Annotated in this window: 55 protein-coding genes (1 of these 55 running past the window's edge); 35 read left to right on the top strand and 20 right to left on the bottom strand. The window is 66.4% G+C overall.

Translation table 11 applies throughout. From position 1 onward, the window contains the following. From PSEMAI1_RS0119790 to PSEMAI1_RS0119770, 5 genes are all read left to right on the top strand, one after another. Positions 1–70, top strand: partial view of an SNF2-related protein gene (locus PSEMAI1_RS0119790; RefSeq protein WP_024304535.1) — the end only. Its footprint begins 4043 nt before the window's first position; only the last 70 of its 4113 coding nucleotides appear in the window; its start codon lies off the left edge, out of view; it ends in the stop codon at positions 68–70. A 99-nt stretch (positions 71–169) separates the two neighbouring features. Beyond that, complete coding sequence (locus tag PSEMAI1_RS0119785; protein WP_024304534.1) at positions 170–1612, top strand: ATP-binding protein; 1443 nt, start codon at positions 170–172, stop codon at positions 1610–1612. Further along, on the top strand, positions 1609–2223 hold the full coding sequence (locus PSEMAI1_RS0119780; RefSeq protein ID WP_024304533.1) for a response regulator transcription factor: 615 nt from the start codon (positions 1609–1611) through the stop codon (positions 2221–2223). Before PSEMAI1_RS0119785 ends, PSEMAI1_RS0119780 begins: the two co-directional genes overlap by 4 nt. 112 nt (positions 2224–2335) lie before the next feature. Next, positions 2336–2821, top strand: coding sequence for a heme-binding protein (locus PSEMAI1_RS0119775; protein ID WP_024304532.1), 486 nt, complete (start codon positions 2336–2338; stop codon positions 2819–2821). Positions 2822–3011: 190 nt separating this feature from the next. Then, positions 3012–3350 (top strand): cupin, encoded by a 339-nt coding sequence (locus tag PSEMAI1_RS0119770; protein ID WP_024304531.1) that lies wholly within the window; start codon positions 3012–3014, stop codon positions 3348–3350. Here PSEMAI1_RS0119770 and PSEMAI1_RS0119765 read toward each other — a convergent pair. Together PSEMAI1_RS0119765 and PSEMAI1_RS21585 are read right to left on the bottom strand one after the other, a co-directional pair. Beyond that, a complete protein-coding gene (locus PSEMAI1_RS0119765; protein ID WP_024304530.1) occupies positions 3347–4444 on the bottom strand; it encodes an aminotransferase class I/II-fold pyridoxal phosphate-dependent enzyme in 1098 nt (365 codons plus the stop codon). The genes PSEMAI1_RS0119770 and PSEMAI1_RS0119765 overlap by 4 nt on opposite strands. Before the next feature lie 123 nt (positions 4445–4567). Further along, entirely contained in the window at positions 4568–4690 is a 123-nt protein-coding gene (locus PSEMAI1_RS21585; RefSeq protein ID WP_084612740.1) for a lipoprotein, read from the bottom strand. A 158-nt stretch (positions 4691–4848) separates the two neighbouring features. Between PSEMAI1_RS21585 and cyaY the strand changes: the two genes are divergently transcribed. The 8 genes from cyaY (at position 4849) to PSEMAI1_RS0119720 (ending at position 10869) form a co-directional block, all read left to right on the top strand. Then, positions 4849–5166: an iron donor protein CyaY gene (cyaY, locus tag PSEMAI1_RS0119755; RefSeq protein WP_024304529.1), complete on the top strand. Its 318-nt coding sequence runs from the start codon at positions 4849–4851 to the stop codon at positions 5164–5166. Continuing rightward, positions 5163–5579 (top strand): YqaA family protein, encoded by a 417-nt coding sequence (locus tag PSEMAI1_RS0119750; RefSeq protein WP_024304528.1) that lies wholly within the window; start codon positions 5163–5165, stop codon positions 5577–5579. The genes cyaY and PSEMAI1_RS0119750 overlap by 4 nt, the downstream gene beginning before the upstream one ends. Positions 5580–5849: 270 nt before the next feature. Next, the gene (gene rsmA, locus PSEMAI1_RS0119745; RefSeq protein WP_024304527.1) at positions 5850–6626 is read left to right on the top strand and encodes a 16S rRNA (adenine(1518)-N(6)/adenine(1519)-N(6))-dimethyltransferase RsmA; all 777 of its coding nucleotides are present in this window, start codon (positions 5850–5852) and stop codon (positions 6624–6626) included. Between the two features lie 134 nt (positions 6627–6760). Then, a complete protein-coding gene (locus PSEMAI1_RS0119740) occupies positions 6761–7495 on the top strand; it encodes an amino acid ABC transporter ATP-binding protein (RefSeq protein ID WP_024304526.1) in 735 nt (244 codons plus the stop codon). 93 nt (positions 7496–7588) lie between these two features. Next, positions 7589–8494: a glutamate/aspartate ABC transporter substrate-binding protein gene (locus PSEMAI1_RS0119735; RefSeq protein WP_024304525.1), complete on the top strand. Its 906-nt coding sequence runs from the start codon at positions 7589–7591 to the stop codon at positions 8492–8494. Positions 8495–8720: 226 nt separating this feature from the next. After that, positions 8721–9464 carry an amino acid ABC transporter permease gene (locus PSEMAI1_RS0119730; protein WP_024304524.1) on the top strand — a complete coding sequence of 248 codons (744 nt, stop codon included), beginning with the start codon at positions 8721–8723 and terminating at the stop codon, positions 9462–9464. Next, a complete protein-coding gene (locus tag PSEMAI1_RS0119725; protein ID WP_029770858.1) occupies positions 9464–10129 on the top strand; it encodes an ABC transporter permease subunit in 666 nt (221 codons plus the stop codon). Before PSEMAI1_RS0119730 ends, PSEMAI1_RS0119725 begins: the two co-directional genes overlap by 1 nt. A 5-nt stretch (positions 10130–10134) precedes the next feature. Then, positions 10135–10869 (top strand): amino acid ABC transporter ATP-binding protein, encoded by a 735-nt coding sequence (locus PSEMAI1_RS0119720; RefSeq protein WP_024304522.1) that lies wholly within the window; start codon positions 10135–10137, stop codon positions 10867–10869. Between the two features lie 83 nt (positions 10870–10952). Here the strand turns inward: PSEMAI1_RS0119720 and thpR are convergent, their stop codons facing one another. After that, the gene (gene thpR / locus PSEMAI1_RS0119715; RefSeq protein WP_024304521.1) at positions 10953–11459 is read right to left on the bottom strand and encodes an RNA 2',3'-cyclic phosphodiesterase; all 507 of its coding nucleotides are present in this window, start codon (positions 11457–11459) and stop codon (positions 10953–10955) included. Positions 11460–11523: 64 nt separating this feature from the next. On the opposite strand from thpR, the gene PSEMAI1_RS0119710 reads away from it, so the two are divergent. After that, positions 11524–12738: an EAL and HDOD domain-containing protein gene (locus PSEMAI1_RS0119710; protein WP_024304520.1), complete on the top strand. Its 1215-nt coding sequence runs from the start codon at positions 11524–11526 to the stop codon at positions 12736–12738. 6 nt (positions 12739–12744) lie between these two features. Here PSEMAI1_RS0119710 and PSEMAI1_RS0119705 read toward each other — a convergent pair whose 3' ends face one another. Continuing rightward, positions 12745–13881 carry a PilT/PilU family type 4a pilus ATPase gene (locus tag PSEMAI1_RS0119705; protein ID WP_024304519.1) on the bottom strand — a complete coding sequence of 379 codons (1137 nt, stop codon included), beginning with the start codon at positions 13879–13881 and terminating at the stop codon, positions 12745–12747. 176 nt (positions 13882–14057) lie between these two features. Beyond that, positions 14058–15095: a type IV pilus twitching motility protein PilT gene (locus PSEMAI1_RS0119700; RefSeq protein WP_024304518.1), complete on the bottom strand. Its 1038-nt coding sequence runs from the start codon at positions 15093–15095 to the stop codon at positions 14058–14060. A 166-nt stretch (positions 15096–15261) separates the two neighbouring features. On the opposite strand from PSEMAI1_RS0119700, the gene PSEMAI1_RS0119695 reads away from it, so the two are divergent. The 6 genes from PSEMAI1_RS0119695 to aroG all read left to right on the top strand — a co-directional run bounded on the left by PSEMAI1_RS0119695 (position 15262) and on the right by aroG (position 19652). Continuing rightward, complete coding sequence (locus tag PSEMAI1_RS0119695; RefSeq protein ID WP_029770857.1) at positions 15262–15972, top strand: YggS family pyridoxal phosphate-dependent enzyme; 711 nt, start codon at positions 15262–15264, stop codon at positions 15970–15972. A gap of 51 nt (positions 15973–16023) precedes the next feature. Next, the gene (gene proC / locus PSEMAI1_RS0119690; RefSeq protein WP_024304516.1) at positions 16024–16827 is read left to right on the top strand and encodes a pyrroline-5-carboxylate reductase; all 804 of its coding nucleotides are present in this window, start codon (positions 16024–16026) and stop codon (positions 16825–16827) included. 1 nt (position 16828) lies between these two features. Further along, entirely contained in the window at positions 16829–17410 is a 582-nt protein-coding gene (locus tag PSEMAI1_RS0119685; RefSeq protein ID WP_024304515.1) for a YggT family protein, read from the top strand. A 72-nt stretch (positions 17411–17482) separates the two neighbouring features. Next, positions 17483–17788 carry a c-type cytochrome gene (locus PSEMAI1_RS0119680; protein ID WP_024304514.1) on the top strand — a complete coding sequence of 102 codons (306 nt, stop codon included), beginning with the start codon at positions 17483–17485 and terminating at the stop codon, positions 17786–17788. A 203-nt stretch (positions 17789–17991) separates the two neighbouring features. Continuing rightward, positions 17992–18402 (top strand): RNA polymerase-binding protein DksA, encoded by a 411-nt coding sequence (dksA, locus tag PSEMAI1_RS0119675; RefSeq protein ID WP_024304513.1) that lies wholly within the window; start codon positions 17992–17994, stop codon positions 18400–18402. A gap of 173 nt (positions 18403–18575) precedes the next feature. After that, on the top strand, positions 18576–19652 hold the full coding sequence (gene aroG, locus PSEMAI1_RS0119670) for a 3-deoxy-7-phosphoheptulonate synthase AroG (RefSeq protein WP_024304512.1): 1077 nt from the start codon (positions 18576–18578) through the stop codon (positions 19650–19652). Positions 19653–19731: 79 nt separating this feature from the next. Here aroG and PSEMAI1_RS0119665 read toward each other — a convergent pair whose 3' ends face one another. From PSEMAI1_RS0119665 to PSEMAI1_RS22085, 5 genes are read right to left on the bottom strand one after another with little or no spacing between them, the layout of a single operon-like run. Then, positions 19732–20526, bottom strand: coding sequence for a TIGR00266 family protein (locus tag PSEMAI1_RS0119665; RefSeq protein WP_024304511.1), 795 nt, complete (start codon positions 20524–20526; stop codon positions 19732–19734). Between the two features lie 31 nt (positions 20527–20557). After that, positions 20558–21148, bottom strand: a complete 591-nt coding sequence (gene mobA / locus PSEMAI1_RS0119660; protein ID WP_024304510.1) for a molybdenum cofactor guanylyltransferase MobA — start codon at positions 21146–21148, stop codon at positions 20558–20560. Continuing rightward, positions 21145–21603 carry a molybdopterin synthase catalytic subunit MoaE gene (moaE, locus tag PSEMAI1_RS0119655; protein ID WP_024304509.1) on the bottom strand — a complete coding sequence of 153 codons (459 nt, stop codon included), beginning with the start codon at positions 21601–21603 and terminating at the stop codon, positions 21145–21147. The genes mobA and moaE overlap by 4 nt, the downstream gene beginning before the upstream one ends. 1 nt (position 21604) lies before the next feature. Further along, on the bottom strand, positions 21605–21856 hold the full coding sequence (gene moaD, locus PSEMAI1_RS0119650) for a molybdopterin converting factor subunit 1 (RefSeq protein WP_024304508.1): 252 nt from the start codon (positions 21854–21856) through the stop codon (positions 21605–21607). Then, positions 21857–21994 carry a hypothetical protein gene (locus PSEMAI1_RS22085; protein ID WP_198019645.1) on the bottom strand — a complete coding sequence of 46 codons (138 nt, stop codon included), beginning with the start codon at positions 21992–21994 and terminating at the stop codon, positions 21857–21859. Positions 21995–22160: 166 nt separating this feature from the next. On the opposite strand from PSEMAI1_RS22085, the gene PSEMAI1_RS0119640 reads away from it, so the two are divergent. The 6 genes from PSEMAI1_RS0119640 (at position 22161) to PSEMAI1_RS0119615 (ending at position 29501) form a co-directional block, all read left to right on the top strand. Then, on the top strand, positions 22161–23324 hold the full coding sequence (locus tag PSEMAI1_RS0119640) for an HPP family protein (RefSeq protein WP_024304507.1): 1164 nt from the start codon (positions 22161–22163) through the stop codon (positions 23322–23324). A 65-nt stretch (positions 23325–23389) separates the two neighbouring features. Further along, positions 23390–23590: a hypothetical protein gene (locus PSEMAI1_RS0119635; protein WP_024304506.1), complete on the top strand. Its 201-nt coding sequence runs from the start codon at positions 23390–23392 to the stop codon at positions 23588–23590. Between the two features lie 12 nt (positions 23591–23602). Beyond that, entirely contained in the window at positions 23603–26386 is a 2784-nt protein-coding gene (locus tag PSEMAI1_RS0119630) for an ATP-binding protein (RefSeq protein WP_156943172.1), read from the top strand. Then, a complete protein-coding gene (locus PSEMAI1_RS0119625) occupies positions 26383–26751 on the top strand; it encodes a response regulator transcription factor (RefSeq protein WP_024304504.1) in 369 nt (122 codons plus the stop codon). The genes PSEMAI1_RS0119630 and PSEMAI1_RS0119625 overlap by 4 nt, the downstream gene beginning before the upstream one ends. 13 nt (positions 26752–26764) lie before the next feature. Further along, entirely contained in the window at positions 26765–28885 is a 2121-nt protein-coding gene (locus tag PSEMAI1_RS0119620; protein WP_024304503.1) for an exonuclease domain-containing protein, read from the top strand. Positions 28886–29174: 289 nt separating this feature from the next. Next, the gene (locus PSEMAI1_RS0119615) at positions 29175–29501 is read left to right on the top strand and encodes a hypothetical protein (protein ID WP_024304502.1); all 327 of its coding nucleotides are present in this window, start codon (positions 29175–29177) and stop codon (positions 29499–29501) included. Between the two features lie 84 nt (positions 29502–29585). Here PSEMAI1_RS0119615 and fba read toward each other — a convergent pair whose 3' ends face one another. The 5 genes from fba to tkt all read right to left on the bottom strand — a co-directional run bounded on the left by fba (position 29586) and on the right by tkt (position 35846). Next, positions 29586–30650, bottom strand: a complete 1065-nt coding sequence (fba, locus tag PSEMAI1_RS0119610) for a class II fructose-bisphosphate aldolase (RefSeq protein ID WP_024304501.1) — start codon at positions 30648–30650, stop codon at positions 29586–29588. A 119-nt stretch (positions 30651–30769) separates the two neighbouring features. After that, a complete protein-coding gene (locus tag PSEMAI1_RS0119605; RefSeq protein WP_024304500.1) occupies positions 30770–31402 on the bottom strand; it encodes a LysE family translocator in 633 nt (210 codons plus the stop codon). Between the two features lie 117 nt (positions 31403–31519). Beyond that, the gene (locus PSEMAI1_RS0119600; protein WP_024304499.1) at positions 31520–32698 is read right to left on the bottom strand and encodes a phosphoglycerate kinase; all 1179 of its coding nucleotides are present in this window, start codon (positions 32696–32698) and stop codon (positions 31520–31522) included. A gap of 68 nt (positions 32699–32766) precedes the next feature. Further along, positions 32767–33780, bottom strand: a complete 1014-nt coding sequence (gap, locus tag PSEMAI1_RS0119595) for a type I glyceraldehyde-3-phosphate dehydrogenase (protein WP_024304498.1) — start codon at positions 33778–33780, stop codon at positions 32767–32769. Between the two features lie 77 nt (positions 33781–33857). After that, positions 33858–35846, bottom strand: coding sequence for a transketolase (tkt, locus tag PSEMAI1_RS0119590; RefSeq protein WP_024304497.1), 1989 nt, complete (start codon positions 35844–35846; stop codon positions 33858–33860). A 218-nt stretch (positions 35847–36064) separates the two neighbouring features. On the opposite strand from tkt, the gene PSEMAI1_RS0119585 reads away from it, so the two are divergent. Beyond that, on the top strand, positions 36065–36814 hold the full coding sequence (locus tag PSEMAI1_RS0119585) for a BPSS1780 family membrane protein (protein WP_024304496.1): 750 nt from the start codon (positions 36065–36067) through the stop codon (positions 36812–36814). Positions 36815–36984: 170 nt separating this feature from the next. On the opposite strand, the gene PSEMAI1_RS0119580 is transcribed toward PSEMAI1_RS0119585, so the two are convergent. Then, the gene (locus tag PSEMAI1_RS0119580; protein WP_024304495.1) at positions 36985–37452 is read right to left on the bottom strand and encodes a GNAT family N-acetyltransferase; all 468 of its coding nucleotides are present in this window, start codon (positions 37450–37452) and stop codon (positions 36985–36987) included. A gap of 77 nt (positions 37453–37529) precedes the next feature. Between PSEMAI1_RS0119580 and parC the strand changes: the two genes are divergently transcribed. The 5 genes from parC to PSEMAI1_RS0119555 all read left to right on the top strand — a co-directional run bounded on the left by parC (position 37530) and on the right by PSEMAI1_RS0119555 (position 48013). After that, positions 37530–39896 carry a DNA topoisomerase IV subunit A gene (gene parC / locus PSEMAI1_RS0119575; RefSeq protein ID WP_024304494.1) on the top strand — a complete coding sequence of 789 codons (2367 nt, stop codon included), beginning with the start codon at positions 37530–37532 and terminating at the stop codon, positions 39894–39896. Then, complete coding sequence (locus PSEMAI1_RS0119570; protein WP_024304493.1) at positions 39893–41440, top strand: nitrogen regulation protein NR(II); 1548 nt, start codon at positions 39893–39895, stop codon at positions 41438–41440. Before parC ends, PSEMAI1_RS0119570 begins: the two co-directional genes overlap by 4 nt. Then, positions 41437–42789: a sigma-54 dependent transcriptional regulator gene (locus tag PSEMAI1_RS0119565; RefSeq protein WP_024304492.1), complete on the top strand. Its 1353-nt coding sequence runs from the start codon at positions 41437–41439 to the stop codon at positions 42787–42789. Before PSEMAI1_RS0119570 ends, PSEMAI1_RS0119565 begins: the two co-directional genes overlap by 4 nt. A 208-nt stretch (positions 42790–42997) precedes the next feature. Continuing rightward, positions 42998–43723 carry a response regulator gene (locus PSEMAI1_RS0119560; RefSeq protein ID WP_024304491.1) on the top strand — a complete coding sequence of 242 codons (726 nt, stop codon included), beginning with the start codon at positions 42998–43000 and terminating at the stop codon, positions 43721–43723. A gap of 3 nt (positions 43724–43726) precedes the next feature. After that, positions 43727–48013: an ATP-binding protein gene (locus PSEMAI1_RS0119555; RefSeq protein ID WP_024304490.1), complete on the top strand. Its 4287-nt coding sequence runs from the start codon at positions 43727–43729 to the stop codon at positions 48011–48013. 333 nt (positions 48014–48346) lie between these two features. On the opposite strand, the gene PSEMAI1_RS20770 is transcribed toward PSEMAI1_RS0119555, so the two are convergent. From PSEMAI1_RS20770 to PSEMAI1_RS0119535, 4 genes are all read right to left on the bottom strand, one after another. After that, positions 48347–49102, bottom strand: coding sequence for a cache domain-containing protein (locus PSEMAI1_RS20770; protein ID WP_232219958.1), 756 nt, complete (start codon positions 49100–49102; stop codon positions 48347–48349). A gap of 780 nt (positions 49103–49882) precedes the next feature. Then, positions 49883–50293, bottom strand: coding sequence for a biopolymer transporter ExbD (locus PSEMAI1_RS0119545; RefSeq protein WP_024304489.1), 411 nt, complete (start codon positions 50291–50293; stop codon positions 49883–49885). After that, positions 50280–50957, bottom strand: coding sequence for a MotA/TolQ/ExbB proton channel family protein (locus tag PSEMAI1_RS0119540; RefSeq protein WP_024304488.1), 678 nt, complete (start codon positions 50955–50957; stop codon positions 50280–50282). The genes PSEMAI1_RS0119545 and PSEMAI1_RS0119540 overlap by 14 nt, the downstream gene beginning before the upstream one ends. Before the next feature lie 3 nt (positions 50958–50960). Continuing rightward, on the bottom strand, positions 50961–51674 hold the full coding sequence (locus tag PSEMAI1_RS0119535; RefSeq protein WP_024304487.1) for an energy transducer TonB: 714 nt from the start codon (positions 51672–51674) through the stop codon (positions 50961–50963). A gap of 134 nt (positions 51675–51808) precedes the next feature. On the opposite strand from PSEMAI1_RS0119535, the gene PSEMAI1_RS0119530 reads away from it, so the two are divergent. The 3 genes from PSEMAI1_RS0119530 to hslU all read left to right on the top strand — a co-directional run bounded on the left by PSEMAI1_RS0119530 (position 51809) and on the right by hslU (position 54245). Next, entirely contained in the window at positions 51809–52054 is a 246-nt protein-coding gene (locus PSEMAI1_RS0119530) for a YdcH family protein (RefSeq protein WP_024304486.1), read from the top strand. A gap of 80 nt (positions 52055–52134) precedes the next feature. Next, the gene (hslV, locus tag PSEMAI1_RS0119525; RefSeq protein WP_008955334.1) at positions 52135–52671 is read left to right on the top strand and encodes an ATP-dependent protease subunit HslV; all 537 of its coding nucleotides are present in this window, start codon (positions 52135–52137) and stop codon (positions 52669–52671) included. A 230-nt stretch (positions 52672–52901) separates the two neighbouring features. Then, positions 52902–54245, top strand: a complete 1344-nt coding sequence (gene hslU, locus PSEMAI1_RS0119520; RefSeq protein ID WP_024304485.1) for an ATP-dependent protease ATPase subunit HslU — start codon at positions 52902–52904, stop codon at positions 54243–54245. Positions 54246–54659 lie beyond the last annotated feature (414 nt).

Genomic DNA, 54659 nt, shown 5'->3' with positions numbered 1-54659 from the left:
GCTGGAAGGCGGCGAGATCAGCGCCAAGCTCAATGCCGACGCACTGCTGCAGCTGCTCCGGGGGGAGTAAGCCGCCTCTCTGGCGGTATGCCCCCCGCCTTGCCAACCCGGCCCCTCCTCCGTAGCGCTACGGAAGGGGGCCGGCGCCACGCCGTGCCATAATGCCGCCATGACATCCCGCTCCCGCCGCCTCCAGCTGGTCTGGCTCGGCCTGAGCCTGGCCGGCGCCGGCTGGCTCGCCGCGCAGACCCTGGCCGAGCGCAAGGCGCGCTTCCTCCAGGACACCAGCATCACCCACCGCCTGTTTAGCCAGAAGGCCGTGCAGCACGAGGCGGTGCTGGCCACGCTGGCGGTATTGCCGCAGGCGCCGCCTCCGGCCGCCCTGTTCCCCGGCCTGCGCTCGGCGCTGCCGCAGTTGCTGGCGCTCGGCCGCTGGCACGATGGGCGCTGGCATGGCGATGGCGCCGCCCCGCCCGGACTGGCCGCCGCCGTGGCCCGTGCCGCACGGCTGCAGCATCCGCTGGCCTTGCCGTCCGGCGATGGTCGCTACTGGCTGGCGCACGCCTCGGGCTGGGCGCTGCTGATCGACAGCCGCCGCCTGCTGGCAGCGGGCGACTGGCCGGCGGCGCTCGGCAACGTGCAGCTGGAACTGCCGCAGGGACCGCTGATGCTGCTGCAGCGTCAGCCCGAAGCGCCGTGGCTGGGCTGGACGCTGGCCATCGACAAACCGCTGGCGGCACCCGGCCAGCCCTTCGTGCTGCACAGCCGCCATGCGCTGACGCCGGGCGAGTGGCCGTGGGCCCGCGCGCTGCTGTGGAGCGCCCTGTGCGCCGGCTTGCTGGCCGGAGGCGCCGGCTGGCAGCAGAGCCGTGCCGCCGCCCGGCGCGAACGCGAGCGTGCCCGGCTCGCCGCCGTGGCGCGGCTGAACACGCTGGGAGAAATGGCCGCCGGGCTGGCACACGAACTGAACCAGCCGCTCACCGCCATCCTGGCCCATACCCGCGCCGCCGAGCGCCTGCTGGACGATCCGGACGAGCAGGACAGCGTGCGCCAGGCGCTGCGCACCAGCGCCGAGCAGGCACGCCGCGCCGCCGACATCATCGCCCGGCTGCGCGCCCTGGTGGCGCAACCCGATGCGCCGCCGGCGACACACGCGGTCGACCCCGACCAGCTGCTCGCTACCCTGCAATTCCTGCTCGAGCCGGAATTGCGCCGGCACGCCATCCGTCTCGACTGGCACAACGCCAGCCCTGGCTGCTCTCCCCTCGGCGAGCGCGTGGCGCTGGAACAGATCCTGCACAACCTGTTGCTGAACGCCATCGCCGCCCTGCGCGAAGCGCCGCCGCCGCGTCGCATCGAAGTCGGCGGCGTGGCGGAAGGCGGGCACTACCGCTTTGCCGTCGTCGACAACGGCCCCGGCATCGCCGCCGACGCTCTGCCGCGGCTGTTCGAACCGTTCTACAGCACCCGTCCGGGCGGCATGGGGCTGGGCCTGTCGCTATGCGAGACCCTGGCGGGCTCGCTGCACGGGCGGTTAACGGCAGCCAACCGGCCGGAAGGCGGCGCGAGCTTCACCTTGACGCTGCCGCTGGCCAAGGGAGATCCGACATGAACGAAAACCGGCAATCGCCGCTGATCCACTTGGTCGACGACGACGAAGCGGTGCGCGCCGGCCTGGCGCTCTTGCTGAAGAGCGTCGGCCTGCGTGCCGAACCCTACGCCGACCCGCAAGACTTCCTCGCCCGCTTCGACCGCGCCGCCATCGGCTGCGTGGTGCTCGACATCCGCATGCCCGGCATGAGCGGGCTCGACGTGCTGGAACGGCTGGCGACGGAGGCCGACCTGCCGGTGATCCTGCTGACCGGTCACGGCAGCGTCGACCTGTGCCGGCGCGCCTTCAAGGGCGGTGCGGTGGAATTCCTGCAAAAGCCGGTCGATGACGACCTGTTCCTCGACACCGTGCAGAAGGCGCTGCGCCAGCACATCGCCAGCCGCGCCACGCTGGCGGCCACCCAGGAGGCGCGCCAGCGGCTGGAACGGCTGTCAGGGCGCGAACAAGAAGTGCTGCTGCGCGTCTGCGCCGGCATGACCAACAAGGAGATCGCGCGCGAACTGGCCCTGTCGCCGCGCACCGTGGAAACCTACCGCGCCAACGTGTTCGCCAAGCTCGAGGTCGACACCCTGGCGCAACTGATCCGCCAATACCTGCCGCTGATGGGCTGATGCCTCCGTAATGCTACGGAGGCAATACCGTAGCCGGGCGCATGGCGGCACCGACAGTCCGTCACTAAGCTTGAGCCTGTCCGTGAACAACGCAACCGACAGGAGTCCCGACATGATCCGCACCCGCCTCGCCACCCTCGCCCTGCTCTGCCTTGCCGGCGCCGCCCACGCCGGGGCGCTGAGCGAACGCAACCTGGCACTGGCCGATGCCCAGAAGCTGGCCAACGACACCGTCGCCGCCTGCCAGGCCAAGGGCTACGCCGTCGCCGCCGCCGTGGTCGACCGCGCCGGCCTGCTCAAGGCCTTCGCCCGCGCCGACAACGCCGGTGCCCACACCATCGACGCCAGCCGCGCCAAGGCCTTCACCGCCGCCTCGGCCAAGGCGGCGACCTCGGCGCTGATGGAAAACGCCCAGAAGAATCCGGGCGCCGCCAATCTGGTGCACATTCCCGGCTTCCTGCTGCTGGGGGGCGGCGTGCCGCTCAAGGTCGGCAACGAAGTGATCGGGGCCATCGGCGTCGGCGGCGCGCCGGGTGGCCATCTCGACGAGCAATGCGCCCTGGCCGCGCTGGAAGCCAACGCCGGGTTGCTGAAGTAAGCGTCTGCCCGGTATCACCGATGCAAGAACGGCAGCCTGCGGGCTGCCTTCTCCGTGAGTGCCCAGCGGAAAGCCTGCAACGGCGCATGCCCGAAACCCGGCCCGCCCTTGGCTATCATCCAGTCATGGGGGGGCCGACAGGTGTCTCGCCCCGCCCTTTGGCCGTCCGGGCCGATCACGGAGAACGCCGATGATGATCCACAACCTACTCAACGACCTGCCCGCCGCCGGCGACCGGGAAGTGTTCCACAGCCTGCTGCACCGTCCCGGCCTGAAAATCGAGCGCATCGTGTCGTTCGGCCAGGCCAGCCCGCCCGGCTACTGGTTCGACCAGCCCCGGGGCGAATGGGTGCTGCTGCTGGCCGGCGAGGCCAAGCTGCTGTTCGAGGACGAAGGCACGCCGCGCGACCTGCGCCCCGGCGACTGCCTCGACATCGCGCCGCACCGCCGCCACCGCGTCGACTGGACCGACCCCGGGCAGCCGACGGTGTGGCTCGCGGTGCATTACGACACGGCGGAGACGGCCTAGTCCCGCGCCGCCAGCGCGTCCAGCACCGCCGCGTCGAGCGCCTGAGGATGGGCGGTAACGCGCAGCAGCTGATTCATCGCCGGGTGCGGCGGGCGATGCACCGCCACGCCGTCGGCCAGCAAGGCGCGCTGGATGTGCTCGGCCATGGCGGCATCCGGGTAGGCGATGGCGACGAAGTTGGTGCGGCTGGGCAGCACGGTCAGGCCGCGTTCGCGCAGCGCCTCCGCCAGCTGGCTACGCAGCGCCAGCGTGTCGGCGATCAGCCTTCGCGCGTAGTCCGGCTCGTCCAGCACCGCCTGCGCCGCCGCCTGGGCGATGGCCGACAGCGCGTACTGCGGGCGGATCTGGTCGGCCTTGGCGACGATGTCGGCGGTGGCGATGGCGTAACCCACGCGCAGGCCGGCCAGCGCGTAGGCCTTGGACAAGGTTCTCAGCCGCACGGTGTTGGGCAGCACCCCGGCCGGCGGCGCATCGGCCTCGTCCACGCAGAAATCGACGTAGGCCTCGTCCAGCAGCAGCACGCAGTCCGCCGGCAGCGCGGCGCGCAAGCGCTCGATCGCCTCGGCGCGGTGGTAGTGGCCGCTCGGGTTGTCCGGGTTGGCCAGGTAGACCAGCGCCGCCCGGTGGCGGTGAGCGGCCTCGGCCAGTGCCGCCAGGTCCGGCGCCACCAAGCCGTCGTGGCGGGCGTAGTCGACCTCGACCACCTGCGCGCCGACGCCCTCGGCGAAGTAGCGCAGCGTCGGATACGTCCCCGCCGTGCTCACCACCGTGTCGCCGACGTTGCAGAACAAGCGCAGCGTCAGCAGGATCAGGCTGTCGGCGCCGGTATCGAACACCACCTCCTCCGCCGCCACGCCGTTGAGCGCCGCCGCGCGCGTGCGCAGCGCGTGGGCGTAGGGATCGGGATAGAGCCGCGCCAGCTCGGCGCCGGCGGCGCCGATCAGCTGCAACAGCGGCGAGGCCGGTTGCGGCATGCTCTCGTTCGAGCCGATGCGCGCGCGGACCGGGTGGCCGAGCGCCGCCTCCAGCTTCACGATGCCGGGAAACGGATTGACGATGGGGTGATGCTCGAGGTGGCGGGCGAAACGGGTCATTGGGTCACTCCACGAAGGCGATGTGGATCATTCCAGGCGGTGTCTGCAGGATGATCCGGAACTGGCCGTGCTAACCATATGAAGAATGCCCCGGCGGGCGGGGCATGGGCGGCTAGGCCGGGCTCACGGCGCCGAGGCGTCCTTGTGCTGCTGGGCCGGCGCGTCCTTGGGCAGGTAGAGCGGCCCCTTGTAGCCGCAGGCCGTGGCCAGCAGGCACAGGGCCACGAGGGAGATCATGGTTCGCATGGGAACGGGTCCGATGTGGCAAAATCACGATACTAGCAAAGCGCGCCGCGCCGATACATAGCGCCCGTTTCCTCAGGCAGGCCTGCCAGCCCTGGCCCGCTCGCCTGGCAACATCGCGCATCGACCGGCCGCCTGCCGACCCAACTGGACAAGACGACATGACCGACAGCGAATTCCTCATCCTCACCGACGGCATCTTCGCCCGCATCGAGAACGCCATCGACGACGCCGGCCTCGACGCCGACTTCCTCACCACCGGCAACGTGCTGGAAATCGAGTTCGACAACGGCGCCAAGATCGTGATCAACCGCCACAGCAGCAACCACGAGCTGTGGATCGCCGCCAGGAGCGGCGGCTACCACTTCGCCTGGAACGACGGCCAGTGGCTCGCCGCGCGCGACGGCGCCGAATTCTTCGCCACGCTGTCGCAGGCGGTGCGCGAAGCCTCCGGCCAGGACTTCGAGATCACCGAATGATGGACGCGGCGGCGCTGGCGCTGGCCGGGCTCACCGCCTCGGCCTTCCTGTCGGCCACGCTGCTGCCGGGCAACTCCGAGCTGGCGCTTGCCGCCTACCTCTATAAATGGCCGGACTGGCTGTGGCCGGCACTGCTCGCGGCCACGCTCGCCAATGCCGCCGGCAGCGTCAGCAGCCTGTGGCTGGGGCGGCTGGCGCCGAAGAAGGCACTGTCGCCCCGGCTGGCGCGCTGGTTCGAGCGTTTCGGCCCCGCCACCCTGCTGTTGGCCTGGGTGCCGCTGATCGGCGACGCGCTGCCGCTGGCGGCGGGCTGGCTGCGCCTGCCGCTGCTGCCCAGCGTGCTGTGGCTCACCGTCGGCAAGGGGCTGCGCTACGGTGCCATTGCGCTGACCCTGCAGACGCTGGTGCGCTGAGCATGCGGCAATCCGGATTTCCGTATATTGCCAGGCAATGTCGTTCGGTTTTCCGAACAAAAATGGGTGGCAAGCGTCCCGTAGCGCTGTCTGTGGGAGTGCAAATGGCGCCCGAAACCAGGTTGGCACAAAAAATATTTCTATCAAAATAGATTTGTCGATAGATTATTTTCGCAATTTACTCAGGCAGTGAGACAAAAAAAACCACACCCGCCATTCTTTTTTGCATCATATGGCATGCGCCCTATGAGCGCTTCATGACGAAAGCCCATGACGAAACATATCCCCCGCAAGCGCTTCGGCCAGAACTTCCTGCAGGACGCCAGCGTGATCGAAAGCATCGTGCACGCGGTCAACCCGCAGCCCGGCGACATCGTGGTCGAAATCGGCCCCGGCCTAGGCGCGCTGACCCGGCCGCTCCTGGCGCGGCTGCCGCACCTGCACGTGGTCGAGATCGACCGCGACATCATCAGTCGCCTCAAGAGCGAGTTCCCGCCCGAGCGCCTGACCATCCACGAGGGCGACGCGCTGGCCTTCGATTTCGCCAGCATCGGCACGCGTTTCAAGCTGATCGGCAACCTGCCGTACAACATCTCCACGCCGCTGTTGTTCCACCTCGCGAGCTATGGCGACCGCGTGGTCGACATGCACTTCATGTTGCAGAAGGAAGTGATCGAGCGCATGGTGGCCGCACCGTCCACCGCGGATTACGGCCGGCTGACGGTGATGCTGCAGTATCGCTTTGAAATGGAACAGATTCTGCATGTACCGCCGGGCGCGTTCTGGCCGCCGCCCAAGGTGGAATCGGCGGTGGTGCGGATGATCCCGGCGCCGGGGCGCTGCGGCGTGGCAAAGGACGAGAGGCTGCTGGAAGCCCTGGTCACCCAGGCTTTCTCGCAGCGGCGCAAGACCCTGCGCAACAACCTCAAGGGTGTGCTGGACGAGGCCGATTTCGCCGCGCTGGATATCGACCCGGGCCTGCGCCCGGAGAACCTGGCGGTGGAGCAGTACGTGGCCATGGCCAACCTGCTGAGCGGCCGACGCTGACGCCTGCGGCGTTGCCGCTTGCGCTGCCCGGCAGCTGCCCCGAGAATCGGGGCGGCGAAGACCGGCCCGGTGGCCGGCGAGCGCTGGCAACGCGTTGAAACGTAACAGAAAATCGAATAAAGAAAGAGCGCAAGATGATTCGCTTCATTAACGTGCACAAGTGGTTCAAGGACCTGCATGTCCTCAACGGCGTCAACCTGAACGTCGCGGCCGGCGAGGTGGTGGTGGTGTGCGGGCCGTCCGGCTCGGGCAAGTCCACGCTGATCCGCACCGTCAACCAGCTCGAATCGATCAACTCCGGCGAGATCTGGGTGGACGGCAAGAACGTGGTCGATCCCAAGACCGACCTCAACGCCCTGCGTGCCGAAGTGGGTTTCGTGTTCCAGCATTTCAACCTGTACCCGCATCTGTCGGTACTTGACAACATCACGCTGTCGCCTCTAATGGTTAAGAAGATGGAACGGGCGGCCGCCGAAAAGCTGGCACTGCAATTGCTAGAGCGGGTTGGACTGGCCCACAAGAAAGACGCCTTCCCGGCGCAGCTTTCTGGTGGGCAGCAGCAGCGTGTGGCGATCGCCCGCGGCCTGGCCATGCAGCCTCAGGTAATGCTGTTCGACGAGCCCACGTCGGCGCTGGACCCGGAAATGATCGGTGAAGTGCTGCGCGTGATGAAGGACCTGGCCGAGTCGGGCATGACCATGATGGTGGTGACCCATGAAATGGGCTTCGCCCGCGAAGTGGCCGACCGGGTGGTGTTTGTCGATCATGGCCAGATCATAGAAGAAGCCCAGCCTGAGGAGTTTTTCATGAACCCTCAGCATGATCGGGCCAAGCAGTTCCTGCGCCAGTTGCTGACGCCGATGCAGTGAGTCGGCAACGGGACGGAGCACGCTGTCAGCACGGCTGACCCTCGCACGAAGGGCGCCGGGATTAATAAAACGGGAAAATCAGGAGAAACTTGCATGCGTTTTACCACTCGACTCATTTGTACCGCCACCGTTGGCGCCCTGCTCGCTGCTCCGGCCATGTCCGCCGACCTGACCGGCACCCTGAAGAAGATCAAGGATTCCGGGACCATCGTCGTCGGTCACCGTGACGCCTCCATCCCCTTCTCCTACCTCGACAACAACCAGCAGCCGATCGGCTACTCGATGGACATCGCCAACAAGATCGTCGATGCCGTCAAGAAAGAGCTGAAGATGCCGACCCTGAAGGTCCAGTACAACCTGGTCACCTCGCAGACCCGCATCCCGCTGGTACAGAACGGCACCGTCGACTTCGAGTGCGGTTCCACCACCAACAACGTCGAGCGCCAGAAGCAGGTCGACTTCTCGGTCGGCATCTTCGAGATCGGCACCCGTCTCCTGACCAAGAAGACCTCCGGCATCAAGGACTTCGCCGACCTGAAGGGCAAGAACGTGGTGACCACCGCCGGCACCACCTCCGAGCGTCTGATCAAGGCCATGAACGCCGAGAAGCAGATGGGCATGAACATCATCTCGGCCAAGGACCACGGCGAATCGTTCCTGATGGCCGAATCCGGCCGCGCCGTTGCCTTCATGATGGATGACGCCCTGCTGTACGGCGAGATGGCCAAGGCCAAGAACCCGGCCGAGTGGGTGGTGACCGGCAAGCCGCAATCGTTCGAGATCTACGGCTGCATGATGCGCAAGGACGATCCGGCCTTCAAGAAGGTGGTCGACAACGCCATCAAGGCCACCTACAAGTCCGGCGAGATCAACAAGATCTACACCAAGTGGTTCATGAACCCGGTTCCGCCGAAAAACCTCAACCTGAATTTCCCGATGTCGGATGAACTGAAGGGTCTGATCAAGAACCCGACCGACAAGTCCGCCGAGCAGATGTAATCCTGACGGGCGACTCGAGCCCGTCGTGAACCTGTCCCCGGCGCGAGACGGCGGCATTGCCGCCGCCCGCGCCGGCCAGCCGCCCCCGAGGCGGGGACCTTCACAGCCGATCCCGCATTGGCCGTGAGGGTTGCTGCTGCCCGCGCCCTCCCCCGGCGCGGCAATGGACAGGAACATGCCGGGCTCCGGGGGAGGTCGTCTCCCCCATTTTGTTTGGAGATTCGGTATGAATTACAACTGGGACTGGAACGTCTTCTTCAAGTCCACCGGTATCGGCAGCGAGATCTACCTCGACTGGTTCATCTCCGGTCTGGGCTGGACCATCGCCGTGGCGCTGGCCGGCTGGATCATCGCGCTGATCCTGGGGTCGGTGCTGGGCGTGATGCGCACGCTCCCCAACAAAGCCGCCGCCGGCATCGCCACCGCTTACGTCGAGCTGTTCCGCAACGTGCCGCTGTTGGTACAGCTCTTCATCTGGTACTTCCTGGTACCCGACCTGCTGCCGGAACAGGCGCAGATCTGGTTCAAGCAGGACCTGAGCCCAGCCACCTCGGCCTACCTGTCGGTCGTGGTCTGTCTCGGCCTCTTCACCGCCGCCCGGGTGTGCGAGCAGGTGCGTACCGGCATCCAGGCGCTGCCCCGTGGCCAGAACTACGCCGCCATGGCGATGGGCTTCCAGCAGGCCCAGGTCTACCGCTACGTGCTGTTGCCGCAGGCCTTCCGCATCATCATTCCGCCGCTCACCAGCGAATTCCTGAACATCTTCAAGAACTCCTCGGTGGCCTCGCTGATCGGCCTGATGGAACTGTTGGCGCAGACCAAGCAGACCGCCGAGTTCTCGGCCAACCTGTTCGAAGCGTTCACGCTCGCCACGGTGATCTACTTCGTGCTCAACATGAGCCTGATGGGCCTGATGGGCTGGGTGGAGCGTAAGCTTCGCGTACCGGGCATGATGGGAGGTGCCAAATAATGGATTTCAGCCAGATCGGCCCGTCCCTGCCGGGGCTCATGGATGGCATGGCGCTGACGCTCAAGCTGCTCTTGCTGGCGGTGGGCGGCGGCGTGGCGCTGGGGACTATCCTCGCGCTCTTGCGCCTGTCGAGCAGCCCGCTGCTGTCGGGTATCGCCAAGTTCTACGTCAACTACTTCCGCTCGATTCCGCTGCTGCTGGTGATCACCTGGTTCTACTTCGTGGTGCCGCTGATCTTCAAGTGGATTTCCGGCGAATTCGTCGCGGTCGGCGCGTTCACCTCCTGCCTCGTGGCCTTCATGATGTTCGAAGCGGCCTACTATGCTGAGATTGTGCGTGCCGGCATCCAGTCCATCTCCAAGGGCCAGCTCAACGCCGCCTACGCGCTGGGGATGACCTACGGCCAGGCGATGCGGCTGATCATCCTGCCGCAGGCGTTCCGCAAGATGATGCCGCTCTTGTTGCAGCAGAGCATCATCCTGTTCCAGGACACCTCGCTGGTGTACGCCGTGGGCCTGATGGACTTCCTCAACACCGCCCGCTCCAAGGGGGATATCGTCGGCCAGCCGCACGAATTCCTGATCTTTGCCGGGGTGGTGTACTTCGTAATCAGTTTCGGCGCCTCCACCTTGGTGAAGCGCCTGCAGAAAAGGTTGGCAGTATGAGCGCGATGATTACTCTCAAGAACGTCAGCAAATGGTACGGTGACTTCCAGGTGCTCACCGACTGCTCGACGGAAGTGAACAAGGGCGAAGTGGTGGTGGTGTGCGGCCCATCGGGCTCCGGCAAGTCCACGCTGATCAAGACCGTCAACGCGCTGGAACCGTTCCAGAAGGGCGAGATCATCGTCGACGGCATCTCGGTGGGCGACCCGAAGACCGACCTGCCCAAGCTGCGCGCGCGCGTCGGCATGGTGTTCCAGCACTTCGAGCTGTTCCCGCACCTGTCGATCACCGAGAACCTGACCATCGCCCAGGAGAAGGTGCTGGGGCGCAGCAAGGACGAGGCGCGCCAGAAGGGCCTGCACTACCTCGACCGCGTCGGCCTCAAGGCCCACGCCGAGAAGTTCCCGGGCCAGCTCTCCGGCGGCCAGCAGCAGCGCGTGGCGATCGCCCGCGCCCTGTCGATGGACCCGATCGCGATGCTGTTCGACGAGCCGACCTCGGCGCTCGACCCGGAGATGGTGAACGAGGTGCTGGACGTGATGGTGGAACTGGCGCACGAAGGCATGACGATGATGTGCGTGACCCACGAGATGGGCTTCGCACGCAAGGTGGCCAACCGCGTCATCTTCATGGACAAGGGCGCCATCGTCGAGGACTGCGCCAAGGAAGAATTCTTCGGCGACATCAAGGCCCGCTCCGAGCGTGCCCAGCACTTCCTGTCCAAGATCCTGCAGCACTGAGCCATGGATGACGGCGGGACGAACGATCTTCGCCCCGTCTTGACCGCGCAACGCCACCGCAACCCGGTGGCGTTTTTTTACTTTCAGGGCCAGTGCTGCAGTTCGCGGTACTGCGGCCCCTGCGGCGTCAGCGTGGATTCCATCAGCGACACGCGCAGCAGGACGAACGGCAGCGGCGCGATGTCCTGCGGCGGCAGCCGGCGGCGCGCCCGGCGCAACAAGGTCACATGCGGTACGAACGGCCGGGTCTCGGTCGGAAAACCCGCCTGCGCCAGTCCCTGCTGCAAGGCGGCCGCCAGTTCGCTCAGCGCCGGGCACGGCTGCGAGCTGCCGGCCCAGACGATGCCGTTGGGCCAGCCGCCGACTTGGTCTATCGTCCATATCTCCCCGGTGAGGCGCGGCAGGCCTTGCCCGATCGCCAAGAGTTCGTCCAGCCGCTCGGGCGGCACTTCCCCGAGAAAGGCCAGCGTCAGGTGCAGCCGCTCGGGGCCGACCACTTGGCCGCGGCTGAATTTGGCCAGACTTTTGCCATTGGCATGCAATGACACGGACGTCGACTTGTCCGGTATGATGGCAAAAAAGAGTCTCAAGACCCGATTCCTTTCCCTAAACTGATCGAACCATTCCTCACTCAGAGACGACACGGGTTTCTTCATGTATTCAACGCACTTTCTGGGACGGCAGCCGATCGTGGATGCCAAGGAAAACCTGGTCGGCTACGAGTTGTTGTTCCGTTCCAGCCCGGTCAACGCGGCGCACGTCGTCGACGATTTCGCCGCCACCGCCACGGTGATCCGCCACGCCTTCGTCGACCTCGGCGTGGCCGAAGTGCTCGGCGACCGGCAGGGCTACATCAACGTCGACGAACAGCTTTTGATGAGCGATCTCATCAACGTGCTGCCCCACGACACCGTGGTGCTCGAGATACTGGAAACGGTCCGTCCCAAGCCCGCCCTGCTGGCCCGGCTGGCCGACCTGCGCCAGCGCGGTTTCCGCCTGGCGATGGACGATCTGGGGACGCTTGACGACGACAGACGCGCCCTTCTCGAATATGTCGACATCGTCAAGATCGACTTGAGCCTGGTCGAGTTGTCCGCGCTGCCGGCCCTGTTGAAGTCGCTCGAGGATTTTCGCGGCACCCTGCTGGCGGAAAAGGTCGACAATCCCGAACAGTTCGAGACCTGTCGCCTGCTCGGCTTCAAGCTGTTCCAGGGCTACTTCTTCGCCCATCCCACGGTGATCCATTCGCGCCAGGTGCGCCCCAAGGTCTCGGTGCTGCTGCGCCTGTTGGGGCTGATCCTCAGCGACGCCGAGACCGATGCGCTGGAAGAGGCGTTCAAGAGCGCGCCGGACATCGCGCTGATGCTGCTGAGGCTGACCTCCACCGCAGCTTTGGCCGACAAGTCGGCGGTCACTTCGATTCGCCAGGCCATCCTGCTTCTGGGGCGCGACAAGATCAAGCGCTGGACCCTGCTGTTGATGTTCGCCACCGCCGTCCCGCAGAGCGACAAGGTCCGTCACAATCCGTTACTCGAACTGGCCGCCACGCGCGGGCGCATCATGGAGCGCCTGGCCCAGTGCCTGCGGCCGGACGCGCCGCTGCTGGCCGAACAGGCGTTCATGGTCGGCATCCTGTCGCTGATCGACGCCCTGATGCTGCGTCCCAAGGCCGAGCTCATTCCGCAGCTGCCGGTCGATCAGAACATCAAGGAGGCCGTGCTCGACGGCCGCCACATCCTCGGCGAGTGGCTCAGGGTCACCGTGTCGCTGGAGGACGAAAACACGGTGCAGCCGGCGGGTTACGACGCCGAACTGCTGACGCGCATCGAGACCGAGTCGCTGGACTGGGTCAAGCGCATGTGGGCGTGAGCCGGTTCAGATGATATCGAGGTGGTCGATGCCCTCGAGCAGGTCGCGGTCCTTGGCCCCCTCGCCGTACAGCTTGATCTTCAGGCGCAGGTCGTTGATCGAATCGGCGTTGCGCAACGCGTCCTCGTAGCTGATCAGCCCGGCCTCGTACAGATCGAACAGCGCCTGGTCGAAGGTCTGCATGCCGCTCTCGCGCGACTTGCCGATCACTTCCTTCAGCGAGGCGATTTCCCCCTTGAAGATCAGGTCGGCCATCAGCGGGCTGTTGAGCATCACCTCCACCGCCGCCACCCGGCCGCGGCCGGTGGCGAGCGGGATCAGCCGCTGCGAAATGATGGCGCGCATGTTCAGCGACAGGTCCATCAGCACCTGCTGGTGACGCTCCTCCGGGAAGAAGTTCAGGATGCGGTCGAGCGCCTGGTTGGCGTTGTTGGCGTGCAGGGTGGCGAGGCACAGGTGGCCGGTCTCGGCGAACTGCAGGCCGTAGCCCATGGTCTCGCGGTCGCGGATCTCGCCCATCAGGATCACGTCCGGCGCCTGGCGCAGGGTGTTCTTCAGCGCCACGTCCCAGCTGTCGGTATCGACCCCGACCTCGCGCTGGGTGACGATGGATTTCTTGTGCGGATGCACGTACTCGATCGGGTCCTCGATGGTGATGATGTGGTCCTGGCTGTGGCTGTTGCGCCAATCCACCAGCGCCGCCAGCGAAGTCGACTTGCCCGAGCCGGTGCCGCCGACGAAGATCACCAGCCCGCGCTTGATCAGCGCCACGTCCTTCAGCACCTCCGGCAGGCGCAGCTGGTCGAAGGTCGGGATCTCGGTATTGATCTTGCGCAGCACCATGCCGGCCATGCCCTGCTGGATGAAGGCGCTGACGCGGAAGCGCCCGATGCCGGGCGGGCTGATGGCGAAATTGGCCTCCATCGAGGATTCGAACTCCTCCATCTGGCGGTCGTTCATCACCGAGCGCACCAGCTCCTTGGTGTGCTGGGCGGACAGCGGCTGCTGCGACACCGGCACGATCTTGCCGTCGATCTTCATCGCCGGGGGGAAGTCGGCCGAGATGAAGATGTCCGACGCGTTCTTGCCGACCGCGTGCTTGAGCAGGTCGTGGATGAACTTCGAGGCCTGGTCTCTTTCCATGATTGCTTCCCATCGTTGCTGGCGCCTGACGCCGATGCCGGGCCTGTCGTGCCCGGTGTTTTAGAGCCGTTACCAAAACCCAGTGCAACGGTCTTGGCTAGGCGCGCGGCCGCAGACAGTACAAAGTTGTACGGCAAGGCCGCGCAACAACGCCAAGAGGGTTTTGTTAGCGGTTCTTAGAACAAGTCCTTGTTGCTGGCCTTCTGCCGCGCCTCGGCCGGCGAGGCGATGTTGCGCCGCACCAGCTCCTGCAGGCACTGGTCCAGCGTCTGCATGCCGTACTGCTGGCCGGTCTGGATCATCGAGTTGATCTGGGCGATCTTGTTCTCGCGGATCAGGTTGCGGATGGCCGGCGTGCCGATCATGATCTCGTGCGCCGCCACCCGCCCGCTGCCGTCCTTGGTCTTCAGCAGCGTCTGCGAGATCACCGCGCGCAGGCTTTCCGACAGCATCGAGCGCACCATCTCCTTCTCGCCGGCCGGGAACACGTCGACGATACGGTCCACGGTCTTGGCGGCCGAACTGGTATGCAGCGTGCCGAACACCAGGTGGCCGGTTTCCGCCGCCGTCATGGCCAGGCGGATGGTCTCCAGGTCGCGCATCTCGCCCACCAGGATCACGTCCGGGTCTTCGCGCAGCGCCGAGCGCAGCGCGTTGGCGAAGCTGTGCGTCTGTTGCCCCAGCTCGCGCTGGTTGATCATGCAGCGCTTGCTCTGGTGGACGAATTCGATCGGGTCTTCCACGGTGAGGATGTGGGAGAAATCGTTCTCATTGATATAGTCGATCATCGCCGCCAGCGTGGTCGACTTGCCGGAGCCGGTCGGCCCGGTCACCAGCACCAGGCCGCGCGGGTAGCTCGCGATCTCCTGGAAGATCTTCGGCGCCGACAATTCCTCCAGCGTCAGCACCTTGGACGGAATCACCCGGAACACCGCCCCCATGCCGCGGTTCTGCATGAAGGCGTTGACGCGGAAGCGGGCGATGCCGGGCAGCTCGAACGAGAAGTCGCACTCCATCATCTCCTCGAACGCCTTGCGCTGGAAGTCGTTCATGATGTCGTACACCTTGTCGTGCACGTCGTGGTGCTCGAGCGGCGGCAGGTTGATGCGGCGCACGTCGCCGTTGACCCGGATCATCGGTGGCAAGCCGGCCGACAGGTGCAGGTCCGACGCCTTGTTCTTGACGGTGAATGCCAAGAGCTCGGAAATTTCCATTTATAATTCTCCCCAATTCGATAGCGCTACGGCGGGCCGCCGACGCCAGACCACCGGCATGACCTTTTCCTGATTGTAAGCATAAGCGTCAGGACTTGGTATGCTGATGCAGTGGGGATAGTCCCTGCCCGTGGCGGCACAGCGTTGCGCTCGCACTTAGGACATCATGACGCCAACCATTCCATCCTCAGCCATTTCGTCTTCCCTGGAGGCGGTGCGCCGGCGGCTTGCCGCGGCCGAGGTCGCCGCCGGGCGCGCGCCGGGCTCGGTGCGCCTGCTCGCGGTCAGCAAGACCTTTCCCTGCGACGCCATCCAGGATGCGTACGCCGCCGGGCAGCGCGCCTTCGGCGAGAATTACGTGCAGGAGCTGCAGGCCAAGGGCGCCGAGCTGGCGGGGCTGGACATCGAGTGGCACTTCATCGGGCCGCTGCAATCCAACAAGACGCGGCCGGTGGCCGAGCTGGCGCACTGGGTGCACTCGGTCGAGCGCCTGAAAATCGCCGAGCGCCTGTCGGTGCAGCGTCCTGAGTCGTTGCCGCCGCTCAACGTCTGCCTGCAGGTCAACGTGTCGGGCGAGGCCAGCAAAAGCGGCTGCGCGCCGCACGAGGCGGTGGCGCTGGCGCAAGCCGTCGCCGCCCTGCCCCGGCTCAGATTGCGCGGCCTGATGTGCATTCCCGAGCCGACTGCCGACCCGGCCCGGCTGGCCGCCCAGTTCACCCTGTTGTGCCGCCTTCGCGACGAACTGGTGCAACAGGGCATGGCGCTCGATACTCTGTCGATGGGCATGTCGTCCGACCTGGAACTGGCGGTGCGCGAAGGCTCGACCCTGGTGCGGGTAGGCACGGCGATTTTCGGTTCGCGATCGTATCCGGCATAATGGGCTGGCCATTTTGGCTACAGTATACAATCGACAAATAGAGGACTCAGCATGCAGATCACCTTCATCGGCGGCGGCAACATGGCTTCCGCCATCATCAGCGGCCTGGTCAGGCAGGGCGACCACAGCATCCGCGTGGTCGAGCCCTCCGCCGACAAGCGCGCCCAGCTCGAGCAGAGCTACGGCGTGACCGCGCTGGAGCAGCCGCCCGCCCAGCTCTCCGCCGCCGACGTGGTGGTGCTGGCGGTCAAGCCGCAACAGCTCAAGGACGTGTGCCTCTCGCTCGCGCCGGGGCTGGACAATGCGCTGGTGGTGTCGATCGCCGCCGGGGTCGGCGTGGCGGCGCTGGCGCGCTGGCTCGGCAGCGGGCGCATCGTGCGGGTGATGCCGAATACTCCGGCCATGGTCGGCAAGGGCGTCTCCGGGTTGTTCGCCCCGCTCGGACTGGACGAGTCCGACAAGAAAAACGCCGCCGCCATCATGGCGGCGGTGGGCAAGGTGTTCTGGGTCGAGAGCGAAGGCGGCATCGACGACATCACCGCCATTTCCGGCAGCGGCCCGGCCTACGTGTTCTACTTCATCGAGTCGATGATCGCCAAGGCGCGCGAGTTCGGCTTCGACGACGCCACCGCGCGGGAGCTGGTGCTGGGCACCTTCGACGGTGCGGTGGAGCTTGCCAAGCAGAGCGAACTCGACGTGGCCACGCTGCGTGCCAACGTCACTTCCAAGGGCGGCACCACCGAGCGCGCCATCGCCCGCTTCGAGGCCGAAGGCGTCAAGGCGGCGATTCAGGCGGGCGTGCAGGATTGCCGGGCCCGTTCCGTGGAGCTGGGACAATTGCTGAGCCAGGACTGAGATGATCGCCGAGACCCTGCAATTCCTGATCAAGACGCTGGCCGGCCTGTTCGTGCTGGTGTTGTTGCTGCGCTTCTACCTGCAGGTGGTGCGGGCGCCGTTTAAGCATCCGCTGTCGCAGTTTGTGATGGCGGTGACCAATTTTGCCGTGCTGCCGCTACGCAAGCTGGTGCCGAGCGTGCATGGCTACGACACCGCCACGCTGCTTCTCGCCCTGCTGGTCGGCCTGCTCAGCAACGTGCTGATACTGGCGCTCAATCCCTTGCCGTACAGTTTCAGCGCACCGGAGACCTGGCTGGGACTGCTGTTCCTGTCCTTGCTGGACGTGTTCCGCCAGTCGTTGTATCTCTTGATGGGGGCGGTCATCGTGCAGGCCGTCATGAGCTGGGTGAACCCGTACAACCCGCTCACGCCGATCCTGGACGCGCTGACCCGGCCGTTCCTGCGGCCGTTCCGCAAGGCGGCCGTGGGAGGGGTGGACCTCTCGCCGCTGATCCTGTTCCTGATCATCCAGGTCATCCTGATGTTGCCGGTTCGCGTGTTGGAAAGTATTTTTCTGACACAACTCAAGGTAGCGTTGTAGGTGTTATGGTTAGCTGTCGGGTTGAGCGCCCGGCATCCGGGTGTATTTCTTTCAGATCTTAAGGAGAGAGGTATGAAAAAGACGCTGCTGGCTGCTGCCATGCTGGCTGTAGTCACAACGCCGGCCATGGCCAGCGCGCAACTGGCCCAGAAATACAACTGCCTGGCCTGTCATTCGATGGACAAGAAGGTGGTGGGGCCGTCGTACAAGGAAGTGGCCAAGAAATATGCCGGCGACAAGGGGGCGGAAGCCAAGCTGGTCGCCAAGGTCAAGGCTGGCGGTTCCGGCGTGTGGGGCTCGGTGCCGATGCCGCCGAACCCGCAGGTCAGCGATGCCGACCTGAAAACGCTGGTGAAGTGGATCCTGTCGCAAAAGTAAGCGGCCCGGGTCGGCATTCGGAGGGCGGCCATGGCCGCCCTTCGTGTCGAATAGGACTTGTCATTCCGTACGAATCGCACTATACCGGGGCACATGAGGAGGGATTTTCCCGGCGGGTCGTCTGTCCAATATAGTTGCAGAAAGACCATGCCAACGGTAATCTTCAGCGCTTGTCTGCCAACTCTATGCTGGAAGCACTAATTATGGCCAAGCTGACCGAACAGGATATCCTCAACTGGGAAGGCGAGGATTACATGAACGCCGACCACCTTGAGTTCTTCAAAGAGCGGTTGTTGCAGATGCAGCAGGAGTTGTTGAGCAACGCCAACGCGACGGCGAACCACCTGCAGGAGCAGGAGGCCACGCCCGACCCGGCTGACCGTGCCACGCTCGAAGAGGAATATGCGCTGGAACTGCGCACTCGCGACCGCGAGCGCAAGCTGTTGCAGAAGATCCAGTCGTCCTTGCGCAACATCGAAGACGGTTCCTACGGCTTCTGCGAGGACACCGGCGAGCCGATCGGGCTCAAGCGCCTGATTGCCCGCCCGACCGCCACGCTGTCGGTCGAGGCACAGGAGCGCCGCGAACGCATGAAGCGCCAATACGCCGACTAACCAGAAGAGCGGCGGAGGTAGACGAAGAAAGCGTCCCAAAAGGGCGCTTTTTTTGTTTTCCGGCCGGTGACGCAGCGAGCCCGGCGGGAGGCCGCGGGGCTTGTCGCAGTGCGCAAAATGCGGGTATTGTGTGATGCTGTCAATACACAGAAAAATGCCCGAGGCGTACCACCATGCAACGACAGACCGACGACGTCCGCATCCGCGAAATCAAGGAACTCCTGCCCCCGATCGCGCACCTCTACGAGCTGCCGATCACCGAAACCGCCTCCGAGCTGATCTACAACACCCGGCGCGAGATCGCCGCCTTGCTGCGCGGTGAGGACGACCGCATGCTGGTAGTGATCGGCCCCTGCTCGATCCACGACCCGGCCATGGCCGAAGAATACGCCGAGCGCCTGATGAAGCTGCGCCGCGAACACGCCCGCGAGCTGGTGGTGGTGATGCGCGTCTATTTCGAGAAGCCGCGCACCACGGTGGGCTGGAAAGGGCTGATCAACGATCCGCACCTGGACGAGTCGTTCGACATCAACACCGGGCTGCGCATGGCGCGCCGCCTGCTGCTGAACCTGAACAACGCGGGCATGCCGGCGGCCACCGAGTTCCTCGACATGATCACGCCGCAGTACTTCGCCGACCTGATCTCGTGGGGTGCCATCGGCGCGCGCACCACCGAGTCGCAGGTGCACCGTGAGCTGGCCTCCGGACTGTCCTGTCCGGTCGGCTTCAAGAACGGCACCGACGGCAACCTGAAGATCGCCGTCGATGCCATCCGCGCCGCCAGCCAGCCGCACCACTTCCTGTCGGTGACCAAGACCGGCCATTCCGCCATCGTCTCCACCGGCGGCAACCCGGACTGCCACGTCATCCTGCGCGGCGGCAAGGAACCGAACTACTCCAGCGAGCACGTGCGTGCCGCCGCGGCCGAGCTGGCCGGCGTCGGCCTACCGCAGAAGCTGATGGTCGACTTCAGCCACGCCAACAGCCGCAAGGACTACAAGCGCCAGATGGAAGTGGCGCGCGACGTGGCCGCCCAGCTGGCGGCCGGCGACACCCACATCTTCGGCGTGATGGTGGAAAGCCACCTGGTGGAAGGCCGCCAGGACCTGAAGCCGGGCTGCGAGCTGGTCTACGGCCAGAGCATCACCGACGCCTGCATCGGCTGGCAGGATACCGAGGATCTGGTGCAGATCCTGGCCGACGCGGTCAAGGCGCGCCGCGCCAAGGTCGGCGTGCCGGCCGGCAAGTGAGCCGCGCGCACCCGAACGACAAAACCCGGCAGATGCCGGGTTTGTCTTTTGGGAGCGGCCCCTGCGTGCCGGGTCGGGCTCAATCCCGGCCGTCGAGCAGGTCGCCCAGACCGCCCAGCACCGAGCCCTGCTCGCTGGAGCGTCCGCCGGCTTTCGGGCTGGCGGCGACCAGCCGGTCGGCCAGCCGCGACAGCGGCAGCGACTGCAGCCATACCTTCCCCGGTCCGGTGAGGGTGGCGAAGAACAGCCCTTCGCCGGAGAACAGCGCGCTGCGGAGCTTGCCGACGAACTGGATGTCGAAGTCGACCGAGGGCTGGTAAGCCACCACGCAGCCGGTGTCGACGCGCAGCGTCTCGCCCGGCGCCAGCTGGCGTTCGGTCAGCGTGCCGCCGGCATGCAGGAAGGCGTAGCCGTCGCCTTCCAACTTTTGCATGATGAAGCCTTCGCCGCCGAACAGCCCGGTGCCGATCTTCCTCTGGAAGGCGATGCCGAGGCTGACGCCCTTGGCGGCGGCGAGGAAGCTGTCTTTCTGGGCGTACAGCGTGCCGCCCAGCTCCCACAGGTGCACCGGCACGATCTTGCCGGGATAGGACGCGGCGAAGGCGACCCGCTTCTTGCTCAGCCCCTGGTTGACGAACACCGTGGTGAACAGCGATTCGCCGGTGAGCAGGCGCTTGCCGGCGCCCATCAGTTTGCCCAGCAGCCCGCCCTGCGACGCCGAACCGTCGCCGAACACGGTGTCCATGCTGATGCCGTCTTCCATGTAGTACATCGCGCCGGCTTCGCCGACGGCGGCCTCGCCGGGGTCCAGCTCCACTTCGACGTACTGCATGTCGTCGCCGAAAATCTCGTAATCGATCACGTCCATGGCCATGCGCGTTCTCCTGACTGTCGGGGCTATTCCATCATGCTAGCCCAGCCGGGCCGGCGGCGGCCAGTGCCGCCAGCGCGGCGGGGGTGTTGAGGTTGGGCAGCGGCTGGTCGAACGGGACGACGACATGGTCGAGTGTGGCGAGCCAGCCACGGATGGCGCGTCCGCCGTCGGCGAGATAAGCGTCGAGCGCTGCCCCGAGGCCTGGGCGCAGCGCCAGCAAGGTCGGGTGCCAGTGCTCGGGGTCGCGCACCGAGGCGGCATCGACGCCGCTCTCCAGCGCCACCAGCAGACGGGCGGTGAGGTCGGCGGGCAGCCGTACCGCGTCGCACGGCAGCATCAGCAGGGTGTCGTCCGGGGCGGCGGCGAGGGCGGCCGATAGTCCGGCGAGCGGGCCGGCATAGTCGGGCAGGGTGTCCGGCAGCACCGTATGGCCGAAGGCGCGATAGGCGTCGAGGTGACGGTTGGCGGAGATCAGGATGTGCGCCGGCGGCGGCGTCTGCGCCGCCAGCGCGGCCAGGGTGTGGCCGATCAGCGGTTGGCCGAACAGCTCGATCAACCCCTTGTCCTCGCCGCCCATGCGCGTGGCGCGCCCGCCGGCCAGGATCAGCGCGCTGTAGCTCATTGCCAGCGCCCGGCGGCACCCTCGTCGCTGGCCTTGGCCTCGACCCAGCGGCTGTGGCCGTCGGCGCCGATTTCCTTCTTCCAGAACGGCGCGCGCGTCTTGAGGTAGTCCATCAGGAATTCGCAGGCGGCGAAGGCGGCGGCGCGGTGGGCGCTGGCGGTGACCACCAGCACGATCGGTTCGCCCAGCGCCAGCCGGCCGACGCGGTGGTGGATCAGCGCCGCCGTGAGTGGCCAGCGCTCGCGCGCCTCGGCGACGATGGCGGCGAGCGATTTCTCGGTCATGCCGGGGTAGTGTTCCAGTTCCAGCGCGGCGACGTCGTCGCCGTCGCCATGGCGGCGCACCACGCCGACGAAGCTGACCACGGCGCCGATGCCGGGGTCGGCCGACAGCCGGGCGATTTCCTGGCCGGCGTCGAAGGCGGCGGCGTTGACGCGGACGGTGAAAGCGTCCATGTCAGCCCCCGGTGACCGGTGGGAAGATCGCCACTTCGTCCCCGGCGGCCAGCGCGGCCTGGGGCGCGGCGAGTTCCTGGTTGACCGCCACACGGAACACGCGGCCCTCGGCCAGCTCTTCGGCCCAGGCGCCGCCGCGTGCGCGCAGCTCGGCCAGCAGCGCGGCGACGGTGGCGGCCTCGCTGTCCAGCGTCTCGGCATCGCGGCCGAAGGCGTCTTTCAGGCGGGCAAAGTACAGCAGTTTCAGTTTCATCTATTTGGACTCCTTCCCGGCATCCCGTTTGCCGTGGCCGGCCAGCATCACCCACAGGTGAAAGGCCAGGCCGGCCAGCGGCACCAGCGCCAGGATGACGACGAAAACCCATTCCAGGGGGGATAGCAGTTCGCTCATGTTGCCAGTGTACGCAAGCCGGGCCTCCGGGCCAATGCTGCGGATGGCGGGCCGGCGGCTGGTCGAAAGTATTAGGGTGTGTTCACGGTCGTTTATCCACAGCGATAAAACTACTACGAACATACTGAAAGTGGTATATGGAATACATGTTCATTACAATGGCCGGATGAATTCCTTCGTCCCCACCCCTTCCCTGTCCGCCACCCTGCGCCGCCGTCTCGGCCGCTGGTGGCCGGAACCCCTGGTCATCAGCCGGCGCGAGCAACTGGCGGTGGCCGCCGCCGCGCTGGCCGCCATCGCGCTGACGGCGCTGATCACGCATCTGGCCGTGGGCCAGGCGCCCTGGCTGGTGGCCTCGATGGGCGCGGCCGCGGTGTTGCTGTTCGCGCTGCCGAGCAGCCCGCTGGCCCAGCCCTGGCCGCTGGTCGGCGGCCATGTGCTGTCGGCCGCCATCGGCGTGGTCTGCGCGCGCTGGGTGCCCAACCCCTGGCTCGCTGCCGGGATGGCGGTCGGGCTCGCCATCTTCGCGATGATCTCGTTGCGTTGCCTGCACCCGCCGGGCGGGGCGATCGCGCTCAACGCGGTGATCGGCGGGCCGGAAATCCATGACATGGGTTTCGGTTTCGTGCTGTGGCCGGTGCTGCTCAACGCGCTCGCCATGCTGGCGCTGGCCTTGCTGCTCAACAACCGCGTGTTGCGTCGCCCCTACCCGCGCCCGCTGCCGCAGCCGAACCGCCACCTGATCCGCGATCCCAAGCCGCTGGAGCGGCTGGGCATCCGCGATGAGGACGTCGAGGCCGCGCTGGCCGGCTTCAACCACCTGCTCGACATCAGCCGCAGCGACCTGGAGCAGGTGATGACCCTGGCCGAGATGCATTCCTATCGGCGCCGCCTCGGCGACATCCGCTGCCGCGACATCATGTCGCGCGACCTGATCAGCCTGCGGCCGGACGCCAGCCTGCAGGAGGCGTGGCGCCTGCTGCGCCGGCACAAGGTGCGTGCCTTGCCGGTGCTCGGCGAGTTTGGCCAGGTGCTGGGCATGGTGTCGCTGGTGGACTTCCTCAAGCGACTGGACGGCACGCCGCAGGGCCTGCGCGAGCGCGTGGCGCGGCTGTTGGGCGGGCGCGGCGCCGACAACCGCGTGGCGGCGATCATGAGCACGCCGGTGGTCAGCGTGCGCGAGAATCTGCATTTGGTCGAGCTGGTGCCGCTGTTCGCCGACCGTGGCCTGCATCATGTGCCGGTGGTCGGCACGGACGGCACCCTGTGCGGCATGATCAGCCAGTCCGACCTGATCGCGGCGCTGTACCAGGGCAAGCTGGCCGGTTAAGGCCTCTGCCGGCGACAGCGGGCTTGTGCTTATAATGGGAGCATAACCATACCGGGGAGAGGGCCATGCAGGGCAGCATTCTCAGGGGACCGCGCCTGGTCGCGCTGTTTCTCGCCGGTTGCCTGCTGTTCAACTACCCGGTGCTCGCCCTGTTCGACCGCCCGGCCGAGCTGTTCGGTCTGCCCCTGTTGTTCGTCTACCTGTTCGCCGCGTGGTTCGGCCTGATCGTGCTGATGGCCTGGATCATCGAGCGCCGGCGCGATTGAGGCGGGCCGACCTTGCGCCTGGTTCCGGTCATCGTCGTCGTTTCCCTGCTCTACCTGGGGCTGCTGTTCGCCGTCGCCTGGTGGGCGGACCGGCGTGCCGACCAGCGCCGCTCGGTGATTGCCAACCCCACCGTCTACGCGCTGTCGATGGCGGTGTATTGCACCACCTGGACCTTCTACGGCAGCGTCGGCCGCGCCGCCGGTTCGGGCGTCGGCTTCCTGCCGATCTATCTTGGGCCAACCCTGGTGATGGCGCTGGGCTGGTTCCTGCTGTTGAAGATGATCCGCAGCGCCAAGGCCAACCGCATCACCTCGATTGCCGACTTCATCGCCTCGCGCTATGGCAAGAGCCAGCTGTTGGGCGGGCTGGTGACGGTGATCGCGGTGGTCGGCGTGGTGCCGTACATCTCGCTGCAGCTCAAGGCGGTGTCCGGCAGCTTCGACATCCTGCTGCAGTACCCCCAGGCGCTGATGCCGCGCCGCGACGTGGCGCCGCCCTTCTTCGCCGACAGCACGTTCTACATCGCGCTGATCCTCGCCGCCTTCACCATCCTGTTCGGCACGCGCCACCTCGACGCCACCGAGCGCCACGAGGGCATGGTGGCGGCGGTGGCGCTGGAGTCGGTGGTCAAGCTGGTGGCCTTCAGCGCCGCCGGCCTCTTCGTCACCTACGGCCTCTACGACGGCTTCGGCGACATCTTCCAGCGCGCCCAGGCGGTGGAGCGGCTGCGCCTGCTGGCCGGCTCGCTGGCGCAGAGCCAGGGCTACGCCACCTGGTTTTCGCTGACCCTGCTGGCGGCGCTGGCGATGCTGTTCCTGCCGCGCCAGTTCCAGGTGGCGGTGGTGGAAAACGTCAACGAATCGCACCTGAAACGCGCCATCTGGCTGTTTCCGCTCTATCTCTTGCTGATCAACGTGTTCGTGCTGCCGATCACGCTGGGCGGCCTGCTGCACTTTTCCGGGCAAGCGGTGGACGCCGACACCTTCGTGCTGACGCTGCCGGTGGCCGCGCACCAGGGCGCGCTGGCGCTGCTGGTGTTCATCGGTGGCTTGTCGGCCGCCACCGGCATGGTCATCGTCGAGACCATCGCGCTCTCCACCATGGTCTGCAACGACCTGGTGATGCCGCTGCTGCTGCGCTGGCGCCGGCTGGCTCTGGACGCCTCGCGCGATCTGTCGGGGTTGTTGCTGGCGATCCGCCGTGGCGCCATTGTCGTCATCCTGCTCTTGGGCTACCTCTATTTCCGTCTCGCCGGCGAGGCCTACGCCCTGGTCGGCATCGGCCTGATCAGCTTCGCCGCTGTCGCCCAGTTCGCGCCGGCGATGATCGGCGGCATGTATTGGCGCGGCGGCACGCGCGACGGCGCGCTGGCGGGGCTGACGGCCGGCTTCCTGGTGTGGGGCTACACCCTGCTGCTGCCGTCGTTCGCCAAGTCCGGCTGGCTGCCGGGCAGCTTTCTCAGCGACGGGCCGCTCGGATTGTGGCTGCTCAGGCCGCAGCAGCTGTTCGGCCTGTCCGGGCTGGACGAGATCTCGCACAGCCTGTTCTGGAGCCTGTGCGCCAACATCGGTGCCTACGTCGTGGTGTCGCTGCGCCGGGCGCCCAGCGCCATCGAGGCGAGCCAGGCGCGGCTGTTCGTCGACGCGCTGAAGCACTCCCGCCCGGTCGGGGTGGCGCTGTGGCGCGGGCGCGCCGACAGCGGCGAGCTGCAGACGCTGGTCGGGCGCTTTCTCGGTCCGGAGCGGGCACGCATGGCCTTCACCGCCTACGCCCGCCGGCACGGCGTGAGGGACCCGGCGCTGCTGGAGGCCGACGCCGACCTGGTGCACTTCGCCGAGGCCCAGCTGGCCGGCGCCATCGGCAGCGCTTCGGCCCGGGTCATGGTGGCGTCGGTGGTGCAGGAGGAAGCGCTGTCGCAGGCCGAGGTGATGGACATCCTCGACGAGGCCTCGCAGCTGCGCCGCTACAGCCGCGAGCTGGAGCACAAGTCGCGGCAGCTGGAGGCTGCCACGCGCGAACTGACGGCGGCCAATGCCCGCCTGCAGGAGCTCGACCGGCTCAAGGACGACTTCATGTCGTCGGTGACGCACGAGCTGCGCACGCCGCTGACCTCGATCCGCGCCCTGTCCGAAATCCTGCTCGACGACCCGGACATCCCGCCGGAGGAGCGTCAGCGCTTCCATGCCATCATCGTCGGCGAGACCGAACGTCTGACGCGTCTGGTGAACCAGACCCTCGATCTCGCCAAGATCGAGTCCGGCAACGCCGAGTGGCACACCACCGAAATCGACCTGAAGGAACTGGTGGCGCAGTCGGCCGAAGCGACCGGGCAACTGTTCCGCGACAAGGGGGTGACGCTCACGCTGGACTTGCCGGACAGCGTGCCGCCGCTCCTGGCCGACCGCGACCGCCTGATCCAGGTGATGCTCAACCTGCTGTCGAACGCCGCCAAATTCGTCGAGCGCGATGCAGGCCGGGTGACGGTACGGCTGGCCGAGACGCCGGAAGGGCTGCGCGTGGACGTGGCCGACAATGGCAAAGGCATCGCGCCGGAGGATCAGCAACTGATCTTCGAGCGCTTCCGCCAGGGCGGCGGCGGCATGACGGACAAGCCGGCCGGCACTGGCCTGGGCCTGCCGATCAGCCGCCATATCGTCGAGCACTTCGGCGGCCGGCTGTGGGTGGAGAGCACGCCGGGTGCCGGAGCGACTTTCTCCTTCGTGCTGCCGCTCGGGAGTGTGGGACAATGGAATGACATACGCAGCACCCAGACTGCGAGAGGAGACAAGGCATGACCAAGACACTGCTGATCGCCGACGACGAGCCCAACATCGTCATTTCCGTCGAGTTCCTGATGAAGCGCGAGGGCTTCGAGGTGCTGGTGGCGAGAGACGGCGAAGAGGCGCTGGCGAAGATCCGCGAGCATCGGCCCGACATCGTGCTGCTCGACGTGATGATGCCCAAGCTGAGCGGCTTCGACGTCTGTCAGGAAGTCCGCGCCGATCCGGCGCTCGCCGGCGTGCGCATACTGATGCTGACCGCCAAGGGGCGCGAAACCGAGGTGGCCAAGGGCTTGGCGCTGGGCGCCGATGTCTACATGACCAAGCCCTTCTCGACCCGCGAGCTGGTCGAGAAGGTCCGCCAACTGCTCGGCCAATGAGGAGGCCGCGCCGATGACGCCGTCGCGCAAGCTGGGGCTCGCCGCCGGGGCGGTGTGTCTCCTCATCGTTGCCGCGCTTGCCGCCACGGCGTGGCTGAGCTGGCTGTCGGCGCGTGGCGCGGGGCTGGCGTTCAACGACCTGGTGACGACGCTGCTGATCCTGGGGCTGGTGTGCTGCGGCCTCGCCGTGACCGCGCTGCGCGAACTGGCGGCCCGCTATGTGCGGGCGCCGTTGCGCCTGGCGGAGGAAGTCGCCACCGTGGTGGCCGACGGCGCGCGCCGGGTGAAAACCGACGGCGGCAGCGAGTTGGACGCGCTGGCCCGGGCCATCAACGAGCTGGCCACCGCGCGCGAGGCGCTGCAGCGCGACGTGGCGGAACAGGTGCGGCAAGCGCAGCGCTCGCTCGAAGCCGAGAAGAACCGCCTTGCGGCACTGATGGCGGAGCTGCACCAGAGCGTGGTGGTGTGCAATCTCGACGGCCGCATCCTGCTCTACAACCAGCGCGCCCGCGCCGAGGTGGGCGACGAGCTGCTGGGCCTCGGGCGCTCGATCTACGCCATCTTCGATCACGGGCTGATCGCCTACGCCCTGGAGAGCGTGAGCCAGCGCCTCGGGCGCGAGGAGGCCCCGGCCGCCGAGTTCGTCGCCTCCACCCGCCCCGGCCTCTTGCTGCGCGTGCACCTGGCGCCGGTGCTGGGCGGCGAGGCGGAGGGTGACGCCACGGAGCCGGCCATCGCCGGCTTCGTGCTGATCCTCGACGACATCACCGCGAACTTCGCCGAGGAGTCGCAGCGCGATGCCGTGATCCAGGGCTTCACCGAGGGCGTGCGCGGTCCGCTGGGCAGCCTGCGCGCCGCCGCCGAGACCTTGTCCGACTACGCTGACATGGGCGACGAAGAGCGGCACCGCTTCCTCGACGTGATCCGCGACGAAGCGCAGCAGCTGTCGCAGCGGCTGGAGCAGGCCGCCGGACACTACGGCGATGCACTGCAGGCGCGCTGGCCGCTGGAAGTGGTGCGCGGTGCGGACCTCGTCACGGCGGGCCTGAAGCGGATCACCGGGCAGACCGGCGTGCCGTGCAAGGCGGAAGAGCTGGACGATACGGTGTGGATCAAGGTCGACAGCTTCTCGCTGCTGCAGGCGCTGAGCTACCTGACGGGACGCCTGAACGACGAATACGGCGTGCGCGAGGTACGGCTGGCGCTGTCGCGCACCGGGCATCATGCCCAGCTCGACCTGATCTGGAGCGGCACCGCCATGAACACCGAGACGGCGATGGCCTGGGAGCTGGACGCGATGCGCGGCGCCGGGGTCAGTGCGCCGTCGGTGCGCGAGGTGGTCGAGCGCTGCAACGGCGAGATGTGGTTCGAGCGCCAGCGCGCCGCGCACCGCGCCCTGTTCCGCATGTTGCTGCCGCTGGTCGAGCCGAACCGCGAGCGCGGCGGGGAACGGCGCTTCCTGCGCGGCGGCAGCCGGCCCGAGTTCTACGACTTCGACCTGTTCCGCTGGTCGGAGGGCGGGCATGCCCTCGACGACCGTCTGCTGTCCGAGCTCTCCTACACCGTGTTCGATACCGAGACCACCGGCCTGCAGCCGGCGGCCGGCGACGAGATCATCCAGATCGGCGCCACCCGCATCGTCAACCGCCGCCTGCTGCATCATGAAGGTTTCGAGCAGTTGATCGACCCGCAACGCTCCTTGCCGGAAGAGTCGATACAAGTCCACGGCATCACGCCGGACATGCTGGCGGGCCAGCCGCGCATCGACACCGTGCTGCCGGCCTTCCGCGCCTACTGCGCCGACACCGTGCTGGTGGCGCACAACGCGGCCTTCGACATGCGTTTCCTGCAGCTCAAGGAAGAGGCGACCGGGGTGCGCTTCGATCAGCCGGTGCTCGATACCCTGCTGCTGTCGGCGGTGCTGTATCCCAATCAGGAATCGCACCGCCTGGAGGCGATCGCCGAGCGGCTGGGAGTGACCATCATCGGGCGGCACACCGCGATGGGCGACGCCATCGTCACCGGCGAGGTGTTCCTGAAAATGATCCCGCTCCTCGCCGACAAAGGCATCCGCACGCTGCGCGAGGCGCGCGAGGCCTCCGAGAAGACCTACTACGCGCGCATCCACTACTGAGGCCGGGTGCTTCGTTTTCGCCGCGCAGCCGCCGTGCCGAGTCCGTGGCGTAAGTTTCGGCCCGGCATCCGCTGCCCGGGCCGCCCGTCCGTCGATCGCAACGCTCTCGACGGCGGTATCCCTGGTCGCTGACGGGAAAGCCATGGGCGGGAACATTCAATCTTTAAATAAAAATGATTATCAATTAATATCGAATGGACGGAGTTGTCAGGAACCGGATTTCCACCATTTGGGAGCCCCTATGCAAGAATATTCCACCGATCGCATGCCAGCCGCGATGGCGTGCACCATGAGTGCCGATCCGTGGGAATTCGAGCAGTTGATGGGCGAGCACCAGACCCTGATACGCGGCTATGGCCAGGCACAGGCGCGCTGTAGCAGCCTGATCCGGCAGCAGGCGGCCGAGATCGAGCGGCTGGAGGGCGAACTGATGCGCCTGCGCGCAACGATGATGATGCGTGATACCGCCCTGTTCTGGATGCAGGCGGACTATGTCGTGCTGGAAGCCGCTCCCGGCGTGAGCTGGCGGGAGGCATGGGCGCGGCGTCTCAAGGAGGGGCTGGCGCGTCTTCAGGAGGCGATGCGCAAGAGGAGCGCTCTGCCGCATGGAGCGTAGCGGATGATCCCGTGAGACGGGGATGCCCTGATGAAAAAAGCCGCCCGGGTCGAGGCGGCTTTTTGCTGGAGGACGGCGAGCGTCTTACTTGACGATCTGGGCCAGTTCGCCTTTCAGGTACTTGTTGGCCATGGTGTCCAGGTTGATCGGCTTGATCTTGCTGGCCTGGCCGGCGGCGCCGAAGGCTTCGTAGCGGGCGATGCAGATGTCGCGCATGGCGTCGGTGGAGACCTTCAGATATTTGCGCGGGTCGAACTCTTTCGGGTTCTGCGCCAGGAAGCGGCGGATGGCGCCGGTGCTGGCCAGGCGCAGGTCGGTGTCGATGTTGACCTTGCGCACGCCGTGCTTGATGCCTTCGACGATTTCTTCCACCGGCACGCCGTAGGTCTCGCCCAGCTCGCCGCCGAACTCGTTGATGATCTGCAGCCATTCCTGCGGCACCGACGAGGAGCCGTGCATCACCAGGTGGGTGTTGGGGATGCGGGCGTGGATTTCCTTGATGCGGTCGATGCGCAGCACGTCGCCGGTGGGCTTCTTGGTGAACTTGTAGGCGCCGTGGCTGGTGCCGATGGCGATGGCCAGCGCGTCCACGCCGGTGTCCTTGACGAAGCGGGCGGCTTCTTCCGGATCGGTCAGCAGTTGCGAGTGGTCCAGCACGCCCTCGGCGCCGACGCCATCTTCCTCGCCGGCCATGCCGGTTTCCAGGCTGCCCAGGCAGCCGATCTCGCCTTCCACCGACACGCCGCAGGCGTGGGCGAAGTTGACCACGGTGCGGGTGACGTCGACGTTGTAGTCGTAGTCGGCTGGGGTCTTGCCGTCGGACTTCAGCGAGCCGTCCATCATCACCGAGGAGAAGCCGAGCTGGATCGAGCGCTGGCAGACGTCAGGGCTGGTGCCATGGTCCTGGTGCATCACCACCGGGATGTGCGGGAATTCTTCCACCGCAGCCAGGATCAGGTGGCGCAGGAACGGCGCGCCGGCGTACTTGCGGGCGCCGGCCGAGGCCTGCACGATCACCGGCGCGTCGACCTTGTCGGCGGCTTCCATGATGGCGCGCATCTGCTCGAGGTTGTTGACGTTGAAGGCCGGCAGGCCGTAGCTGAACTCGGCTGCATGGTCCAGCAGCTGACGCATCGAAACGAGTGCCATGGGTCATTCTCCAGAATAAGGCAAGGTGTCGTCATGGCGACGGCACCGCTATCAAATCAATAAAGCCGGCCGAAGCCGGCGCGAGTCTGTTTCCGCGTATCCGGCCGCGGAATGGACTCTCAGTGCCGGCTGACGCCGGACAGCGCCACGCCGGCCGCCATGAACGAGCCGCCGGCGAAGCGGTTCATCCAGGAGAGCCGCACCGGGCTGTTGAGCCACACCCGCAGGCGCGAACCGCCGGCGGCGTAGGCCAGTTGCCAGCTACTCTCGATCACGTAGAAAGTGCCGGCCAGCGCCAACAGCTGCGGGCCCTGCGGCGCGCTGGCATCCATGAACTGCGGAAACAGCGCGGTGAAGAACACGAAGGCCTTGGGATTGCTCATCGCCACCAGGAAGCCGGTGCGAAAGCGCTGCCATGCATTGCCCTGGGCTGCGCTGTCGGCATCCGGCCCCTGCCCCAGCGGCTCCGGCGCCGCGCGCCAGGTCTTGATGCCGAGCCAGATCAGGTAGGCCGCACCGGCATACTTGACCACCGAGAACAGCAGTTCGGACGCCGCCAGGATCGCTCCCAGCCCCGCCGCCGAACCGGCCATGATCAGTCCCAGCGCGGTCAGCAAGCCGGCCAGCGTCGGCAGGGTGCGGCGCACACCGTAGCGGATGCCGTGCGACAGCGCCAGCAGCATGTTGGGTCCCGGCGTGGCCGAGACGAAGAACACGGTGACGAGGAACAGCAGCCAGGTATTGAACGACATGGGTTTGACTCCGTTGGGGTGGCGGACCCTATAGAGTCCGCCACCCGGGCTGTAGTGTCCAGCCTACTCGGCGGGCTGTTGCGGCGCCGCCACCGCCCAAGACAGGTTCCGGCCGCCTTACTGCGCGCGCTGCTGCAGAATCGCCACGGCCGGCAGTTCCTTGCCCTCGAGGAACTCGAGGAAGGCGCCGCCGCCGGTGGAGATGTAGCTGATCTTGTCGGTCACGCCGAACTTGGCGATGGCCGCCAGCGTGTCGCCGCCGCCGGCGATCGAGAACGCGTCCGATCCGGCGATGGCGTGCGCCAGGGTCTCGGTGCCGCCGGCGAACTGGTCGAACTCGAACACGCCGACCGGGCCGTTCCACACCACGGTGCCGGCTTTGGCGACGATGTCGGCCAGTTGCTGCGCCGAGTGCGGGCCGATGTCGAGGATCATGTCGTTCTTGGTGACGTCGTCGAGCTGCTTGAGGGTGTCCTCGGCGTTCTCGGCGAACTCACTGGCGCAGACCACGTCGGTCGGCAGCGGCACGTCGCCGCCGTGGGCGCGGATCTTGGCGATGACCTTCTTGGCCTCGGCCACCAGTTCCGGCTCGGCCAGGGATTTACCGATGCCGTGGCCTTCGGCCAGCAGGAAGGTGTTGGCGATGCCGCCGCCGACGATCAGCTGGTCGACCTTGTCGGCCAGGGCCTCGAGGATGGTCAGCTTGGTCGATACCTTGGAGCCGGCGACGATGGCCACCAGCGGGCGCGCCGGCGCTTCCAGCGCCTGCGACAGCGCTTCCAGCTCGGCGGTCAAGAGGATGCCGGCACAGGCCAGCGGGGCGTACTTGGCCACGGCGTGGGTCGAGGCCTCGGCGCGGTGCGCGGTGCCGAAGGCATCGTTGACGAACACGTCGCACAGGGCGGCGTAGGCGCGGCCCAGTTCGTCGTTGTTCTTCTTCTCGCCGCGGTTCAGGCGCACGTTCTCCAGCATCACCACTTCGCCCGGACGCACGCTGAGCGGCTCTTCCTGCCAGTTGCCGTTGACCGGCACCGGCTGGCCCAGCAGCTCGGCCAAGCGCTCGGCCACCGGGGCCAGGCTGTCTTCCGGCTTCGGCTCGCCCTCGGTCGGACGGCCGAGGTGGGTCATCAGGATCACCCCGGCACCGGCTTTCAGGGCGTGCAGGATGGAGGGCAGGCTGGCGCGGATGCGGGTGTCGTCGCCGATGGTGCCGTGCTTGAGCGGCACGTTCATGTCGACGCGGATCAGTACGCGCTTGCCGGCCAGGTTCTGTTCGGTCAGTTTGAGAAATTGCATGGCTCTATCCGTACGGACGCCGCGCCGTGGCGGGTGGGCCGAAGGCGCGGCGTAGGTCGATCAAAGGCTTACTTGGCGGCGAACAGCGCGCGGGCGGTGCGCAGCATCTGCTGGCAGAAGCCCCACTCGTTGTCGTACCAGGCCAGCACTTTCACCATGTTGCCGTTGGAGACCTTGGTCAGCGTGGCGTCGAACACCGAACCTTCGGTGGTGTGGTTGAAGTCGGAGGAGACCAGCGGCAGGGTGTTGTAGCCCAGGATGCCCTTCATCGGACCTTCGGCGGCGGCCTTGACGATGGCGTTCACTTCTTCGACCGAGGTGGCGCGGCCGGCTTCGAAGGTCAGGTCGACCAGCGACACGTTGATGGTCGGCACGCGCACCGCGAAGCCGTCCAGCTTGCCCTTCAGCTGCGGCAGCACCAGGCCCACGGCCTTGGCGGCGCCGGTCTTGGTCGGGATCATGTTCTCGGTGGCGGAACGGGCGCGGCGCAGGTCCTTGTGGCGCACGTCGGTCAGCACCTGGTCGTTGGTGAAGGCGTGGATGGTGGTCATCAGGCCCTTGACGATGCCGAGCTCGTCGTTCAGCGCCTTGGCCACCGGGGCCAGACAGTTGGTGGTGCAGGAGGCGTTGGACACCACGGTCATGTCGGAGGTCAGCACGTCGTGGTTGACGCCGTAGACGATGGTGGCGTCGACGTCGTCACCGCCCGGAGCGGAGATCAGCACCTTCTTGGCGCCGGCGTCCAGATGCAACTGGCACTTTTCCTTGCTGGTGAAGGCACCGGTGCATTCCAGCACCAGGTCCACGTTCAGCGCCTTCCACGGCAGTTCGGCCGGGTTGCGGGTGGAGAAGAACGGGATCACGTCGCCGTTGACGATCAGGTTCTTCTCGTCGTGGCTCACCTCGGCGGCGAAGCGGCCGTGCACGGTGTCGAACTTGGTCAGGTGGGCGTTGGTCGCCAGGTCGCCCGAGGCGTTGACGGCCACGATCTCGAAATCGCCGCGCAGGTTGTATTCGTAGATCGAGCGCAGGGCCTGGCGGCCGATACGGCCGTAGCCGTTGATCGCGATACGGATGGTCATGTAGGTTCTCTCCCGGAAATGAAAAGACAAATGTGTTGCTGGCCGTCCCGTCGTGCGGGGCGGCCTTGTTTTTAGATTCAGATGATGGCCAGCGTCTGGGCCACCACGTTGTCGACGGTGAAGCCGAATTCCTTGAACAGCACGCCGGCCGGGGCGGATTCGCCGAAGTGGTCGATGCCGACCACGGCGCCTTCCAGGCCCACGTACTTGCGCCAGAAGTCGCTCACGCCGGCCTCGATCGCCACGCGCGGCACGCCGGCCGGCAGCACGCTGGCCTGGTAGGCCTTGTCCTGCTTGTCGAACACGTTGGTCGACGGCATCGACACCACGCGCACCGCCACGCCCTGCTCGGCCAGCGCGGCCTGCGCCTTGAGCGCGAGTTCGACTTCGGAGCCGGTGGCGATCAGCACCGCCTTGAGTTCGCCCTGGGCTTCGCGCAGCACGTAGCCGCCACGGGCGATGTCGGCGATCTGCTGGGCGTCGCGCGTCACGAACGGCAGGTTCTGACGGCTCAGCACCAGGCTGGTCGGCGTGGTTTTCTGTTCGATGGCGTGCGCCCAGGCCACGGCGGTCTCGGTGGTGTCGCACGGACGCCAGGTGTTCATGTTGGGGATGTAGCGCAGCGTGGCGACCTGCTCCACCGGCTGGTGGGTCGGGCCGTCCTCGCCCAGGCCGATCGAGTCGTGGGTGAACACGAAGATCGGGTTGATCTTCATCAGCGCCGCCATGCGCAGGGCGTTGCGGGCGTACTCGCTGAACATCAGGAAGGTGCCGCCGTACGGGCGCAGGCCGCCGTGCAGCGTCATGCCGTTCATGATCGCGGCCATGCCGAACTCGCGCACGCCGTAGCTGATGTAGTTGCCGTAGCCCTGGGCGTCGATCCACTTGGAGCCGGACCAGTTGGTCAGGTTGGAGCCGGTCAGGTCGGCTGAGCCGCCGACGAATTCCGGCAACAGCGGCGAGAACGCTTCGAGCGCGATCTGGCTCGCCTTGCGCGTGGCCACGGTCTGGGCGGCGTCGTTGATCTTGGCGATGGCGGCGGCCTTGGCGTCTTCCCAGCCCTGCGGCAGCTCGCCCTTCATGCGGCGTTCGAATTCGGCAGCCAGTTCGGGGTAGGCGGCGCGGTAGCGGGCGAACAGGCTGTTCCACTCGTTTTCGCGCGCCGCGCCGGCGTCGCGTGCGCCCCAGGCGGCGTAGATCTCGGCCGGAATCTCGAACGGCGCATGCGGCCAGTTCAGGTGTTCGCGCGCGGCGGCGATCTCGGCCGCGCCCAGCGGGGCGCCGTGCACGTCGTGGCCGCCCTGCTTGTTCGGCGCGCCCTTGCCGATGGCGGTCTTGCAGCAGATCAGGGTCGGGCGGTCGGCGGTTTTTTTGGCGGTCTGGATCGCGGTCTGGATTTCCTCGGCGTCGTGGCCGTCGACGTTGCGGATCACCTGCCAGCCGTAGGCTTCGAAGCGCGCCGGGGTGTCGTCGGTGAACCAACCTTCGACGTCGCCGTCAATGGAGATGCCGTTGTCGTCCCAGAACGCGATCAGCTTGCCCAGGCCCCAGGTGCCGGCCAGCGAGCAGGCTTCGTGCGAGATGCCTTCCATCAGGCAGCCGTCGCCGAGGAACACCCAGGTGGTGTGATCGACCACCGGGAAACCTTCGCGGTTGAACTCGGTGGCCAGCATCTTCTCGGCCAATGCCATGCCGACGGCATTGGTGATACCCTGTCCCAGCGGGCCGGTAGTGGTCTCGATGCCGGGAGCGTAGCCGTATTCCGGATGACCCGGGGTCTTGGAGTGCAACTGGCGGAAGTGTTTGAGGTCCTCGACCGTCAGGTCGTAGCCGGTCAGATGCAGCAGGCTGTAGAGCAGCATCGAGCCGTGGCCGTTGGAGAGCACGAAGCGGTCGCGGTTGGACCAGTGCGGATTGGCCGGATTGTGCTTCAGGTGATCGCGCCACAGGACTTCGGCGATGTCAGCCATGCCCATCGGGGCGCCGGGGTGACCGGATTTGGCCTGTTCCACCGCGTCCATGGCGAGAAAGCGGATGGCGTTGGCAAGCTCGGTACGGGAGACCATTCGGGAGAAACCTCGAAACTGTAGTGGGTCAACTACGGAAACCGGCGCCGGCGCTGCCGTGACAGCGGCCGAAGCGGCGGAACCGTCGCTAAATCATGAAATTATCGCCGATTTGACCCTTCGGCGGCAACCGGCCGCCGCCAGGTCGGAACGGCGCCGGCCAACCTTGTCATATTAACGGGGCTATGATGGAAGCTGTGCCCCAAGGATCGGAGTTTATGAGCGATTTCTTCACCTCCCCGCCGGAGGCCATCGCCCCGACGTCGCCACCGCAGCCGCGCCAGGTGGGCGCGGCGCACGGCTGGCGCTGGATCGTCGAGTCTTTCCTGATCGTGCGCGACCAGCCGCTGACCTGGGCGCTGTTCGCGCTGGCCTATTTCGGGCTGCATCTGCTGGTCAGTTCGCTGCCGATGATCGGCGGCCTGCTCGCCTTCCTGCTGGCGCCGTTGTTCGCCGGCGGTTTCGTGCTGGCGGCGGCGCGCGCGGAGCACCACGACGAACTGGGCGTGGCCGATCTGTTCAGCGGCTTCCGCCGCGCCGGCCAGGCCCTGCTCGGGGTCGGCCTGCTGTATCTGGCTTTGCTGCTGGCGGTGCTGCTGGTGTTCGGAGTGGTGCTGCAACTGCTGGGTGGCGTGATGCCGACGCCGGAGATGATGGGCTCGCCGAGCCATGCCGGGACCATGACGGCAAGCATGCTGCTGGGCGGGGCCATCGTGTTCGTGGTCAACCTGGCCTACTGGTTCGCGCCGGCGCTGGTGGTGCAGAATGGGCTGGCGGCGTGGCCGGCGCTCAAGCTCAGCATCCGCGCTGGGCTCGCCAACTGGCCGGCGGTGCTGACCAGCGGGCTGATGCTGACGCTGCTGTTCGTGCTGGCGGCGCTGCCGCTGCTGCTCGGCCTCTTGCTGTGGTTCCCGGTGGTCTACGTCACCGGCTATACCGCGTGGAAGGATGTGTTCGGCCACTCTTAAGAACCTGTTCACGATCTGTCGCGAGCGTCCCTCAGCGGGGTGAAGAGCAGCGCAGGAACCGGAATGTACTGGAGTACATGAGGATTTCGAGCAGCACATGAGCCCCGATCAGGGACGCGCAGCAAGATCGTGAACAGGTTCTAAGAGCGGCCGGGCGGGAGCGTGCTGTCTCACTCGTCGAGCGGGCGCAGCATGTCGACGTGCGGGATGCCCCCGTCGTCGTAGGGCTCGGACACGCGCTGGAAACCGAAGTGGGCGTAGAAGTCCTGGGCGTAGGCCTGTGCCGACAGCTTCATCGGCGCGCCGGGAAACAGCCGCGCGGTGCGCAGCACCGCCTCAGCCATCAGCTGGCGGCCGATGCCGCTGCCGCGCCAGGAGGGCTCGACCACCACGCGGCCGATGGCGGCGGCGTCGGGATACTTCTCTCCCGGCGCGATCAGCCGGGCGTAGGCCATCAGGCGGCCCTGGCCGTCGCGGCCGGTCAGGTGCCAGCAATCGGGGTCGGCGCCGTCGATGTCCTCATAGATCGAGCGCTGTTCCACCACGAACACGCGCCCACGCAACTGCAGCATTTCGTACAGTGTGTGTAAAGTGAAGCCGTCGAAGCGGTGGCATTGCCACTGGATGAAGCTCGCCATAGTACAATCCTTCCCGACTCATTGAATCCGACGACCAACATATCATGACACGCGACTTGACGCGTGTCCGGCCCGCCATGGACAACAACGACCTCTTCGCAGACGATATCGCCGAGCCGGCCGTGGCCGGCATCCCTCCCGCCGCTCCGCCGCCCGAAGCCGGGACGGACGAAGGCGAGTGGATCCCGCTCGACCTATACGCCGAGCGCGCCTACCTCGAATACGCCATGAGCGTGGTCAAGGGCCGTGCGCTGCCGGAGGTGGCCGACGGCCAGAAGCCGGTGCAGCGCCGCATCCTGTACGCCATGCGCGACATGGGCCTGACCCACGGCGCCAAGCCGGTGAAGTCGGCGCGTGTGGTCGGCGAAATCCTCGGCAAATACCACCCGCACGGCGACAGCTCGGCCTACGAGGCGCTGGTACGCATGGCGCAGGACTTCACGCTGCGCTACCCGCTGATCGACGGCCAGGGCAACTTCGGCTCGCGCGACGGCGACGGCGCGGCGGCGATGCGTTATACCGAGGCGCGCCTGACGCCGATCGCCGAATTGCTGCTGTCCGAGATCGACATGGGCACGGTCGACTTCGTGCCCAACTACGACGGCGCCTTCGACGAGCCGGCGCTGTTGCCGGCCCGGCTGCCGATGGTGCTGCTCAACGGCGCCTCCGGCATCGCCGTCGGCCTCGCCACCGAGATTCCGCCACACAACCTCACCGAGGTGGCCGGCGCCGCCGTCGCCCTGCTCGACAACCCCGAGCTCACCACCGCCGAACTGATGGCTTACGTGCCGGGGCCGGACTTCCCCGGTGGCGGCCAGATCATCACCCCGGCCGAGGACATCCTCGCGGCGTACGAGAGCGGCCGCGGCAGCGTGCGCGTGCGCGCCAAGTGGGAGGTGGAGAAGCTGGCGCGCGGCCAGTGGCGCGTGATCGTGTCCGAGCTGCCGCCCGGCTCCAGCGCGCAGAAGGTGCTGGCCGAGATCGAGGAGGCCACCAATCCCAAGGTCAAATCCGGCAAGAAGGCGCTGACGCAGGAGCAGCAGAACCTCAAGAGCCTGATGCTCTCCATCCTCGACCGCGTGCGCGACGAATCCGACGGCGAGAACCCGGTGCGCCTGGTGTTCGAGCCCAAGTCGAGCCGCCAGGACCCGGACGAATTCGTCAACGTGCTGCTGGCGCAGACCAGCCTCGAAGGCAACGCCGCGCTCAACCTGGTGATGATCGGGCTCGACGGCCGCCCCGGCCAGAAGGGGCTCAAGCCCATCCTGTCCGAGTGGCTGGACTTCCGCCGCCGCACCGTGACGCGCCGCCTCGAGCACCGCCTCGCGCAGGTGGACAAGCGCATCCACATCCTCGAAGGGCGGATGATCGCCTTCATCCATATCGACGAGGTGATCCGCGTCATCCGCGAGTCGGACGAGCCCAAGCCCGACCTGATCAAGGCCTTCGGCCTGACCGTAATCCAGGCCGAGGACATCCTGGAAATCCGCCTGCGCCAGCTGGCGCGGCTGGAAGGCTTCAAGCTGGAGAAGGAACTGTCCGAACTGCGCGAGGAGCGCGAAGGCCTGCGCCACATCCTGGCCACCCCGGATGCGCTGACCGGGCTGATGCGCGACGAGATCCAGGCCGACGCCGCCAAGTACGGCGACGCGCGCCGCAGCGAGATCAAGGCCGCCGAGCGCGCCGTGCTGACGCAGACCATCGCCGACGAGCCGGTCACCATCATCCTGTCGCAGAAGGGCTGGATCCGCGCCCGTGTCGGCCACAACGTCGACTTGTCCGCGCTCAGCTTCAAGGACGGCGATGCGCTCGCCGCCGTGGTGGAAACGCGCACCGTGTGGCCGGTCATCGTGCTCGACGGCAAGGGCCGTGCCTACACCGTCGATCCGGCCGTGGTGCCGACCGGACGCGGCGACGGCGTGCCGGTGGCGAGTCTGGTCGAACTGCAGGACGGCGCCAAACCGGCGCAAATCCTGTCCGGACCGGAGAGCGCGCGCTTCGTGTTGGCCAACTCCGGCGGCTACGGCTTCATCGCCAAGATCGGCGACATGGCCGGCCGGGTCAAGGCCGGCAAGGCCTTCATGACGCTGGAGGACGGCGAGACGGTGCTCCCGCCGCTGCCGGCCCCGGCCCGGCTCGACGCGCTGCGGCTGGTGGCGGCGGCCGACAACGGCCGCCTGCTGGCCTTCCCGGCCGGCGAGCTCAAGGAACTGGCCAAGGGCCGCGGACTGATGCTGATGCAGCTGGGCGAGGGTGAGGCGCTCACCGCCGTGGGCCTCGTCGGCGGCGACAAGGCGCTGCTGGCGGCGCAGTCGGTGCGCGGCAAGCAGAGCGAGGAGAAGGTGGCGCTCGCCGATTACGACGGCAAGCGTGCGCGCCGCGGCCAGCTCTTGCCGAAGAAATGGCTGGTGACGGCCATCGCCGATCCGGCCGGGCAGGCATGATCGACCTGCCGCGCTCGCTCACGCTGTCGTCGGCCAACGCGCTCAGGCTGTTCAACGCCTTCCGCGGCACCATCGTGCTGGTGCTGCTGCTGGTGTCGCAGCTGCGCGGCTTCGACGGCGAGCCGCTGCTGGTGGGCGGTGCGGCGTTCTACGGCTGGGTGCTGGCCTATTCGCTGCTGATCGGTTTGTGGCTGTCGCTCGGGCGAAGCCCGCTGGCGCACGGCGTGCAGATCACGCTGGCCGTCAGCGTCGACATCGTCATGATCACCGCGCTGATGCTGATCAACGGCGGCGTGAAGAGCGGCTACGGGGTGCTGCTGTTGCCCTATCTGGCGGTGGCCGGCTTGCTGTCGTCCGGCCGCTACGCGCTGTTCTACGCCGCGCTGGCCAGCCTGGCCTTGCTGGGAACGGCGGTGTACGACATCGTCGAAGTGAACGGCAGCACCAGCGAACTGGTGCAGGCGGCGCTCCTGGCCAGCGCCGGCTTCGTCACCAGCGTCACCACCCACCAGCTGGCGCGCGTGGCGCGCGATTCCGAACGGCTGGCCGAGCTGCGCGGCAGCGAGATCGCCCAGCTCAACCGCCTCAACGAGCTGGCCTTGCAGAGTCTGCGCGAAGCGGTGCTGGTGCTCGACCAGGAAGGCCGGGTGCGCCAGTTCAACGATGCCGCCTCGCGTCATTTCAGCCAAGTCGAGCGCGGCAAGCTGCTGCCCGAGCTGGTGGCGCCGGTGGCACGCTGGCAACAGGACGGCTGCCCCTCGCTGGCGCGGCCGGTGCAGCTCAACGCGCAGGGCCATCCGCTGATCGGACGCATGGTGCCGACTCGGGCCGGGGAAGCGCAGGCGCTGTTGCTGTTCCTGCGCGAGACGCGCGAGGTGGCGGAAGAGGCGCAGCAGCTGAAACTGGCGGCCTTGGGGCGGCTCACCGCCAACATCGCCCACGAGGTCCGCAACCCGCTGGCGGCAATCAGCCACGCCGCCGAGCTCTTGGGCGAGGACGCCGGCGATCCGGCTACGCAGCGCCTGACGGCGATGGTGCGTGACAACACCCGGCGTATCGACCGGCTGGTGGAAGAGGTGCTGGCGCTCAACCGGCGCGACCGGGTCCGCCCGGAAACCCTGCGTCCGGCGACGGTACTGGCCGAGCTGATCGAGCAGTTCGTGCTGGGCGAACCGGCCGCCGCCGGCCGCATCGTCACCACCTTCAACAGCCAGGGCGCCATCGTGTTCGACCGCGGCCACCTGGCGCAGATCCTCGGCAACCTGCTGGCCAATGGCTGGCGTCACTGCCAGCGCCATACCGGCTCCTTGCGCATCGAGGTCGACGAGAGCACGAGCGTCCTCTTGATCGACGTGGTGGACGACGGGCCGGGCGTCAGCGCCGAGCACCAGTCCCGCCTGTTCGAACCGTTCTACACCACCGAAAGCGGCGGCACCGGTCTCGGGCTCTACATCGCCCGCGAGCTGGCCGAAGCCAACGATGCCCTCTTGGCCTACCTGAGCCCGGGGGGGCGTTTCAGACTGTACTGCCGGAAAGCCCTATGACGAAAACCCTCAATCGCCGCGTGCTGGTCGTCGACGACGAACCGGACATCCGCGAACTGCTGGAACTGACGCTGATCAAGATGGGACTGGAGGTGGTGACTGCCGCCAGCGTCGACGACGCCTGCCGCCAGTTGTCGCGCCAGCCGTTCGATCTGGCGCTGACCGACATGCGCCTGCCGGACGGCGAAGGGCTGGCGGTGGTCGAGCATATCGGCCAGGCCGGGCTCGACGTGCCGGTGGCGGTACTGACCGCCTACGGCAGCGCCGACAACGCGGTGGCGGCGATGAAGGCCGGCGCCTTCGACTACCTGCAAAAGCCGGTCAGCCTGGCGCAGCTGCGGACCCTGGTGCAATCGGCACTGGCGGTGGAGGGAGGCCGTCCCGGGAGCGGCGGTCCGATCGCCGGCGCCGAGCGGCTGGCCGGCGAGTCGCCGGCGATGCAAGAGGTGCGGCGGCTGATCGAACGACTGGCGCGCACCCAGGCCGCAGTCTACATCCACGGTGAATCCGGCACCGGCAAGGAGCAGGCGGCGCGGCTGATTCACGAGCAGGGGCCGCGCGCGGCGCGCCCCTTCGTGCCGGTCAACTGCGGCGCCATCCCCGAGAACCTGATGGAGAGCGAGTTCTTCGGCCATCGCAAGGGCGCCTTCACCGGTGCCGACAGCGAGCGCGACGGCTTCTTCCAGCAGGCCAACGGCGGCACGCTGTTCCTCGACGAGGTGGCCGACCTGCCGCTGGCGATGCAGGTCAAGCTGCTGCGCGCCATCCAGGAGAAGCGCGTGCGCAAGCTGGGTGGCGGTCCCGAAGAGGCGGTCGACGTGCGCCTGTTGTGCGCCACCCACCACGATCTGGCGGCGCTGGTCGACAGCGGCGCCTTCCGTCAGGACCTGTACTACCGCCTCAACGTGATCCAGCTCAGCATGCCGCCGCTGCGCGAACTGCGCGAGGACATCCCGTTGTTCGTCGGCCGCCTGCTGGAACGCCTGGCCGGCGACGGCCCGCGCCCGCGTCTCAGCCCGGACGCCGTCAAGGCGCTGATGACGTACAACTACCCCGGCAACTTCCGCGAGCTGGAAAACATCCTCGAACGTGCCGCCGCCCTGGCCATCGATGGCCGGGTGGACGTCGCCGATCTGCAGCTGGCCGGTACCCCGTTCGCGGAGGATGAGGCGGGGGTGCCGGTACCGGACGGCGGCGAAGGGTTGCAGGAGTATCTCGACCGGGTCGAGCGTGACGCCATCGTCAAGGCGCTGCAGGCGACGCGCTTCAACCGCACCCAGGCGGCCAAGTTGCTCGGCGTCAGCTTCCGCTCGCTGCGCTACCGGCTGGAGCGGCTGGGCATCAAATAGCGCAAGGGAAGGTTGGCGGGATCCTGGCCGGATGTGGGTCGACTTTCCGTGGGGGCAAAGCGTCGGCCGACGACCGTGGCAGGACACAAACCGCGCGGATGATAAATGACTGACATGTAGGATCTATAATGCCATAAAGTTATTACTCTTGATTCCGTAGTAGATTCCCGTCCATCATGGAGTAACAGCCCATGCCGAGGATCCCCTCATGAGTGTCGACTTTGCCAGACTCAAGGTGTTGGTGGTGGATGATCAGGTTCTGGTCAGAACCCTGATGACCCAGGCCCTGCGCAATATGGGCCTCCGTCCGGAGGCCATCTTGCAGGCGGCCGACGGTGCTGCCGCCATTCGCACGCTGGATATCCGCCAGGTCGACTTGGTGCTGTGCGATATCCAGATGGACGGCATGGATGGCATCGGGCTCTTGAAAGAGCTGCGCTGCGGGCAGACCGCCAATCCCTCCAACCTGCCGTTCATCTTCCTGTCCGGCCATGCCGACCGCACCAACGTGCTGGCCGCCGCCCGTCTGCACGCCGACGGTTTCATCGTCAAGCCCCCCAAGCCCGCCGACGTGGAAAAGGCGATCGAGCTGGCCCTGACCAAACCCCGGCCGGAGGCGGACCCCTTCCGTTATTTTTCGGTGGCGACCGGAGAGACCCACGCGCGGCCCGCTCACCTCCCCCATGCGGCGACCCTGCTCGAACCGTCGGGATTCGAGGAGAGTCATCATTTCGCAGGTATCCTGCTGCCGTTGGAGGGGGTCAAGCCTGGCATGGTGCTGGCGCGCGACCTGACCAACCTGTCCGGCCACCTGCTGCTGCCCAAGGGCACCCGCATCACCGCCACCCAGCTGACCGCCCTGCGTAACTTCCGCGACCGCTATGGCGTCAGTCATCTTTCCGTCATGGAGCCCGATCAGCCGGGGCGAGACTGAGCCATGAAGGACGCCAAGGGGCGCTGGACGCAAACGGTTTCCATCGGCCGAGCGGTAGTGCTGGTCGTCATCGTGCTGGGGGTGCTGCAGGGACTGGCCTCCTATCTGCTGATCCGGGATTCGTTCCGCCAGTACCACCGCGCCGAATGGCTGTCCGACCTCAACCGCTCTTCTCAGCAGCTGTTCCTGGCCGCCGACTACCTGGAGCGCGAGAGCTCCAGCACCCGCCTCTTGCTGACGCGGCCACAGCCGCCTGGCCGCTACGAACTGCCCGAACTGCAGCGCCTGCGCCAAGAGGGGGATCAAGCGTTGATACTGGCGCTGCAGGGCGTTGATAAGCTGGACAAGGGGCGGGACCAGGCCACCCTGGCCGCCATCCGGCAGCGCCACGCGCACTTGGTCACCCTGCGTAAAGAGATCGACCGTTATCTCCAACGCCACCCGGGCCGGCCAGACGAAAGCCTGGCCTTCGGCTGGCAGTTGGCCAGCAACCACCTGTTCGAGGGCATCGATGCCGAGCTCTCCAACCACTCGTATCGCCTGAGCGATGGCGATAACGAGACCCTGAGCCGGTTGGCAGGGGTCAAGTTCAATACCTGGCGCCTGCGCCGCGCGCTGGGTAGCGAAGGGGCGGCCCTGCTGATGAGGGTGGAGCTGAACCGGCGGCTCAACTCCACCGATGAAGCCGACCTCGCCTCGCAGCGCGAGCGAGGCCTGCTGATGCTGGAGCTGCTGCAGACCAACATCCGTTTTCTCGGCCATTCGCAACTGGCGCAACGATTGGCCGGACTCAATGAGGTGACCTTCCGGCTGTTCCGGATGAGCAATGCCCAGTTGGCCGAGCTGCAGGGGCCGGGGGCCTCGCTGCCGGTCAGCGGTGTCTACCTGGGGACTATCCGCCGCTCCCACGACCAGGTGCTGGCGCTGTTCGACGACGCTTCGCGCCTGACGGAAACGGTCCTCGACGAGCATCGCAAAGAGGCTTATCGCTCGCTGCAGTTGACGCTTGTCTCCTCCCTGCTGGCGCTCGCCCTCTATGCTGCCTTGCTGTTCACCGTCGTGCGCCGCATCCTGCGTCCGCTCAGCCGTCTGCAGCAGGTGCTGGATGCCACGCGTGACGCCGTGCTGACCATCAATGAGGATGGCGTCATCCAGATGGCCAACCTGGGGGCCGAGAAGCTGTTCGGTTACAAACACGATGAACTGCCGGGCCGGCGCTTCTCTGAGCTGCTGGAGTTTTCCCAGGCCACCCCGTATGAACTGGTGGAGATCCAGGAACAAGCCGAGATCCGCCTGCAAGGGGTCGGCATCAGGCCGGACGGCAGCCGCTTCTTTGCCGGCATCACCCTCAGCGGCATGGAGCAGGGGCGATTCACCGCGAAGACGCGTCGACTGCTGGTGATCCGCGACGAACACGAACAGCGCCTGGCGGAAATGGCCCATGCGCGGAGCCTGGCCATGCTGTCGGCGATTTCGGGCGTGACCTCGCTGCTTCTGGCCAACAGCTCCCGCGCGCAGGTGTTTAACCGCCTGTTGGGACTGTTTCTCGAATTCTGCCATGCCACGGAAGGCGGCCTCATCGCCGTCGAACCCGATCCGGCTCACGGCCAATCGTTCCGTTTCCTGGCCCGCCAAGGATGCCGCGATAGCTCGGCATGGAATGTCTTGCTCAACTCGCTGTCCGGCCCGTTCCAGGGTGAGGAAGGGGAGATGGAGCTGGTGATGGGCGGGGCTGCGTGGACGCTGCTGCCAGTCAGGCAGGAGCAGCGGCTGATGGCGCTGGCGTGCCTGAAGGCGCCGGACCGGGACGCCATGGCCCAGGCCCTTGAGGCCCTGCTCGGAGCCTTCGCCAGCATCATGGGGTTCTACACCGAAGAAAACCTGCGCAAGGCCTCGGAGAGGCGCCTGCGCACGGTGCTGCAGGAAGAGGAGGCGGTCTACGCCGCCTCGCCGGTCGGCCTGTTGCGGGTGGATGAAGACTTCCGGATCCTGCGGGCCAACCAGGCGGCCGAGCAGATTTTCGGCACCGGCGAAGGCGGTCTGCTCGCGATGCACCTGTTCGAGCTGGTGGCCGACGAACAAGTCTGGATCCCCTTTGCCAAGGCGCTGTGCGATGCGCGTGAAGATGGCACCCAGGCGCAGTACGAGGCGGAATGCCTGCGCAGCAATGGCATGCCGGTGTGGGTGCTGATCGAAGGGCAGGCGGTGAGCGGCGGGAACGTCCATGGCGGCATGATGTTGGCGTGTCTGGATATCACCGAACGCAAACTGGCCGAATTCGCGCTGCAGCAGGCGCGCGACGAGGCGGCCGAGGCCCGCTACCAGCTGCTGGGGGCGATCGAATCCATTTCCGAGGCCTTCGTGCTGTATGGCCCGCACGACCAGCTACTGCTGTGCAACCAGCGGTTTGCCGACCTGGTCAGCGACGGCAAGTCATCGGACGCCCTGCTCGGCATCTCGTTCGAAGACACGGTGCGGGCGACGCTGCAGCGGGGAGAGCGGCCGGAGGCCGGCTTCGATGCTGAGCAGTGGCTGGCCGAGCGGGTGCGGCGCCACCGCAACCGTGCCTCGTCCTTTCCGTTGCAAGTGGGCAAGGAATGGTGGCAGATCAACGAGCGGCAGATACCCGGCCGCGGCACGGTCGGGGTGTGGGCCAACATCACCGGCCTCAAGCAGCAGGAGGCGGAACTGATCGAAGCCTGCCGCCAGGCCGACAGCGCCAACCGCGCCAAGAGCGCCTTCCTGGCCGCGATGAGCCACGAGATCCGCACGCCGATGAACGGTGTGCTGGGCATGCTCGAGCTGTTGGCGCTGACGCCGCTGGACCCGGAGCAACGCGACTCGGTGGATACCATCCAGGAATCGGCCAAGACCCTGCTGCGGCTGATCGACGACATTCTTGATTTCTCCAAGATCGAAGCGGGCCGGCTCGATCTGGCGCCCGAGCCCTCCTCGGTCGCCGATATCGTCGAGCAAGTGCGCGGGCTGTATCTGGAAAACGCCCGCCGCAAGGATCTGTGGTTCACCTGTTGGGTCGACGACAAGGTCGCGCCACGACTGCTGCTGGACTCGTTGCGGCTGCGCCAGATCCTGCAGAATTTTGTCAGCAATGCCATCAAGTTCACCCAGCAGGGCTCGGTCGAAATCCGCGTTTCGGTGTTGGCGCAGGACGAAGAGGCCCAGACGCTGCGCTTCGACGTGATCGACACCGGCATCGGCATGACCAAAGCCACGATGGAGCGCCTGTTCGAGCCTTTCATCCAGGCCGAGAGCGACACCACCCGGCGCTTTGGCGGCACCGGGCTGGGGCTGGCCATTTGCCGGCGCTTGGCCGGGCTGATGGGCGGCGAGGTGAAGCTGGATAGCGAACCGGGACAAGGCAGCTGCGCCACGCTGACGCTATCCGCTCCGGTGGTCGCGGCGACTGACGAGGTCACTGATGCGGAGGCGGCCCCGCCCTCGCCCGTCGGCGTCGACAAAACCGCGCTGGCCGGCTTCAAGCCCATCCTGTTCGTCGAGGACAACCCGACCAACCGCAAGCTGGGCCAGAAACAGCTGGAACTCCTGGGCTACCCGGTGGAGGTGGTGGAAGATGGCGTGCAGGCGCTGCAGCACTGGCGCAGCGGGCGTTTCTCGCTGATCCTGACCGATTGCCACATGCCGGTGATGGATGGTTACCAACTGGCGCGCAACATCCGTCAGCACGAGCGGTTTGCGGAGGTGGACAGCCGGATTCCCATCATCGCCTGTACCGCCAATGCCGGTAAGGAAGAGGCCGACCGTGCTTTGGCCGCCGGCATGGACGATTTTCTCACCAAGCCGCTCAACCTCGCCCAGCTCGGCAAGATGCTGGAGAAGTGGCTGTGCCATCAGACGGAGGCACCGGAGCCTGCACCGGCCGCAGCCGACACCTCGCCGCCGGTTCCCGAGATGCCACCGGTGACGAGGAGCGAGCCGGTCGACCGCTCCGCCCTGGAGGTCTACAGCAACGGCGATCGCGGCGTAGAACAGGAAATCCTGCAAGACTACCTGCAAAGCAACCAGGAAGACGTCGACGCCCTGCGCGCGGCCGTGGAGGCCAACGACAGCCAGCGGGTGGCGTGGGCCGCGCATCGCATCAAGGGCGCCAGCCGCATGGTGGGCGCCATGGCGCTGGGAGAGGCGGCCGAGGCGCTGGAAAAAACCGCGCGCCAGCCGGAGCCCGGGAAGTTCGGCCCGTTGATGGCGGAATTCGAGGTCAGGCTGCAGGAGCTGACCGAATGGCTCGGGGCGGAAAGCCTCTCCGCCTGAGCCGGCAGCACTGGCAGCGTCGGTCTAGTGCGCCGAGATAAGGAAAACCGCCAGCCACCCGGCTGGCGGTTGTGGCCGGGCCCTTACAGCCGGAAGCGGGATACCGCGTCGTGCAGGCTCTTGGCCATGTCGTCGATGTCGCGTACCGCCCGTGTCGTCAGGCTCACGGCACTGCGAGTCTCGGTAACCACCCCCGCCACCTGTTCCACGCTGCCGGCGATGTTGGTGCCGGCCTGGCGAGGTGGAGGGTTCGCTGGCCGCGTTCGAGACCTGGTCCAGCTTGTGCATCTCGGAAGCCAGTTCCCGGGCCGTCTGCGTCATGGCCAATGACGACTAGTTGATCTGCTCGATCATGCCGCGCAGACCGGACTGCATGCGGCGCATTGCCATCAGCAGGCTGTGCTCCTGACCGCGGGTGACGATCTCGCGGCTCAGGTCGCCGGCCGCGATGGCCTCCGTGATCTCAGCGGCATTGGCGGGCTCTCCGCCCAGCGTGCCGATGATGCGGCGCGACATGGCCAACGACAGCAGACAGACGCCGATCATCACCACGGCGCTGACGCCCAGCAGGATCGATGCCTCGCGCCAGAAGATAGCATCCACGTCGTCGATGAAGATGCCGGTGCCGATCACCCAGCCCCAGCGTTCGTAGCGCATCACGCCATTCATCTTCGGTACCGGCTCCTGGCTGTTGCCGAGGGGCGTCATGATGGTGGCGATCCAGTACTTGTGTCCGGCCAGTGCCTCTTCGTAGGCCGCCACCGTGGTGCGGCCGTCGGGCAACTTGCTGCCCAGGTCCACCTTGCCGACCCGCTCTTTCTTGGGGTGGACCTTCAGCACGTTGCCGGCATAGCGGGCGAAGAAGTAGAGGTCGTCCACGCGCAACATGTTCAGGGCGGCGGCGGCCTGCTGCTCGGCGTCGGCGCGGCTTAGCTTGCCCTCCTGCTCCAGCGCGCCGTAACGCTTCATCACGCCCTCCGCCATGCGCAAGGCCACCATGATCTGCTCGTTCTTCTGGGCGTAGAGCTCGCTGCGTAGCGCGTGCAGCGCCAGCCCGGAGATGAGGAGGGTGCCAATGAAACTGGCCACTACAAAGGATCATAAATTGTGTGCGTAGGCGCATGGGTGCTCCGGGTTATCTGTCTCTGTGTCGTCAGTGCTTGCCTGAGGGTCGGCTTGTCGCCCTGAGGCAGGCCGCCATGGCCACGGTGGTATGAGGGTTGTTGTGTAAAACCGTGGCAAGCGGTTTTAAATTATTCGTGTTAAGCAACCTGCATTCCATCAGGGCTTTCATCCCAGGGTTTGGCACGTCCACGACATCTCCAGGGAACGTGGTCGGCAACCGAGCAGAGCCGGCGTGACCGGCTAGGGAAGGGGGTTTGTCATGCAGAATTTCAGGGCTTCCTTTCCTGAGCCGGAGACAGATTACTGTCGATTGCTCGCTGATTTGTAATTTAAATAATGAAATACGTTATTTATTTACGTAAATATTGAGATTGTCCCAGATGTGTGGCATCGGCCTACGATCTTGCGTTGCGTTGCGTTGCGTTGCGTTGCGTTGCGTTGCCGTGGGCGAGGTGGGAGAGCCCGGTTGCTCCGAATCATCGGGAGTGCCGCTGGGCTGGTGGTGCCAGAATGTTCCCTCGTGGCGAGGGGGTAGGATTGGCCCTGCCTGGCGGCGATGCGCTCGCGACAGCGAGGCCAGTCGGTCAGCACCGGATAGGCCGGTGTTGTTGCTGCTTTTTCGAGAGACTGTGATGGCGGGAGGAGGGGGGCCGACTGCGGCTGGCACGGGGTTGGCCCAAGCTTGCGCCGGGCAGCCCACGGCCTCCCTTTGCCGGGGAGGTCCGGGGCCGTGCCATGGGGGGATCAGGGCGCTTCGGTGACGAAGCCGATGCGGCTCACGCCGCTCTGCTGGGCGCTGGCCAGCGCCTCGGCGACGTATTCGTAGCGCGCGCTCTTGTCGGCGCGCAGATGCAGTTCGACCTGCGGGTTGGCCTGGGCGGCGGCGGCGAAACGTGCCGCCAGCGCGTCGCGGGCCACCGGGGCATCGTTCCAGAAGTAGCTGCCGTCCGGCTTGACCGTCAGCCGGATGGCCTCCGGCTTGTCCTGGAAGTTGGCTGCCGCCGCCTGCGGCAGGTCGACCTTGACCGCGTTGGTCAACAGCGGCGCGGTGATGATGAACACCACCAACAGCACCAGCATCACGTCGACCAGCGGGGTGGTGTTGATCTCCGCCATCGGGGCGTGCTCGCCCTTGTCGAAACTACCGAACGCCATCGATCTCTCCCGCCTGGGTCAACAGTTGCGCGTGCAGGTCGTGCGCGAAGTGGTCCATCTGCTGCGCCATCACCCGCTGCAGGCGCATGAAGGTGTTGTAGGCCAGCACCGCCGGGATCGCCGCCGCCAGGCCGGCGGCGGTGGCCACCAGCGCCTCGCCGATTGGTCCCGCCACGGTGGCGATCGACACCTGTCCCTGCACGCCGATGTTCACCAGCGCGTGATAGATGCCCCATACCGTGCCGAACAGGCCGATGAACGGCGCGGTCGAGCCGACCGAGGCGAGCAGCGTCATGCCCGACTCGTGGCGGCCGGTTTCCTGCGCCAGCCGCTTGCGGATGGCGCGGGTGAGGAATTCGTTCAGATCGCAGGCCTGCCCCAGCGAGCGCTGGGCGTTGGCGTGGAAATGACGCAGCGCCGACAACCCGTCGCGCGCCAGGTTGGCGTAGGCCGAGGTCGAGTCGGCCAGCGCCGCTTCTGCCGCCGGCCAGTTCGCGGCGTTCCACAGGGCGGTTTCGGCCAGGCGGTTGTCGCGGCGTGCGCGCCAGCCCTGCACGGCGCGCACCACGATGACGTACCAAGTCAGGATCGACATGGCGATGAGCAGCATGAACACCGTCACGAGTACGGCGTCCCCTTGGTGGAATACGGTCAGCAGATTCATGGTTCAGTGGCTTTTGAGAGAAAAATCGACGGGTACGATGAAGGTGAAGGGAATCGCTTCCTGCCCGCGCCGGGCCGGGATGAAGCGCCATTTGCGCACGGCCTCCAGCGCCGCGCGGTCCAGCCGCAGGTAACCGCTGCTCTGCGCCAGACTGACATCCAGCGGACGGCCCTCGGCGCTGACTTGCACGCGCACGCGCACCGTGCCGGTCTCGTTCAGTTCCATCGACAACGCGGGATAGCGTGGCTTGGGGTTATCGAGATAGCCGCCGCGGTAGAGCGGAGGGGTGACCGGCGGTTCGGCCGGCTCGGCTGTTTTCGCGGGGGCTGCGCTGCTGGCCGCCGGGGCAGCCTCGCTACGCCGCTCCTCCTGTGCCGGGGCGGGGGAGGGTGTGGTGGTCGTCGCAGCCGGATTTGGGCGGGGCGTCTTGGTACTCAACAGCGGCGGCGCCTTAACAACGGCGCGGCGCGGGGTAGGGCGTTCGAGCTTGGGCTTCGGCTCGGGGCGCGGCTTAGGCTGCACCGCCGGTGCCGGTGCCGGTGGTGCCGGTGCCGGGGTCGCCGGCGTCGGAGCCGCCAGGGACACCAGTTCCATGCGCAGCTGCGGCGGCGTGATCGGCACGCTCCGACCCGCCAGCAGGGTAAGTCCCGCCAGCGCGGCGACGTGCAGCAGCGTGACGCCGCTCAAGGCGGCAAAACGTTCGGTTCGCGTGTTCATTCAAGAATGATAACGCAAACTGTTATCATTCATAAAGTGATCCTGGGCATTTGATGCAGGTCAACGGAGCCGTGCAGCGCCGGGCGTAGCATGGTCCTATTCCCTTTGTTATCCATCACTTGCAGGAGCGTGCCATGCACATCGACCATCACCCCCTCGCTGGCGAATTCCCCGGTTTCAAGGACAAGATCCACGAACTCAGGCAGGATGGCGCCCGCTTCACCCGCCTGTTCGGCGACTACGAACAGGTCGACAAGGCCGTGGTGCGTATCGAAAACCAGCTGGAAGCCGCCAGCGACGAGGAACTGGAACGGCTGAAGAAAACCCGGTTGGCGCTAAAGGACCAGCTCTACAGCCTGATCCGTGGCGGCGTGTCCTGAGCCTTGTAATCCACCCACTTGCCTACATATCCTGAAAAGCTGCTGGCAGCTCGCTGGCAGCTTTTTCATGGAACAAGAACATGCAGCAGTTTGACGGAACCACCATCGTCTCCGTCCGCCGCGGACAGCGCGTGGCGCTGGGCGGTGACGGACAGGTCACCCTCGGTAATATCGTGATCAAGGCCACCGCGCGCAAAGTTCGCCGCCTCTATCACGACAAGGTGCTGGCCGGCTTTGCCGGCGGCACCGCCGATGCCTTCACCCTCTTCGAGCGTTTCGAAGCCAAGCTGGAAAAGCACCAGGGCCACCTGGTGCGCTCGGCGGTGGAACTCGCCAAGGACTGGCGTACCGACCGCATGCTGCGCCGACTGGAAGCGATGCTGATCGTCGCCGACAAGGAAAGCACGCTGATCATCACCGGCAACGGCGACGTGCTGGAACCGGAGCAGGGCATCGCCGCCATCGGCTCCGGCGGCGCCTACGCCCAGTCGGCGGCGCGCGCGCTGTTCGAAAACACCGAACTCGATCCAGCCGTGGTGGTCAAGAAGTCGCTGGAAATCGCCGGCGACATCTGCATCTACACCAACCACAACCACCTGATCGAGACACTGGATTAAGAACCTGTTCGAGATCCTGCTGCGCGCGCCGCACGCGACGACCTGATGCGCGCGGGGAGATGCCGGCTGCTGCGGGGCATTCCCCCAGGCGGCAAGGACGCACGCGGCAGATCGGGACGCGTTGCCAAGAACATGCCCCGACGGTGTCGGGGCCACCGTAACATCCGGCCGCCGTCGCTCTTCTGCATATGAAGGCCGACGCCTTCGGCCAACCTTGCCGGGAACATGCCATGACTCAAATGACTCCGCCGGAAATCGTTCACGAGCTGAACAAGCACATCATCGGCCAGGACGCCGCCAAGCGCGCCGTGGCCATCGCCTTGCGCAACCGTTGGCGCCGCCAGCAGGTGGCAGAGCCGCTCAAGAGCGAGATCACCCCCAAGAACATCCTGATGATCGGCCCGACCGGCGTCGGCAAGACCGAAATCGCCCGGCGCCTGGCACGGCTCGCCAACGCCCCGTTCATCAAGGTCGAAGCCACCAAGTTCACCGAGGTCGGCTACGTCGGTCGCGACGTTGACACCATCATCCGTGACCTCACCGAGATCGCCATCAAGGATACCCGCGACGCCGCCATCAAGCGGCTGCGCCACCGCGCCGAAGACGCTGCCGAAGACCGCATTCTCGACGTGCTGCTGCCGCCGGCGCGCCAGCCGGCCGGCTTCTTCGCCGGCGAGGAAGAAGCGCTCGCCAGCAAGCCCGAAGACAGCGCCACCCGCCTCAAATTCCGCAAGATGCTGCGTGAAGGCAAGCTCGACGACAAGGAAATCGAGATCAACGTCGCTGCGCCGCAGGCCAAGATGGAAATCCTCGCCCCTCCGGGCATGGAAGATTTTTCCAGCCAGCTGCAGAACATGTTCCAGGGGCTGGGAGCCGGCAAGCAGAAGGCACGCAAGCTGAAAGTGGCCGAGGCGCTCAAGCTGGTCATCGAGGAAGAAGCCGCCAAGCTGGTCAACGAGGACGAGATCAAGCAGGAAGCGCTGCAAAGCGTCGAGCAGAATGGCATCGTGTTCATCGACGAGATCGACAAGGTCGCCAGCCGTAGCGAAGGCAGCGGCGCCGACGTCTCACGAGCCGGCGTGCAGCGTGATCTGCTGCCGCTGGTCGAAGGCACCACCGTCACCACCAAGTACGGCATGGTCAAGACCGACCACATCCTGTTCATCGCCTCCGGGGCCTTCCACCTGGCCAAGCCATCCGACCTGATCCCGGAACTGCAGGGCCGCTTCCCGATCCGCGTAGAACTGACTTCGCTGACCGTCGACGACTTCCGCCAGATCCTCACCAACACCGACGCCTGCCTCACGCGCCAGTACGAAGCACTGCTCGCGACCGAAGGCGTCGAGCTGGTGTTCGCCGACAGCGGCATCCATCGCCTGGCCAAAATTGCCTGGCACGTGAACGAAAAGACCGAGAACATCGGTGCGCGCCGTCTTTACACCGTGATCGAGAAACTGCTGGAAGAAATCTCCTTCGATGCCCGCGCCGGCCGCTTCGAAGTCGACGCCGCCTACGTCGACAGCAAGCTCGACATGCTATCGCAGCGTGAAGACCTGGCGCGCTACGTGCTGTAACGGGGTGCCATAGCGTTTCCGATTGCGTGGAAGCGGTATTTTCAGAAAAAGCCGGTGTTTTCGCCGGCTTTTTGCTTTTTCCGGGCGTGTGAGTGGCGGCCAAAAGGCGGCATTGGGCCGGTAGGCGAGGAATCTGCAAAAAACTTCATTCGGGTAAATTGTTTGTATTCATGGTGTTACGGGTGATTTTTTGTATTGTGATCAATTTTCTGCAAATTTCCCGCAAAAAAGCGTTGACGAGGGTGGGGACGGGGCGTATAGTTCGCCTCCTCAGCTGACGCAGCGACGGAAACGAAGCAGTCAGCACCGCTCTTTAACAGACAGAATAACCGATAGGTGTGAGTGCTCGGCGAAGCCGAACACTTGCACTGCAAGACAGGAAATACCTGATATTTCTTTGATCTTGCGTGCCAG

Origin of the sequence: Pseudogulbenkiania sp. MAI-1, from assembly GCF_000527175.1 — a bacterium.
In the GTDB taxonomy this organism is placed as follows: domain Bacteria; phylum Pseudomonadota; class Gammaproteobacteria; order Burkholderiales; family Chromobacteriaceae; genus Pseudogulbenkiania.
The sequence above is the reverse complement of the archived record's forward strand: the minus strand, read 5'-3'. Positions and strand labels throughout refer to the sequence as shown.

Excerpts from the sequence above, each read along its gene's own strand:
- PSEMAI1_RS0119785 (WP_024304534.1), top strand. The coding sequence starts at position 170 with ATGACATCCCGCTCCCGCCGCCTCCAGCTGGTCTGGCTCGGCCTGAGC.
- PSEMAI1_RS0119780 (WP_024304533.1), top strand. The coding sequence starts at position 1,609 with ATGAACGAAAACCGGCAATCGCCGCTGATCCACTTGGTCGACGACGAC.
- PSEMAI1_RS0119775 (WP_024304532.1), top strand. The coding sequence starts at position 2,336 with ATGATCCGCACCCGCCTCGCCACCCTCGCCCTGCTCTGCCTTGCCGGC.
- PSEMAI1_RS0119770 (WP_024304531.1), top strand. The coding sequence starts at position 3,012 with ATGATGATCCACAACCTACTCAACGACCTGCCCGCCGCCGGCGACCGG.
- PSEMAI1_RS0119765 (WP_024304530.1), bottom strand. The coding sequence starts at position 4,444 with ATGACCCGTTTCGCCCGCCACCTCGAGCATCACCCCATCGTCAATCCG.
- PSEMAI1_RS21585 (WP_084612740.1), bottom strand. The coding sequence starts at position 4,690 with ATGCGAACCATGATCTCCCTCGTGGCCCTGTGCCTGCTGGCCACGGCC.
- cyaY (WP_024304529.1), top strand. The coding sequence starts at position 4,849 with ATGACCGACAGCGAATTCCTCATCCTCACCGACGGCATCTTCGCCCGC.
- PSEMAI1_RS0119750 (WP_024304528.1), top strand. The coding sequence starts at position 5,163 with ATGATGGACGCGGCGGCGCTGGCGCTGGCCGGGCTCACCGCCTCGGCC.
- rsmA (WP_024304527.1), top strand. The coding sequence starts at position 5,850 with ATGACGAAACATATCCCCCGCAAGCGCTTCGGCCAGAACTTCCTGCAG.
- PSEMAI1_RS0119740 (WP_024304526.1), top strand. The coding sequence starts at position 6,761 with ATGATTCGCTTCATTAACGTGCACAAGTGGTTCAAGGACCTGCATGTC.
- PSEMAI1_RS0119735 (WP_024304525.1), top strand. The coding sequence starts at position 7,589 with ATGCGTTTTACCACTCGACTCATTTGTACCGCCACCGTTGGCGCCCTG.
- PSEMAI1_RS0119730 (WP_024304524.1), top strand. The coding sequence starts at position 8,721 with ATGAATTACAACTGGGACTGGAACGTCTTCTTCAAGTCCACCGGTATC.
- PSEMAI1_RS0119725 (WP_029770858.1), top strand. The coding sequence starts at position 9,464 with ATGGATTTCAGCCAGATCGGCCCGTCCCTGCCGGGGCTCATGGATGGC.
- PSEMAI1_RS0119720 (WP_024304522.1), top strand. The coding sequence starts at position 10,135 with ATGATTACTCTCAAGAACGTCAGCAAATGGTACGGTGACTTCCAGGTG.
- PSEMAI1_RS0119710 (WP_024304520.1), top strand. The coding sequence starts at position 11,524 with ATGTATTCAACGCACTTTCTGGGACGGCAGCCGATCGTGGATGCCAAG.
- PSEMAI1_RS0119705 (WP_024304519.1), bottom strand. The coding sequence starts at position 13,881 with ATGGAAAGAGACCAGGCCTCGAAGTTCATCCACGACCTGCTCAAGCAC.
- PSEMAI1_RS0119700 (WP_024304518.1), bottom strand. The coding sequence starts at position 15,095 with ATGGAAATTTCCGAGCTCTTGGCATTCACCGTCAAGAACAAGGCGTCG.
- PSEMAI1_RS0119695 (WP_029770857.1), top strand. The coding sequence starts at position 15,262 with ATGACGCCAACCATTCCATCCTCAGCCATTTCGTCTTCCCTGGAGGCG.
- proC (WP_024304516.1), top strand. The coding sequence starts at position 16,024 with ATGCAGATCACCTTCATCGGCGGCGGCAACATGGCTTCCGCCATCATC.
- PSEMAI1_RS0119685 (WP_024304515.1), top strand. The coding sequence starts at position 16,829 with ATGATCGCCGAGACCCTGCAATTCCTGATCAAGACGCTGGCCGGCCTG.
- PSEMAI1_RS0119680 (WP_024304514.1), top strand. The coding sequence starts at position 17,483 with ATGAAAAAGACGCTGCTGGCTGCTGCCATGCTGGCTGTAGTCACAACG.
- dksA (WP_024304513.1), top strand. The coding sequence starts at position 17,992 with ATGGCCAAGCTGACCGAACAGGATATCCTCAACTGGGAAGGCGAGGAT.
- aroG (WP_024304512.1), top strand. The coding sequence starts at position 18,576 with ATGCAACGACAGACCGACGACGTCCGCATCCGCGAAATCAAGGAACTC.
- PSEMAI1_RS0119665 (WP_024304511.1), bottom strand. The coding sequence starts at position 20,526 with ATGGCCATGGACGTGATCGATTACGAGATTTTCGGCGACGACATGCAG.
- mobA (WP_024304510.1), bottom strand. The coding sequence starts at position 21,148 with ATGAGCTACAGCGCGCTGATCCTGGCCGGCGGGCGCGCCACGCGCATG.
- moaE (WP_024304509.1), bottom strand. The coding sequence starts at position 21,603 with ATGGACGCTTTCACCGTCCGCGTCAACGCCGCCGCCTTCGACGCCGGC.
- moaD (WP_024304508.1), bottom strand. The coding sequence starts at position 21,856 with ATGAAACTGAAACTGCTGTACTTTGCCCGCCTGAAAGACGCCTTCGGC.
- PSEMAI1_RS22085 (WP_198019645.1), bottom strand. The coding sequence starts at position 21,994 with ATGAGCGAACTGCTATCCCCCCTGGAATGGGTTTTCGTCGTCATCCTG.
- PSEMAI1_RS0119640 (WP_024304507.1), top strand. The coding sequence starts at position 22,161 with ATGAATTCCTTCGTCCCCACCCCTTCCCTGTCCGCCACCCTGCGCCGC.
- PSEMAI1_RS0119635 (WP_024304506.1), top strand. The coding sequence starts at position 23,390 with ATGCAGGGCAGCATTCTCAGGGGACCGCGCCTGGTCGCGCTGTTTCTC.
- PSEMAI1_RS0119625 (WP_024304504.1), top strand. The coding sequence starts at position 26,383 with ATGACCAAGACACTGCTGATCGCCGACGACGAGCCCAACATCGTCATT.
- PSEMAI1_RS0119620 (WP_024304503.1), top strand. The coding sequence starts at position 26,765 with ATGACGCCGTCGCGCAAGCTGGGGCTCGCCGCCGGGGCGGTGTGTCTC.
- PSEMAI1_RS0119615 (WP_024304502.1), top strand. The coding sequence starts at position 29,175 with ATGAGTGCCGATCCGTGGGAATTCGAGCAGTTGATGGGCGAGCACCAG.
- fba (WP_024304501.1), bottom strand. The coding sequence starts at position 30,650 with ATGGCACTCGTTTCGATGCGTCAGCTGCTGGACCATGCAGCCGAGTTC.
- PSEMAI1_RS0119605 (WP_024304500.1), bottom strand. The coding sequence starts at position 31,402 with ATGTCGTTCAATACCTGGCTGCTGTTCCTCGTCACCGTGTTCTTCGTC.
- PSEMAI1_RS0119600 (WP_024304499.1), bottom strand. The coding sequence starts at position 32,698 with ATGCAATTTCTCAAACTGACCGAACAGAACCTGGCCGGCAAGCGCGTA.
- gap (WP_024304498.1), bottom strand. The coding sequence starts at position 33,780 with ATGACCATCCGTATCGCGATCAACGGCTACGGCCGTATCGGCCGCCAG.
- tkt (WP_024304497.1), bottom strand. The coding sequence starts at position 35,846 with ATGGTCTCCCGTACCGAGCTTGCCAACGCCATCCGCTTTCTCGCCATG.
- PSEMAI1_RS0119585 (WP_024304496.1), top strand. The coding sequence starts at position 36,065 with ATGAGCGATTTCTTCACCTCCCCGCCGGAGGCCATCGCCCCGACGTCG.
- PSEMAI1_RS0119580 (WP_024304495.1), bottom strand. The coding sequence starts at position 37,452 with ATGGCGAGCTTCATCCAGTGGCAATGCCACCGCTTCGACGGCTTCACT.
- parC (WP_024304494.1), top strand. The coding sequence starts at position 37,530 with ATGGACAACAACGACCTCTTCGCAGACGATATCGCCGAGCCGGCCGTG.
- PSEMAI1_RS0119570 (WP_024304493.1), top strand. The coding sequence starts at position 39,893 with ATGATCGACCTGCCGCGCTCGCTCACGCTGTCGTCGGCCAACGCGCTC.
- PSEMAI1_RS0119565 (WP_024304492.1), top strand. The coding sequence starts at position 41,437 with ATGACGAAAACCCTCAATCGCCGCGTGCTGGTCGTCGACGACGAACCG.
- PSEMAI1_RS0119560 (WP_024304491.1), top strand. The coding sequence starts at position 42,998 with ATGAGTGTCGACTTTGCCAGACTCAAGGTGTTGGTGGTGGATGATCAG.
- PSEMAI1_RS0119555 (WP_024304490.1), top strand. The coding sequence starts at position 43,727 with ATGAAGGACGCCAAGGGGCGCTGGACGCAAACGGTTTCCATCGGCCGA.
- PSEMAI1_RS0119545 (WP_024304489.1), bottom strand. The coding sequence starts at position 50,293 with ATGGCGTTCGGTAGTTTCGACAAGGGCGAGCACGCCCCGATGGCGGAG.
- PSEMAI1_RS0119540 (WP_024304488.1), bottom strand. The coding sequence starts at position 50,957 with ATGAATCTGCTGACCGTATTCCACCAAGGGGACGCCGTACTCGTGACG.
- PSEMAI1_RS0119535 (WP_024304487.1), bottom strand. The coding sequence starts at position 51,674 with ATGAACACGCGAACCGAACGTTTTGCCGCCTTGAGCGGCGTCACGCTG.
- PSEMAI1_RS0119530 (WP_024304486.1), top strand. The coding sequence starts at position 51,809 with ATGCACATCGACCATCACCCCCTCGCTGGCGAATTCCCCGGTTTCAAG.
- hslV (WP_008955334.1), top strand. The coding sequence starts at position 52,135 with ATGCAGCAGTTTGACGGAACCACCATCGTCTCCGTCCGCCGCGGACAG.
- hslU (WP_024304485.1), top strand. The coding sequence starts at position 52,902 with ATGACTCAAATGACTCCGCCGGAAATCGTTCACGAGCTGAACAAGCAC.